Origin of the sequence: Rhodococcus sp. NPDC006774, from assembly GCF_040636045.1 — a bacterium.
GTDB lineage: Bacteria > Actinomycetota > Actinomycetes > Mycobacteriales > Mycobacteriaceae > Rhodococcoides.
On the sequence record NZ_JBEYIW010000025.1, the window covers coordinates 1 to 57,671 of the forward strand.

48 protein-coding genes (1 of these 48 running past the window's edge) are annotated in these 57,671 nt (G+C 64.0%); 10 read left to right on the forward strand and 38 right to left on the reverse strand.

The window, feature by feature from the left end; genetic code table 11:
- Positions 1-317 precede the first annotated feature (317 nt).
- Positions 318-1,289: a hypothetical protein gene (locus ABZ677_RS24520; protein WP_358374164.1), complete on the forward strand. Its 972-nt coding sequence runs from the start codon at positions 318-320 to the stop codon at positions 1,287-1,289.
- 139 nt (positions 1,290-1,428) lie between these two features.
- Here the strand turns inward: ABZ677_RS24520 and ABZ677_RS24525 are convergent, their stop codons facing one another.
- The 16 genes from ABZ677_RS24525 to cobM all read right to left on the reverse strand — a co-directional run bounded on the left by ABZ677_RS24525 (position 1,429) and on the right by cobM (position 25,566).
- Positions 1,429-2,973 carry an acyl-CoA carboxylase subunit beta gene (locus ABZ677_RS24525; protein ID WP_037187200.1) on the reverse strand — a complete coding sequence of 515 codons (1,545 nt, stop codon included), beginning with the start codon at positions 2,971-2,973 and terminating at the stop codon, positions 1,429-1,431.
- A gap of 3 nt (positions 2,974-2,976) precedes the next feature.
- Positions 2,977-7,998 (reverse strand): polyketide synthase Pks13, encoded by a 5,022-nt coding sequence (gene pks13, locus ABZ677_RS24530; RefSeq protein ID WP_358374167.1) that lies wholly within the window; start codon positions 7,996-7,998, stop codon positions 2,977-2,979.
- A 43-nt stretch (positions 7,999-8,041) separates the two neighbouring features.
- Positions 8,042-9,940 (reverse strand): long-chain-fatty-acid--AMP ligase FadD32, encoded by a 1,899-nt coding sequence (gene fadD32, locus ABZ677_RS24535; RefSeq protein WP_037187195.1) that lies wholly within the window; start codon positions 9,938-9,940, stop codon positions 8,042-8,044.
- Between the two features lie 180 nt (positions 9,941-10,120).
- On the reverse strand, positions 10,121-11,119 hold the full coding sequence (locus tag ABZ677_RS24540; protein WP_037187193.1) for an LLM class F420-dependent oxidoreductase: 999 nt from the start codon (positions 11,117-11,119) through the stop codon (positions 10,121-10,123).
- Positions 11,120-11,326: 207 nt separating this feature from the next.
- Positions 11,327-12,280, reverse strand: coding sequence for a cutinase family protein (locus ABZ677_RS24545; protein ID WP_037187191.1), 954 nt, complete (start codon positions 12,278-12,280; stop codon positions 11,327-11,329).
- A gap of 10 nt (positions 12,281-12,290) precedes the next feature.
- On the reverse strand, positions 12,291-12,836 hold the full coding sequence (locus ABZ677_RS24550) for a DUF732 domain-containing protein (RefSeq protein WP_094633508.1): 546 nt from the start codon (positions 12,834-12,836) through the stop codon (positions 12,291-12,293).
- An 82-nt stretch (positions 12,837-12,918) separates the two neighbouring features.
- Positions 12,919-14,820 carry an alpha/beta hydrolase-fold protein gene (locus ABZ677_RS24555; protein ID WP_094633426.1) on the reverse strand — a complete coding sequence of 634 codons (1,902 nt, stop codon included), beginning with the start codon at positions 14,818-14,820 and terminating at the stop codon, positions 12,919-12,921.
- A gap of 222 nt (positions 14,821-15,042) precedes the next feature.
- Positions 15,043-16,056: an alpha/beta hydrolase family protein gene (locus tag ABZ677_RS24560; RefSeq protein WP_052047297.1), complete on the reverse strand. Its 1,014-nt coding sequence runs from the start codon at positions 16,054-16,056 to the stop codon at positions 15,043-15,045.
- A 330-nt stretch (positions 16,057-16,386) separates the two neighbouring features.
- The gene (locus tag ABZ677_RS24565) at positions 16,387-17,397 is read right to left on the reverse strand and encodes an alpha/beta hydrolase family protein (RefSeq protein WP_170945858.1); all 1,011 of its coding nucleotides are present in this window, start codon (positions 17,395-17,397) and stop codon (positions 16,387-16,389) included.
- A gap of 219 nt (positions 17,398-17,616) precedes the next feature.
- Positions 17,617-19,419: a flagellar motor control protein ZomB gene (gene zomB / locus ABZ677_RS24570; protein ID WP_196250541.1), complete on the reverse strand. Its 1,803-nt coding sequence runs from the start codon at positions 19,417-19,419 to the stop codon at positions 17,617-17,619.
- A gap of 40 nt (positions 19,420-19,459) precedes the next feature.
- Complete coding sequence (locus ABZ677_RS24575; RefSeq protein WP_037187181.1) at positions 19,460-20,365, reverse strand: decaprenyl-phosphate phosphoribosyltransferase; 906 nt, start codon at positions 20,363-20,365, stop codon at positions 19,460-19,462.
- Positions 20,362-20,898 (reverse strand): phosphatase PAP2 family protein, encoded by a 537-nt coding sequence (locus ABZ677_RS24580; RefSeq protein WP_052047296.1) that lies wholly within the window; start codon positions 20,896-20,898, stop codon positions 20,362-20,364. The genes ABZ677_RS24575 and ABZ677_RS24580 overlap by 4 nt, the downstream gene beginning before the upstream one ends.
- The gene (locus ABZ677_RS24585) at positions 20,876-22,783 is read right to left on the reverse strand and encodes a glycosyltransferase (RefSeq protein ID WP_358374177.1); all 1,908 of its coding nucleotides are present in this window, start codon (positions 22,781-22,783) and stop codon (positions 20,876-20,878) included. Before ABZ677_RS24585 ends, ABZ677_RS24580 begins: the two co-directional genes overlap by 23 nt.
- Positions 22,780-24,009, reverse strand: a complete 1,230-nt coding sequence (glf, locus tag ABZ677_RS24590) for a UDP-galactopyranose mutase (RefSeq protein WP_358374179.1) — start codon at positions 24,007-24,009, stop codon at positions 22,780-22,782. The genes ABZ677_RS24585 and glf overlap by 4 nt, the downstream gene beginning before the upstream one ends.
- A 67-nt stretch (positions 24,010-24,076) precedes the next feature.
- On the reverse strand, positions 24,077-24,826 hold the full coding sequence (cobF, locus tag ABZ677_RS24595; RefSeq protein ID WP_358374181.1) for a precorrin-6A synthase (deacetylating): 750 nt from the start codon (positions 24,824-24,826) through the stop codon (positions 24,077-24,079).
- On the reverse strand, positions 24,823-25,566 hold the full coding sequence (gene cobM / locus ABZ677_RS24600) for a precorrin-4 C(11)-methyltransferase (RefSeq protein WP_358374184.1): 744 nt from the start codon (positions 25,564-25,566) through the stop codon (positions 24,823-24,825). The genes cobF and cobM overlap by 4 nt, the downstream gene beginning before the upstream one ends.
- Positions 25,567-25,748: 182 nt before the next feature.
- Here cobM and ABZ677_RS24605 point away from each other — a divergent pair, with 182 nt between their 5' ends.
- Positions 25,749-27,965, forward strand: coding sequence for an N-acetylmuramoyl-L-alanine amidase (locus tag ABZ677_RS24605; RefSeq protein WP_358374187.1), 2,217 nt, complete (start codon positions 25,749-25,751; stop codon positions 27,963-27,965).
- 77 nt (positions 27,966-28,042) lie between these two features.
- On the opposite strand, the gene ABZ677_RS24610 is transcribed toward ABZ677_RS24605, so the two are convergent.
- Together ABZ677_RS24610 and ABZ677_RS24615 are read right to left on the reverse strand one after the other, a co-directional pair.
- Positions 28,043-28,879, reverse strand: a complete 837-nt coding sequence (locus tag ABZ677_RS24610) for an HAD family hydrolase (RefSeq protein ID WP_094633431.1) — start codon at positions 28,877-28,879, stop codon at positions 28,043-28,045.
- Between the two features lie 226 nt (positions 28,880-29,105).
- Complete coding sequence (locus tag ABZ677_RS24615) at positions 29,106-30,659, reverse strand: acyl-CoA synthetase (protein ID WP_037188710.1); 1,554 nt, start codon at positions 30,657-30,659, stop codon at positions 29,106-29,108.
- Positions 30,660-30,727: 68 nt separating this feature from the next.
- Between ABZ677_RS24615 and ABZ677_RS24620 the strand changes: the two genes are divergently transcribed.
- Positions 30,728-31,864, forward strand: coding sequence for a LuxR C-terminal-related transcriptional regulator (locus ABZ677_RS24620; protein WP_082323459.1), 1,137 nt, complete (start codon positions 30,728-30,730; stop codon positions 31,862-31,864).
- A 4-nt stretch (positions 31,865-31,868) separates the two neighbouring features.
- Here ABZ677_RS24620 and ABZ677_RS24625 read toward each other — a convergent pair whose 3' ends face one another.
- The 19 genes from ABZ677_RS24625 to ABZ677_RS24715 all read right to left on the reverse strand — a co-directional run bounded on the left by ABZ677_RS24625 (position 31,869) and on the right by ABZ677_RS24715 (position 50,350).
- Positions 31,869-33,110, reverse strand: coding sequence for an FAD-dependent oxidoreductase (locus tag ABZ677_RS24625; RefSeq protein WP_094633432.1), 1,242 nt, complete (start codon positions 33,108-33,110; stop codon positions 31,869-31,871).
- On the reverse strand, positions 33,103-33,321 hold the full coding sequence (locus ABZ677_RS24630) for a ferredoxin (protein WP_358374191.1): 219 nt from the start codon (positions 33,319-33,321) through the stop codon (positions 33,103-33,105). The genes ABZ677_RS24625 and ABZ677_RS24630 overlap by 8 nt, the downstream gene beginning before the upstream one ends.
- 2 nt (positions 33,322-33,323) lie before the next feature.
- Complete coding sequence (locus tag ABZ677_RS24635) at positions 33,324-34,667, reverse strand: cytochrome P450 (RefSeq protein WP_358374194.1); 1,344 nt, start codon at positions 34,665-34,667, stop codon at positions 33,324-33,326.
- A gap of 21 nt (positions 34,668-34,688) precedes the next feature.
- Positions 34,689-36,209, reverse strand: a complete 1,521-nt coding sequence (locus ABZ677_RS24640; RefSeq protein WP_358374197.1) for an aldehyde dehydrogenase family protein — start codon at positions 36,207-36,209, stop codon at positions 34,689-34,691.
- Between the two features lie 4 nt (positions 36,210-36,213).
- A complete protein-coding gene (locus ABZ677_RS24645) occupies positions 36,214-37,272 on the reverse strand; it encodes an alcohol dehydrogenase catalytic domain-containing protein (protein ID WP_230596138.1) in 1,059 nt (352 codons plus the stop codon).
- Positions 37,269-37,673 carry an SCP2 sterol-binding domain-containing protein gene (locus ABZ677_RS24650; protein WP_037187153.1) on the reverse strand — a complete coding sequence of 135 codons (405 nt, stop codon included), beginning with the start codon at positions 37,671-37,673 and terminating at the stop codon, positions 37,269-37,271. Before ABZ677_RS24650 ends, ABZ677_RS24645 begins: the two co-directional genes overlap by 4 nt.
- A 273-nt stretch (positions 37,674-37,946) precedes the next feature.
- Positions 37,947-38,927 carry an ABC transporter ATP-binding protein gene (locus tag ABZ677_RS24655; RefSeq protein WP_358374201.1) on the reverse strand — a complete coding sequence of 327 codons (981 nt, stop codon included), beginning with the start codon at positions 38,925-38,927 and terminating at the stop codon, positions 37,947-37,949.
- 27 nt (positions 38,928-38,954) lie between these two features.
- Positions 38,955-39,473, reverse strand: a complete 519-nt coding sequence (locus tag ABZ677_RS24660; RefSeq protein WP_037187150.1) for a hypothetical protein — start codon at positions 39,471-39,473, stop codon at positions 38,955-38,957.
- A complete protein-coding gene (locus ABZ677_RS24665) occupies positions 39,470-40,099 on the reverse strand; it encodes a hypothetical protein (protein ID WP_358374204.1) in 630 nt (209 codons plus the stop codon). The genes ABZ677_RS24660 and ABZ677_RS24665 overlap by 4 nt, the downstream gene beginning before the upstream one ends.
- A complete protein-coding gene (locus ABZ677_RS24670; protein WP_358374207.1) occupies positions 40,078-41,541 on the reverse strand; it encodes an MCE family protein in 1,464 nt (487 codons plus the stop codon). Before ABZ677_RS24670 ends, ABZ677_RS24665 begins: the two co-directional genes overlap by 22 nt.
- Positions 41,538-42,695 carry an MCE family protein gene (locus ABZ677_RS24675; protein ID WP_358374210.1) on the reverse strand — a complete coding sequence of 386 codons (1,158 nt, stop codon included), beginning with the start codon at positions 42,693-42,695 and terminating at the stop codon, positions 41,538-41,540. The genes ABZ677_RS24670 and ABZ677_RS24675 overlap by 4 nt, the downstream gene beginning before the upstream one ends.
- Positions 42,692-43,792, reverse strand: a complete 1,101-nt coding sequence (locus ABZ677_RS24680; protein WP_358374213.1) for an MCE family protein — start codon at positions 43,790-43,792, stop codon at positions 42,692-42,694. The genes ABZ677_RS24675 and ABZ677_RS24680 overlap by 4 nt, the downstream gene beginning before the upstream one ends.
- On the reverse strand, positions 43,789-44,793 hold the full coding sequence (locus tag ABZ677_RS24685) for an MCE family protein (RefSeq protein WP_358374215.1): 1,005 nt from the start codon (positions 44,791-44,793) through the stop codon (positions 43,789-43,791). Before ABZ677_RS24685 ends, ABZ677_RS24680 begins: the two co-directional genes overlap by 4 nt.
- A complete protein-coding gene (locus ABZ677_RS24690) occupies positions 44,794-45,798 on the reverse strand; it encodes an MCE family protein (protein WP_037187141.1) in 1,005 nt (334 codons plus the stop codon).
- Positions 45,795-46,958 carry an MCE family protein gene (locus ABZ677_RS24695; RefSeq protein ID WP_358374218.1) on the reverse strand — a complete coding sequence of 388 codons (1,164 nt, stop codon included), beginning with the start codon at positions 46,956-46,958 and terminating at the stop codon, positions 45,795-45,797. Before ABZ677_RS24695 ends, ABZ677_RS24690 begins: the two co-directional genes overlap by 4 nt.
- Entirely contained in the window at positions 46,958-47,737 is a 780-nt protein-coding gene (locus tag ABZ677_RS24700; protein ID WP_037188699.1) for an ABC transporter permease, read from the reverse strand. Before ABZ677_RS24700 ends, ABZ677_RS24695 begins: the two co-directional genes overlap by 1 nt.
- Positions 47,738-47,865: 128 nt before the next feature.
- Complete coding sequence (locus ABZ677_RS24705; protein WP_230596178.1) at positions 47,866-48,543, reverse strand: ABC transporter permease; 678 nt, start codon at positions 48,541-48,543, stop codon at positions 47,866-47,868.
- Between the two features lie 461 nt (positions 48,544-49,004).
- Entirely contained in the window at positions 49,005-49,496 is a 492-nt protein-coding gene (locus ABZ677_RS24710) for a hypothetical protein (RefSeq protein ID WP_358374221.1), read from the reverse strand.
- 41 nt (positions 49,497-49,537) lie between these two features.
- Positions 49,538-50,350, reverse strand: coding sequence for an enoyl-CoA hydratase-related protein (locus ABZ677_RS24715; protein WP_358374224.1), 813 nt, complete (start codon positions 50,348-50,350; stop codon positions 49,538-49,540).
- Between the two features lie 270 nt (positions 50,351-50,620).
- Here ABZ677_RS24715 and msrA point away from each other — a divergent pair, with 270 nt between their 5' ends.
- The 5 genes from msrA to ABZ677_RS24740 all read left to right on the forward strand — a co-directional run bounded on the left by msrA (position 50,621) and on the right by ABZ677_RS24740 (position 55,482).
- Positions 50,621-51,133 (forward strand): peptide-methionine (S)-S-oxide reductase MsrA, encoded by a 513-nt coding sequence (gene msrA / locus ABZ677_RS24720; protein WP_037187136.1) that lies wholly within the window; start codon positions 50,621-50,623, stop codon positions 51,131-51,133.
- 189 nt (positions 51,134-51,322) lie between these two features.
- On the forward strand, positions 51,323-52,594 hold the full coding sequence (locus ABZ677_RS24725) for a DUF3533 domain-containing protein (RefSeq protein ID WP_037187133.1): 1,272 nt from the start codon (positions 51,323-51,325) through the stop codon (positions 52,592-52,594).
- A gap of 19 nt (positions 52,595-52,613) precedes the next feature.
- Positions 52,614-53,357 (forward strand): CPBP family intramembrane glutamic endopeptidase, encoded by a 744-nt coding sequence (locus ABZ677_RS24730; protein WP_037187130.1) that lies wholly within the window; start codon positions 52,614-52,616, stop codon positions 53,355-53,357.
- 5 nt (positions 53,358-53,362) lie between these two features.
- Entirely contained in the window at positions 53,363-53,938 is a 576-nt protein-coding gene (locus tag ABZ677_RS24735) for a DinB family protein (protein ID WP_358374227.1), read from the forward strand.
- 140 nt (positions 53,939-54,078) lie between these two features.
- Complete coding sequence (locus tag ABZ677_RS24740; RefSeq protein WP_358374230.1) at positions 54,079-55,482, forward strand: DUF222 domain-containing protein; 1,404 nt, start codon at positions 54,079-54,081, stop codon at positions 55,480-55,482.
- A 72-nt stretch (positions 55,483-55,554) separates the two neighbouring features.
- On the opposite strand, the gene ABZ677_RS24745 is transcribed toward ABZ677_RS24740, so the two are convergent.
- Positions 55,555-56,205 (reverse strand): hypothetical protein, encoded by a 651-nt coding sequence (locus ABZ677_RS24745; RefSeq protein WP_358374232.1) that lies wholly within the window; start codon positions 56,203-56,205, stop codon positions 55,555-55,557.
- Between the two features lie 127 nt (positions 56,206-56,332).
- On the opposite strand from ABZ677_RS24745, the gene ABZ677_RS24750 reads away from it, so the two are divergent.
- Both ABZ677_RS24750 and ABZ677_RS24755 read left to right on the forward strand, forming a co-directional pair.
- Positions 56,333-57,016: a response regulator transcription factor gene (locus ABZ677_RS24750; protein WP_358374235.1), complete on the forward strand. Its 684-nt coding sequence runs from the start codon at positions 56,333-56,335 to the stop codon at positions 57,014-57,016.
- Positions 57,013-57,671, forward strand: partial view of a HAMP domain-containing sensor histidine kinase gene (locus ABZ677_RS24755; RefSeq protein ID WP_358374236.1) — the beginning only. 793 nt of this gene lie beyond the right edge of the window; only the first 659 of its 1,452 coding nucleotides appear in the window; the start codon lies at positions 57,013-57,015; the stop codon falls past the right edge of the window. The genes ABZ677_RS24750 and ABZ677_RS24755 overlap by 4 nt, the downstream gene beginning before the upstream one ends.

Genomic DNA, 57,671 nt, shown 5'->3' on the forward strand with positions numbered 1-57,671 from the left:
CTGATCCTCGGTAAGTGAACTCCGTACACGCATACACACGCTCCCCAGTAGTCGGAACTGAATTCCTCAGTCCAACTTCTGGGGAGCGGTGCACATACGTCTGAGCGCGTGGATGGTCCATTCACCCTCCGGTGGGGCACAGACCGCGGACTTCATCGGGCTCCATCTGACGGCTTTATCATTCGAGTCCGACAGCGTCGTCCGGCTCGCGACCGGTAGCAGCCGATCCATCCACAGCCTCGTCGGGTATCCACAGACAATCGGCGACAGCGTCTAAATGCGACAAACGTGTCGGTGTCGAGTTCGACTCTTCGGGCATGAAAAGACGACAGTGGAACGCAGGTTCGTTGTTCGACCTGAGCTCGACCGGCGTAGTGACGCGCCGACAGCTTCGCGAAGTGGGCGTGAGTGACGCAGCGATCGACGGCAGATGCGCGGCAGGCGGTCCGTGGCAGCGGTTGCTACCGGGTGTCGTACTGCTACGCAACGGCCATCCCTCGACCCTCGAGCGCTCAGCCGCGGCGCTCGCGTACGGCGGCCCGACGAGCATGATCACCGGCTGCGTCGGACTCGATTCGTTCGGATACGGGACCAACGGATCCTCCGGGGAGGTTCATCTGCTGCTGCCCGCGGAGATGCGTCGGGCATCGGTGTCTTTCGTCCGAGCAGAGCGGACGTGGCGGCTTCCCGAGCCGATCACCAAGGGCAGCATCCGAGTTGCTCCTCTGGTGCGTTCATTGGTCGACGCCACGCGGGCCGCGAGATCCGAGGCACGGTGCGTCGCCTTGCTGACCGAGGTGCTCCAAAGAGGCAGCGCGTCCATCGACGAAATCGCCACCGAACTGGCCGAAGGCCCGCGACGCTACAGTGCGCTCACCCGCCGTGTGCTTCTCGAGTTGCGGGACAACGCGCACTCGGTGGCAGAACTCGCGGATCAACGTCTGTACCGAACCAGCGGGCTGCCCACGATGACGCACAACTGCGACATCTACGCCGGAAGCGGAGAGTTCATCGCCAACACGGACGGGTGGATCGACGCCGTGGCACTGGCACGGGAGATCGATTCCGTGACCCATCATCTGTCACCGGCCGACTACCAGCGGACACAAGCCCGACGCAACCGAATGCAGGCCCACGGTCTGATCGTCGTATCCCATTCACCGCAAGACATCCGCGATCGACCGCATCAGGTGCTCGACGACCTACGGATGAACTACCAGCACGCTCTCGCCCGACCTCGACCGGATGTAGTGATGGTTCCGCGTGAATGGACCACAGAACACGTCTGACCGGTGCAGTGGTCCATTGACACCGGCCCGGCCGTCGCGTGAATGGACCATTGCATACGTCTGAACGGTGCAGTGGTCCATTGACGCGAACGGGAGCGAAGCGACCCCATGCGAGGGCAGGGGCACCACTTCAATCTCGCTAGATCGGAAGCAACGAGTGCTTACGTGGACTCTTGTGCACTTCCTTGTCCTTCAGGATGTGCAGGGCCTTACGAATTTCGAGGCGCGTCTGGGAGGGCTCGATGACCGCGTCGATGTAGCCACGCTCGGCGGCGATCCAGGGCGTTGCCACGTGTTCGTTGTAGAAGTTGATGAGCTGCTTGCGCAGCGCCGGTGCGTTCTCTCCGGCCTCGGCGAGTTGTTTGCGACTCATGATGTTGATGGCACCTTCGGCACCCATGACGGCGATGCGGGCGGTCGGCCAGGCGAGGTTGATGTCGGATCCGAGCTGCTTCGAGCCCATCACCGCGTATCCGCCGCCGTACGACTTACGAATCACCACAGTCAGTTTCGGCACTGTCGCTTCGACGAACGAGAAGATGAAGCGGCCACCGCGATGGATGACGCCGAGGGTCTCCTGGTCGACGCCGGGCAGGAAGCCGGGTGTGTCGACCAGGAAGATGATCGGAATGTTGTAGGCATCGCTGAGGCGGATGAACCGGGCGCATTTGTCCGCTGCCTTGGCGTCGAGCGCCCCGGACAGGTGCATCGGCTGATTGGCGACGATGCCCACCGGCCGGCCGTCGACGCGGGCGAAGCCGGTGATGACGTTCGGTGCCGTCTGGCCCGACAGCTCGTGGAATTCACCGTCGTCGAAAATACGCAGGATGATGTCGTGCATGTCGTAGCCGGCGTTGTCGGCGTCGGGCATGAACGAATCGAGCTTGCGATCGGAGTCGGTGAGCTCGGGCTCTAGCCCCGGGTTGATCACCGGCGACTCTTCCTGGCAGCTCGACGGCATGTAGCTCAGGTAGTTCCGGATCCACTCGAACGCGGCCTTCTCGTCCGCTGCCACGTGGTGCACGTTGCCGTTGACCGCCTGGACGCGAGCACTGCCCAGTTCGTCGAGGCTGACGTCCTCACCGGTGACGGACTTGATGACGTCCGGGCCGGTGACGAACATGTACGCCTCTTCGGTGGCGACGACGATGTCGGTGTTGATGGGCGCGTACACGGCACCACCGGCACACTTGCCGAGGATCAGGGAGATCTGCGGGCACAGACCGGACAGCGCCTCGTGGCGTCGGCCCAGTTCGGCGTACCAGGCCAGCGACGTGACCGCGTCCTGAACACGTGCTCCACCGGAGTCGTTGATGCCGACGACGGGGCACCCCATCTTGATCGCGAAGTCCATGATGCCTGCGACCTTGCGGCCGAACATCTCGCCGACGGTTCCGCCGAACACCGTCTGATCGTGCGAGAACACGGCGATCGGACGGCCGTCGACGGTTCCGTGACCGGTGACGACGCCGTCACTGTAGAGGGCACCGGGATCGTTCGGGGCCTTCACCAGTGCGCCGATCTCGACGAAGCTACCGGGATCGAGCAACGAGTTGACGCGATCGCGGGCGCTGGGGATGCCCTTCTTCGCGCGCTTCGCTACGCCGATGTCGCCGGCCGGCTCCTTGGCCTGTTCGAGCTTCGCCCGTAGTTCGGCCAGCTTCTCCGCAGTGGTGCCACTCAAGATCTACGCTCCGGTTCTTGCAGACTCGATGTTCTCGAGCGTCTTCGACAAATGGGCCGCAATTTTTCCAATGTACGGCTCGTCGACGACGGCGAGATGGTCGCCTCCGACGTACACGATCTCGAGGTCCTCGACCACAGGTCCCCAGCCACCGTGCTCTTCACGGCTGGCGTACGCGGGCTCGAGGGCGATGGCGTCGTCGTGGTACTTGTCGGCCATGTACAGCGTCACGTGTCCGCCGTACTTCTTGAGCTCGGCCGTCTGGATCGCCCGGTTGTCGAGCCACGACGTGCGCTGGTGCTCGATGATGCCGCCGGGGATCTTCGCGCCACTGAGCTTCACCAGATCGGTGATGATGCGGATCTGGCCCTCGTCGTCCGATTCGACCAACTTGTCGTACGGAATCGGGTAGTCGACGTTGTAGGTCTTCTTCGCGAAGGCCGCGTACCGCTCCCAGCGCTTGCGCACCTCGTCCTTGGTGTCCGGGATCTGCGTACCGGGCATGACGGTGTCGAGCAGCCCGACGTAGGCGACCTCGATGCCCTCTTCCTCCATCTGACGCGCCACCTCGTAGGCGAGGATGCCGCCCAGCGACCAGCCGACGAACACGTACGGTCCTTCGAGCTGGATCGCCTTGATCAGCGGCACGTATTCCGCTGCTCGTACCGCGATGGGCCCTTCGACGCGCTCGAGTCCGTACATCGGCGTGCCTGCAGGCAGCTTCCGCAGCAGCGGCTCGTAGGCGACGGTGGAGCTACCGGCCGAGTGGAACGCGAACACCGGTGTGGCGGTGGAACCTTCGGGGCGGGCACGCAGGTTGCGTACGACGCCGTCGATCTCACCGTCTTCGAGGTGCGGACGAACCTTGTCGGCGAGCTGCTCGATGGTCTCCGAGTCCAGGACGTCGTCGAAGGTGATCTCGCCGCCTGCCCGCTCGGTCAGACGAGCGGCCAGCTTCTCGGCCGTCTCGTCGTCGAGGATGGGCAGGGTGTTGAAGATGCCCTTGGCCGATTCCTTCGTCACCACAGCCCATGTCGCGAACGTCATCCGCTCGGCATTGTCGCGCGGAGGCACGTCGGACCCGGCGGCCTCGGCGAAGGCTTCCTTGCCGCCGAGGTCGGTCTGCGCCGCGGCAGCAACAGCCGGGGCAGCCGTCTCGACGGGAGCGACATCCTCGGCAACGGGGGCAGCCTCGACCGGAGCAGGCGCAACAGCAGCCTGCTCGGCCGCCTTCTCCGCCGCCTGCTTGTCTGCCAGGGCCTGCACCTCGTCGCGGTTCTCGATCGCGTAGCGCAGGTACTTCTCCACCTCACGCAGATTCGCGTCGCGCACGGCCTGCAATTGCACTGTGGGGATGTCGAATTCGTACTCCACCCGGTTCTTGATCCGGACGGCGCTGAGCGAATCGAGACCCAGTTCGATCAGCGGAACCTCGGGCGGCAGATCCTCGGGCGCGTAGCCCATGGACTCAGCGACGATGATGGCCAGCCGGTCTTCGAGCTTCTGATTGCCGTTGGGATCCCAGCGATCACCGAAGGTCTCGACGACCTCCGGCAGTTCCTCCATGGGAGAAGAGGAACGCTCTTCCACAGCGACAACGGGTTCCGGACGCGCATCACCGGACGTGACGACGGCCTCGTGCAGCAGGGTGAACGCCGAGCCCTCGTGTGCGTGCACCTGAACCGACGCGCCGCCGAGGTGCGAGGTCAACGTCGTGACGACAGTGCCCACCTTCGGCACGCCGGCATGGGAAACCGAAACACCCAGGGCCACATCGGAGAACACCTGCGACGCAGCAGCAGTGACGAGTGCATCGAAACCGGTGACGGCCGAGGCCTGAACTTCCCAGACGTGGCGGCCGTCGGGCAGTGCGACGCGTGCGCCGGGCACCCGCGTGTTACCACTGGAGCTGACCTGCGAGTTGAGCCAGAACTCCTTGCGCAGGTACGCAGTTCGCGGGATCGGCGCGTACGGACCGGACTCGAACAGCGTCGCCAGTTCCAGTGCGTGGCCGTGGACGTACAGCTGCGCGAGAGCGGCGAGGAAGGTCTCGGACTCGTCCTCCTTGCGCTTGAGCGTCGGGATCAAAGTCGAATCGGCGACGCCTGCAGCCCATGCCGTGGCGGCCACCGACATCAACGCGACCGGGTTGGGAGCGAGCTCGACGAACGTCGTGTGACCGTCTCCCACAGCGACATTGACGGCCTGAGTGAACCAGACCGGATGACGCATTCCCTTGGTCCAGTAGTCGACACCGTGGATCGCCGCATGCCCGACGCGATAGTGCGCCTCACGATCGACCGACGAGTAGACCCCGGCGGTGAGCTTGCTCGGTTCGATTCCGGCCAGTTCGGCGGCCAGCTCACCGAGCAGCACGTCGACTGCTGCGGTGTGTCCGGCACCCTTGACGTCGAGCAGGCGGGCCATCTTGCCTGCTGCCTCGGCCATGTCGACGAGAGCCTCGACCTCGGCGCGTGGTCCTCCGACGGTGGTGTGCGTCGGTGCTGCGTAGACGCAGGGTTCGACGTTGGGGAATTGATCGGTGAGGGTTTTGACCTCGTCCGGGGTGTATTCGACGAGAGCCATGGCACCCTGCGATGCGGCTCCGAGTCCGTCCTGCCCCTCGGCCAGCAGTCGCGAACGGGCGTAGATGATGCGCACTGCGTCTTCGAGGTTCAGGCCACCGGCGACGTAGGCGGCGGCGACCTCACCCATCGAGTGGCCGATGACGGCTGCCGGCTCGGCACCGTGCGCGCGAAGCGTTGCCGCCAAGGCGATCTGGATGACGAAGATGCCGACCTGGGAGTTCTCGAACTCGTAGGTCTGCGAGTCGTCGAGGACGATCTCGCGGATGGAGTAGCCGGCCTCGTCGACGAGCAGCTCGTCCACCTTGTCGACCTCGGCCGCGAACACCGCGTTGGTGCGGTACAGCCGCGATGCCATCTTGCGGTGCTGCGAACCGAAGCCGGAGAACACCCACACGGCTCCGTTGGACGCGGGTGAATCCGCGGAGAACACGCCCGGGCCAGGCTTGCCGGCGGCGATGGCGCGCAGGCCCGCGATGGCCTCGGCCGTCGAGGAGGCCAGAACCACTGCGCGCGAACGCCCGTGGTTGCGGCGAGCCAACGTGCGGCCGACGTCGACGAGAGGCGTCGTGCTGCCCTCTTCGGTCTCGAGCCAGTCGGCCAATTCCGATGCAGCCCGCTTACGACGCGACGGCAGGGCGGCGGACACCGCGAGAATCACTGTCTCCGGAGCACTTTCGGACTCTGCCAGGATGGTCTCGGCCTCGGCGACCGGGCTGGTCGTCTCGGAATCGAGCTGCTCCTCGTAGACGCCCTCCACCACCGCGGCGTCCGGGTCCACGGCCGAGGGGTCGAATGCGCCGTCGGTCTCACCCGGGACGTACTCGCGCACGACGACGTGCGCGTTGGTGCCACCGAATCCGAAACCGGACACGCCCGCGACGGCCTTGCCGGTGTACCGCGGCCAGTCGGTGGCCTCCGGGATCACCTTCAGATGCGCCTTGTCGAAGTCGATGTACGGGTTGGGGCCCGCGTAGTTCAGCGAGGCGGGCAGCTTGTTCTGCTGCATCGCGAGGACGACCTTGATCAGACCTGCTGCGCCTGCGGCAGATTCGAGGTGGCCGAAGTTCGTCTTCGCCGATCCCAACAGAGCCGGCTTGTCGGCGTCACGGCCACGACCGACCACACGACCGAGAGCGTCGGCCTCGATCGGGTCGCCCAGAATGGTTCCGGTGCCGTGCGCTTCGATGTAGTCCACGCCCGACGGGTTGATACCGGCGTCGCGGTAGGCGAACCGCAGCGCATCGGCCTGTGCGTCCGGGCTCGGTGCGAGCAGTCCGTTGGAGCGGCCGTCCTGGTTGATCGCGGATCCGGCGATGACGGCGAGGATGTCGTCCCCGTCGCGTTCGGCGTCCTCGAGTCGCTTGAGCACGACGAGTCCGCCGCCTTCGGAACGGATCATGCCGTTCGCGTCGGAGGAGAAGGCCTTGATTCTGCCGTCGGGCGCAAGCACACCCGTCTGGCCGAATCCGACGGTGATGGGCGGCGCGAGCAGCATGTTGACGCCACCGGCAACGGCCAGATCGGATTCGCCGGTACGCAGACTGCGCACCGCCTGATGCACGGCGACCAGCGACGACGAGCACGCGGTGTCGACGGCGATCGACGGCCCGCGGAAGTCGTAGAAGTACGACACTCGGTTGGCGACGATGGCGGTGGACGTGCCGGTGAGGGCATACGGGTGCACGGCCGGGTCGCTGACGGCGATGAGCTGGTAGTCGTTGGACGAGCTGCCGATGAAGACGCCGACCTGGCTGCCCTTGATCGAGCTGGCCGGAATGTGCGCGTGCTCCAACGCTTCCCAGGTCAGTTCCAGCGCGAGCCGCTGCTGCGGATCGACGTTGACGACCTCGTTGGGCGACATCGCGAAGAACTCGGCGTCGAAGGTCTTGACGTCGTCGAGGTAACCGCCCTTGGTCACCGTCGCGGCCACCGCCGCAGCGATGACGGGATCGGAGGTGAATTCCTGCCAGCGGCCGTCGGGCAGATCGGTGATGCCGTCGCGGCCCTCGATCAGCAGCGACCACATCTCTTCCGGAGTGTGTCCGGTGCCAGGGAATCGAGAGGACAGGCCGACGATCGCGACGTCGTGCGCGTCGCCCGACTGGCCACCGCTGGTGTAGAACGCATCGTCGACGGTGCCGACCGGCTCGTCCGGCTCGCCCTCGATGATGATCTTGGCGAGCGAAGCGATGGTGGGGTGCTGATAGACGACGGTGGCGGTCAACGTGACCCCCACGAGTTCCTCGATCTCGCCGCTCAGTGCGACGGCATCGCGAGAGGACAGACCGAATTCCTCCATCGGGCGGTCGTCGGAGATGGCCGACGCCGGTTGCCCGGTCGCGTCCGCAACCCAGTTGCGCAGCCAGTCCCGCAACTGCGCAACCGTGAGGTCTCCGCCGTCCACGCGCTCGATTTTGTCTGTCTCTAGTTCAGCCATTACTCACCAAGTCGTGTCGGAGGAAAAACGGAAGATGCGTCCGTCAGTCGGGCAGTTCTGCGTCCGGGAAGGCCGTCTGCTGATAACCGCCACGCAGCGTGCCCTCGATGTACGCCGCCTTGCATGCGCGTCGAGCGATCTTGCCGCTCGACGTACGCGGAATGGAACCGGCCGGTACGAGGAGGACGTCGCGAACCGTGACGCCGTGCCGGGCGGACACTGCGGCACGCACCTCGTCGGCGATCGGAGCCGGGTCTGCCTTGCCGGAGCCGGGTGCGCGCTCGGCGACGATGACGAGCTGCTCGGAGCTGTCGTCGGAGTCCTTGGTCAGGGCTGCGCCACTGAACTCGAACACGACGTCCGGAAGCTGGTTGAGCGGGACGGCGAAGGCCGCGACGAAGCCGGGACGCAGGGCCTTGCTGGCTTCCTGAGCCGAGAACTCGATGTCCTGCGGGTAGTGATTGCGGCCGTCGACGATGACGAGGTCCTTGACGCGGCCGGTGATGTAGAGCTCGCCGTCGTGGTAGACACCGAAGTCGCCGGTACGCATCCAGTTACCACCCTCGGGAGCGCCCTCTGCGTGCGAGCCCTCGGGATTGCGGTGGACGAGCTTGTTGTGGAAGGTCTCCGTGGTCTCGGTTTCGCGGCCCCAGTAGCCCTTGCCGATGTTCTCGCCGTGCAACCAGATCTCACCGACGTGCTCGTCGGCAACCTCGCCGGCGGTCTCGGAATCGACGATGGCAGCCCACTGGCTGCGGGCGACGGTTCCGGTGGACACCTGCGGGATGGCACCGGGGGCGTCGGGGGCGACGACGACGAAGTTGCCCGCGTTGAGCTCGACGCGGTCGACGTAGACCACCTTCGCCTCGTCGGCGTGCTTGCTGGTGGAGACGAACAAAGTCGCCTCCGCCATGCCGTAGGACGGCTTGATCGCGGACTTCGGCAGACCGTACGGACCGAACGCCTCGTTGAACTTCTTCATCGACGACGTGGTGACGGGCTCACTGCCGTTGATCAGACCGATGACGTTGGACAGGTCGAGGCTCTCGCCGTTCTTCGGCAGACCGCGCTGGGCGGCGTGCTCGAACGCGAAGTTCGGTGCTGCTGCGAAGGTGCCTGCGCCGTCGGAGACTGCGGCGAGCTCCTTGATCCAGCGCCAGGGCCGCTGCACGAAGGCACGCGGGCTCATGATGGTGATGTACTTGCCGCCGAGCGCCGGGAGGATGACGGTGAGCAGGCCCATGTCGTGGAACATCGGCAGCCAGGTGACACCGCGGGAGTCGTGGTTGATCTCCATGCTGTCGACCATCTGCAGCGCGTTCACGCCCACTGCCCGGTGCGTGATCTCGACGCCGGCCGGGGTACGCGTCGAGCCGGACGTGTACTGCAGGTAGGCGATGTCGTCGAGCCCGGCCTTGGGCTCGACCCACGTCTCGCCGACGCTGTCCGGGACGGCGTCGACCGCGATGATCCTGGGCCGCTCCGCAGCAGGCAGCGCGCGGAAGAACGCGCGCACGCCTGCAGCCGAATTGCTCGCGGTGAGGATGGCGCTGGGCTTGCAGTCACCGAGGACGGCATGCAGGCGGTCGGTGTGACCGGGCTCGTCGGGATCGAACAGCGGAACCGCGATGGTGCCCGCGTAGATCGCACCGAAGAAGGCGATGACGTACTCGAGTCCCTGCGGGGCCAGGATGGCCACGCGATCACCGGGCTGGGTGACCTGCTGCAGGCGAGCAGCGACAGCTTTGAGGCGAGTACCGAACTCGGCCCAGGTGAGCTCGTGAGCTTCACCGTCACGTTCCCGGGAGTAGTCGACGAACCGGTACGCGAGCGTGTCGGAATTCTCCTGCACGTTCACCTCGACGTGGCGGACGAGTGTCTGCCCTTCGCCGATGGTGATGTGGCCGTTCTCATCGATGAAATCATCGAACGTGTGGCTCATTACTTCAATCTCCTCCGACACGAATCCGCTGCCACACAGCCTGCGTGACCTGGGCCCACACGACCGGCTACGTGCATGCAGACACCGAACAGCGTTTTATGTTACTGACTAGTAGCTCTTACGGTGTCGGTTTGGCACCTGGTTTCGAGGCCAGCTACATCGTACCGACACGCGCCTACGTCACTCGCCTTTCAGCAAGTCGACAACCGGCGCGAATGCTTCCATTTGAGTAGGGAAAACCCCGACATAGGACATCGTCGTTCGCGCGCGAACGTTACGGATCTGATCGGCAATTTCCTCGTATGTCCCGAATGCGAGGTACGGAGACGACAGAATGTCCTCGACGGTGAGCTTGACGTCGACGTCCACGTTCGGCGGGTAGCCGTTGTCGAGTGCCGCCAGCGCCATCTCGGCCATCTGCTCCCGATCGTCGGTGACGACGATCGTGGTGATGGCCCAGTTCAGTTCGATGTCGTCGAACCGATCCCCCGCAGCGCTGCGAATGAGCTCGACTCGCTCGAGGGTCTTCTCGATGGTCATGCCCGAGAGCAACAGCTTGCCCTCCTTCGAGGTGCTCGGCACCACGGAGATGATGTCGGCGTGCTTGGCCGCGAGCGCGAGCATCTTCGGACCGCCACCGCCGATGCAGATCGGAGGACGCGGCCCCTGCCGTGGCCGAGGACTGCCCTTGAGTCCTGCGATCGTGTAGTGCTTGCCCTCGAAGTTGCATTCCTGACCGCGCAACAGGACGTCGAGAATTTCGAGGGTCTCTTCGAGCTTCTCGATGCGCACGCCCGGGCGGTCGTACGTGATACCCGCCTTGTCGTACTCCTCACGCATCCACCCCGCACCAAGACCGAGTTCGAGTCGACCGCCCGACAGCACATCGATGGTGGCCGCATCCTTGGCCAGCACCGCAGGATGCCGGAAGCCGTTGGCCAGGACAGCAGTGCCGAGCCGAATCTTGTCGGTGGCGACGGCGAGTGCTCCGAGTGCCGCGATCGGACCGACCTGGTTGCCCAGGTGGTCGGGAATCATGAAGCTGTCGTAGCCCAGTTCCTCGGCCTGTTGCGCCAGCTTGATGAACTTCCGAGCCCCGCCCTCCTCGGCGTTTCCCTCTCCGCCTGCAGCGAATCGGAATTTGCGCGGCCCTGCGGTCGCGGCCTCGGCGGAACTCATCTATTGCTCTCCTCGGAGTGTGCAGCGGTCTTGTTTCGGGTGGCGAGAGCAGCCCGGCCGAGGCCGATCTGCGCAGGTCCAAGGCGCCACTCTAGCTGCTGACCGGAGTCGATCACACCGGCTGGGGGGTTTCACGGCTCAGGTTTGTGCCTGGCAATAGATCGCCACGCATTGCGTTGTGACGTTTCCGTTATGAAGCGTCGTCGCTCACGAATGCGCGGGCGTCGGGGCGTTCTCGATCAGTCCGGCGGCCCACGCAGCGGTCCACTGAGTGGCCGTCGTACCGGATTCGTCGACGACAAAACTGTTGTACGACGCATGAACGGGGTTGCCTGCAGCACCGATCAGAATCTGGATGCTCTGCGGAATGTTGCGGAGCGACAATCCATCCGACGGTGACGAGCAGATCAAGTCGCCGGGAGCGCAGATCTCGTTGGTCCGGTCGTCGAGAGCACCGAAGCCACCTTCTCGACGCCCCGTCATCGTGATGCCGGGCAGGTCGAGTCCGCCCAGAGCGACCTCTGCACCGACGCCGTCGAGCGGGGCCGGAACGTCGGTACCGGAGACGCCGTCGCGTCGACCGTCGGCGATGACGGTGACACCGAGAACCCGATCGGCGGAGATGGGACCGTTGCCCGCTCCGATGTCAGCCGCGATGTCGCCGGCGATGACCGCGCCCTGCGAGAAACCGGTGAGGACGAAGTTGGTCAACGGGCAACGCGCGCTGACATCGGTCATCTTCTGCACGGCGACGGCTTTGCCTTCGGTACGACTGTTGTTGTAGGACTGCTGGCCGTCCGGCGGCAGTGCGATGGGGTTCGAGAACTGAGCCACGTACGGCACGGTGTAGACGTCGGCTCGCGAGCCGGGGAACTGCTCCTGCAGCGGGCGAGTGACGTTGAGCATCAGCGAGGCCGGATTGGCCGTCGGGTTGTACGGATCGTCGGTGGCAGACGACTCCCAGGTACCGGGAATGGCGATGACCTGGACGTCGGGGCAGTCCGCCGGCTGCGACGTCGGCTCCTCGGGACCCGGCGGCACCGGGATACCCGGTTCCTTCGGCAGCCGTCCGGCCAGCAGGTACCACAGAGCGACGATGATCAGACCGATGATCGCCGCAACGGCGATCACCGGAAGAATTCTGCGCTTACGCTTGGCCATCACCGTGGATCTACGGCCTGCAGTAGGTCGCCTGCGCGGCGGCGATGTAGGTCTGGGCTGTTTGCTGAGCCTGCGTCTCGCTCACCTGAGTTCCGGCTGCGCTGGCCTCGACGCCGACGTTCGCAGTGACGAACGTCGAGATCTCCTCCGCCGCGACTCCCTGCGCCTGCGCGGCACAGATGTAATTGGCCGTCGACACCGCGATGTCGCCGTTGCCAGCCGGAGTGATGCCCTGCTTCTTCAACTCGTCCAGGAAACTCGTACCGCGGTCGTCGATCTGGCTTTCCGTCGGCCCCGGGAAATCGTCCGGGACCGGCTGCGGCTGCTCGGGCGGCGCGGTGGCCGCCTCACCCGGGCTTGTGGTGGGCGCAGCAGTGGTGGTCTCGGCAGCCGACGTCGTCGAACTCGCCTCGGTCGTCGTCTGAGCGGCCGAGGTGGTGCTCGTCGGCGCTCCGGTCGCCGTCGAGTCGTCACTCCCGCAGGCCACCAGCATCGCACTCGCCGCCACGGCGAACACACCGAGCGACAGAGTCCTGGTGAGGGAATTACGCGTCATCGATCGAAATCCTTCGGTCGTCGGGTTCGCAGGCGACAGTACCGCCACGCTCTGAGAGGACTCTGAAGAGTCGTGCACCTCGTTACGGCGCGATCGTGGCAACGCCGTCCTTCAGCGTGATGATGCCGAACTGGAAGTTCTGCTGCTTACCGCCACCGTCGATGTCGAACTGATCGCTGGTGGGGTAACCCAACCGGCCGCCCTCGTAGCCGACCGATCCCCACGCGTCGAAGATCGGACCGTACGGGGTGGACCAGGCTCCGCTCAGAGGGCTCCAGTAGATGTTGCCCGTCTCGAACTGGTTGAAGCGTCCGCCGTCCCTGATCGGGCCCAGCTCGTTGGACTTGGGGAACCCGAGAGCTCCACCCTCCCAACCCAATTCGCCGTACTTGCCCAGAATCATGCCCTGCACCGAGTGCACCCCTGCGTCGGGCGAGGTGTAGATGGCACCTATCTCGAAGCCCTGCACCGATCCGGGCTTGTTCGGCGTCGCGACCTCGTCGAGCACCGGGTAGCCCAGCGGTCCGCCCTCGTAACCCTGGGCGGCCCACTCGTCGAGCACCGCGCCCTTGACCGCGTGCGCGCCGGTCTGCGGCGTGAAGTAGACCATGCCGTTCTGGAAGGCGTTGAACCGTCCACGACCGTCGGGAGTTCCGATCTCGCCGGTCGTCGGGAAGCCGAGAGCGCCCTCGGGGCCCCTGTTGCCCTGATAGATGCCACCGATGGCACCGGCAACGACCTGCGCCCCGGTATCGGGGGTGAAGAAGACCCGACCGAAGGTGAAGTCCTGAGCCCGTCCGCCTGCCACGTTGTATTCGGCGGTCAAGCACGGCCCGAGCCACGAATTGGCACCGCTCGCGTTGCCGATCAGTCCGGCAGCGCTGCACGCGGGCTTGTCGACCTCGACACCGAGCGCGGTGGCGAGCTGCGGCCACAGCTGATGCAGCTCGAACTGCCAGTACGGCCACGAGTGCGTGCCCGACGGCCGGTAGTTGACCTGAGCAGGAATCCCGAGCTGATTGAGCTTGGTGGCGAACGTCTGCGAGGTCAGTCGCGACAGGATCTCGAGCCCCATGCCGGCGTAATTGGTGCTCACGCCGGGAATGGGCGACGGCTGATCGTACGGTCCGGCCGAGCCGTTGCCGCTGGAGATGTACAGACTGACGCCCTCGAGCTTGTCGGCCAACATGTACGGATCATGCTGTGCCCACAGCGAATTCGACGGCGGCCCCCACATGGCGCTCGAGTTGAACCCGCCGGCGTCGGTCATCGCGTACTGGATGGCCTGCGGCATGCCGAGCGAGGTGGTGCTCAGGATGCCCGAGAGCGATCCGGCGAACTTGAAGAAACCGGGATTACGCGCTGCGAGGAACATCGCGGACGTGCCGCCCATCGACAGTCCGACGACTCCGCGGTTGTCGGTGCTGCGCCAATCGCGTTCCAGAATGGGCGGAAGTTCCTTGGTCAGGAACGTCTCCCACTGGTAGTTCTTTCCGTTGTCCTGATCGACCCAGTCGGAGTAGAAGCTGGACTGGCCGCCGATGGGCAGGACCACGTTGACGTTCTTGTCGGCGAAGTACGACTCGGCATCGGTCTCGGCCGTCCAGCCGTTCTCCTGATCCGTGGCGCGCAGTCCGTCGAGCATGTACACCTGCGGGAACGTCGCCTGCGGGTTGATGTTCCAGTCACGTGCGAGCAGCAGCTGAACCTGGATGGGCGTGCCCATCGACGGAGATTCGATCCACAGGGCGACGCGACGGTCGGAGAGCCAATCCACCGAGGTCACCGTGGCACCGGACGTCTGCGTGTAGGCAGGCCCGGCAAGTGCGACAGGTGCCGTCCGCGCGACGGGGGCAGCGGAGGCAACGGTCGTCGTCGCGAAGGGGATCATCAGCGCGGAAGCGACGGTCAGCGCTGCTGCCGCTCGCCGAGCCCGTGTGCCGGCCGATGTAGTCCGACCGAACCGAACAAGCTCAGTGCGCATGATGGTGACTCTCTTTCGACGTGACTTTCGAAGGTCTCCTATCGAGACATGCTTCGTATGTCTTTCTACACGTGCCCGATGCCGACGAGCAGCAGACTCGCTGTGACTGGTGGTGCAATTGTGAACTGGGTCGACGGTGGCGATCACGGTCGAGACCGAAAAATGCCGCCCGGCGCACAGACGCGGGGCGGCATTTCTCGAAGAACAACTTGTCGATCGGTGTCAGGCGTTGAGCGCGTCCAGGATCTGGCCGCGAGCCTTCCACAGCTCGGCTCCCCAGTACGGCCATGCGTGAATGCCGTTGGACGGGAAGCTGTAGGTGGCCGGGATGCCGAGGGTGTTCATGCGGATCTGGAATGCACGGGTGTTGGCGAGCGAGAGGGCCTCGAGAGCCATGCCGTTGGCGGTGTTGTAGAAATCGATCGGCGCGGCCGGTCGATCGAACTCGCCGGGCAGACCACTGGCTGCCGAGATGTACAGGGACATGCCCTCCAGCCTCGGTGCGAAGACGAACGGGTCGTTACGCAGCCACGCCGGGTTCCAGGGCGGTCCCCACATGGAGTCGACGTTGAAGCGTCCGGCATCGAGCATGGCGACGCGGATGGCCTCGCGCATGCCGGGTGCCGAGATGTTGAGGTAGCCCGAGAGCGAACCGGCGAACTTGAACTGATCGCGGTGGTACGCGGCGAGCGTCAGAGCGGCCGAGCCACCCATCGACAGTCCGAGAACACCGTTGTTGCTGCGCGAGACACCGTAGTTCTCGAGGAACGCAGGCAGTTCCTGGGTCAGGAACGTCTCCCACTTGTAGGTGACTTCCTGGCCGTTGAAGTTCGACGAGGTGTACCAGTCGCTGTAGAAGCTCGACTGACCACCGACGGGCATGACCAGGGTCACGTCGTCGTTTGCGAACTGATCCTGCGCGTTGGTCTCGAACGTCCAGGCGTTGCGGTCGTCGCGTGCGCGCAGTCCGTCGAGCAAGTAGAGAGCAGCGTTTCCGCCGCGGGCCGCCCACTGCACCTGAACCTTGATGGGGCCCATCTCGGACGGGACGATCAGGTCTTCACGGCCACCGGCAGGGGCCTGATGCGCGACAGGAGCGGGCGCTGCAACAGCCACTGCTCCACCGACGACACCGGCTGCGAGGGGAAGGACGAGCGCTGCAGCACCGACGCCGAGCAGGCGCTGACGCCAGCGTGAAGACGCCTTCGGTGTTCTGCTGAGGCCGGCAAATCGCATGAATCGTGCTCTCTCTCATCTACGCGGTCTCCGCGACATGCGGCCCCCGGCAATCGAACAGGGCTTTCCTGGTGGCCCCTCGAGGCCGAAGGACGACGTGGTCCCGAAAAATCTGAGGTTCTGCTGTGAAAACAGGCGAACCGCTCGATGGAGGTTATTCCATCGAGCGGTTCCAAGGCAAAACTGTGATCAGCGTCCCAGTTTCACCTCGACGTTTCCCTGAAACAGGAGACTATCCTGCCCGGTCCCCGCTGAACAGCCCTGAAAAGTCGTGAAGTTTCACGAAAGGCCGAAAAACGGGCGAAACAACCGAAATGACCGTTGACCGGGTCAGTTACCGATGTTGGCGCTCAGGTCCGGTGCCATGATGCGGATCTGCTCGCCCCAGTAACCCCACTGGTGGGTACCGACGGCCGGGAACGCATACGTGACGTTGTTGGCACCGATGCTGGCCATGCGGATCTGGAACGCACGACTGTTCGCCAGCGCGATGGCCTCGAGGCCCATGCCGTTGGCGGTGTTGTAGTAGTCGATGAAGCTCTGCGGGCGATCGAGTCCGCCGGGCAGACCGCTGCCTGCGAAGACCCACACGCGCGTTCCGTTGTCACGCAGGCGAGGTGCGAAGACGAACGGGTCGTTGCGCAGCCACGCCGGATCCCACGGCGGTCCCCACATCGCGTCGATGTTGTAGCGGCCGGAGTCGAGCAGGGCCAGACGCATCGCTTCACGCATGCCGGGAGCGGAGATGTTCAGGTAGCCGGACAGCGAGCCTGCGTAGCTGAACTGGTCCGGGTGGTACGCGGCGAGCGTCAGAGCAGCCGAGCCACCCATCGAGATGCCGATGACACCGTTGCGGTTCGGGTTGAAGCCCCAGTTCGCACGCAGGTTCTCACGCAGGTTCTGGGTCAGGAAGGTTTCCCACTTGTAGGTGGTCTGCTGCCCGTTGAAGTTCGAGGGTGCGTACCAGTCGGAGTAGAAGCTCGACTGTCCGCCGACCGGCTCGACGACGTTGATGTTCCAGGAGGCCAACACTGCACCGGCGTCGGTCTCGTGCTCCCAGCCGGAGATGTCGTTGGTGGCCCGCAGCCCGTCGAGCAGGTAGACGACACGGTTGGTGTTACCGTCCGCGGCGCGCCAGACGCGGCTCTTGATCGGACCCATGCTCGAGTCCGTCCATACGTCGATGGCATTGCCGTCGAAGGCCGCATTGGCAGTTGCGCCACCACCGGCTACAGCCAATCCCAGTGGTAGGACCACTGCCATCAGCATGGACGTGGCGGCGCGGCGTCCCCAGGACCCACCTCGCTTGTCCTCGGACCGGCTCTTCCTTCTACCCAGCATGCACTCGACCTCTCAGCTGCTTCGTCGTCACATCGGTTACGCAATCAACGCTTGATCTCGCAAGTTCACCATGTCTGTCGTCCGACCACACAGGTCGGACGCATACACATCCTCCGCACTTATCGCGCGAAGGACGACCCCCGTTACATGATCGAGATAGCTCATCTTGGCGTCGAGACCAATTCGGCGCAACCCGGTGACCCTTTCGTGTTCGGACACCTAATTGTCTGCCTTCAATATCGGGGCCGGAAGATCACATCGTTGTATTTCGTACTTCGGCACCCGATCGAACCGATATCCGGCGTAGAAGAGCGAACGCTTGAAATTCCGGACGAACAATTCCTTCGTCAGCGGGGCCCGATACGAGGTCAGCAGCTCCTGGGTGTCGGGGCAGGTCAGTGCCACCTGAGCCTCGGTGACCCAGTCCTCGTCCATGTACCAGGGCAGGTACGGATGGACGGCGACGAGCCCGAGATCGGCCACGACCCAGTCCGGATACAGGTTCTTGTCGTGCCCGATCCGACCGTTCTCGAGCCGCTCGGTGTGTGACGCCAACGGGTAGGCCAGCCCCATCTGGTCGATCACCCGCACGTCGAGACCGACATTCATGCTGGTCATTCCGAGGTTCAGGAAGAAGACGGTGTGACCGAACCCACCCTCGGGGATGGGCAGCGGTGGTGGCACGACATCCCAATACGTGAACTGCGCCGACGGCAACAGCAGGCCGCCGTCGGGAGTGTCCTCGATCGCCTCGACCATCCCTCGCATCCGCGGGTAGTCGAGGTAGTCCGAGGCCAGGATCGGATGAGCGTGCCCGGTGTTGAGCGAGTAGAACGCTCGCTCGTCGACGATGCCGCTCCGGCCGACGATCGAGCCCTGCGGCATACCCGTCGTATTGGCAGCCACCACGGCCCAGACGACGATGCCACCCCAGACGAAAAGATCGGCGGCGAAAACCGCGGTGGCGCGGTCTGCAGACCAGCGTTCGGGGAGGGCAACCGGCAGCACCGAAATCGGCAACAAAAGCGTGAACAATGCCGGCAACAATGTTCGACCGTGCATGAAATCGCCGCCGACGCGAATCGCGTACAAAGCCAGCAGAAGTCCACTGATCAATACGAAGACGACCACGGCGGTCGGCGTCCGTAGTGCCGCGAGCCAGCCGCCGACGGTACGGGGCAGGGACAACTGCACTCGGGAGGCCGACAGAACGGCACCGACGACGAGCAGTACGAGCGGCAGCCACAGCAGGTACGGGCCCACGAGGTTGGACAGGTACTCGAATCCCTGCGACCACTTGGCTCCGCCTGCATCCTTCGAGACCGCGGTGTTGGGGTACGGCAGGCCGTAGTAGCCCATGCGCCAGATCTGATAGAGCACCGGCACGGCTCCGGCGAAAACGAACACTCGGAGCCGGGACAACCAACTCTGCGGGGCCAGGAAGATCATCGCCAGCGCCAGCACCGCCACGATGGACAGTTCCGGACGCACCAGCGGGCCGAGCCCGGCGAAGAAGGCCAGCAGCAGCAGCTCGACGCCACCGGCGCGGCGCTGACCCCACCGAACCATCAGCAGCCACAGCATCGCCAACCAGAAGATGACCAGGCAGGTCTCGAGGCCGGACGTCGCGAAGTCGCGGGCGGGCGGAACCGCGATGTAGACCAATACACCGGCAGGCAGGAACAGAGTCTTCGTCGCGGTGCGGCCGCGCAGCGCGAACGTGCCGATCATCGCGATGACGACGGCCGCCGTGGACAGAACCAGTGCGATCGTCAGAACGACGTACTCGAGCCTGCCCTCGCTCAGCCAACTGCCCGCATAGACGAGGTAGGTCCAGATGGTGCTGGTGTTGGTCTCCACCCGTTCGCCCGCATTGAACACCGGTCCGTTACCTGCCAGCAGGTTACGGACGGTACGGAGAACGATCAGGCCGTCGTCGGCGATCCAGCGGCGCTCCCACGCACCCCAGAGGAACAACGCCCCGGTGACCACGGTCCCGATCCAGAAGACGGGCCGGGTCATCGGTGCCCGAGCGGAGTTCTCTTCTCGCGCGTCTCGCTGGTCAGGCGAGGTAGACAGCGACACCAACCACTCCGATCCACGCTATGGCGAGTAGCTGCAGAACCCTGTCTCCCAACGCGATCTCTTCGGGTTCGCCTGCCTCGCCGCCATCGACATCCACTGCATATCGCAGGATTGCGATAGTAAACGGAATCATCGAGATGGCGAACCAGTTGGCACCCGTGCCTGCGTCTTCCTGGAACGCCCACAGGCCGTAACAGATGACAACGGCAGTCGCGGACAGTGTCCAGACGAATCGCAGGTACGTGGTGGTGTAGTTCTCGAGCGATTTGCGAATCTTCGCTCCGGTGCGTTCGGCGAGCTGCAGCTCCGCGTAGCGCTTACCGGCCGCCATGAACAGCGAGCCGAACGCCATGATCAGCAGGAACCACTGCGACAGCGGGATCGAGGCAGCAACTCCACCGGCGATCGCGCGGAGCAGGAAGCCCGAGGAGACGATGCAGATGTCGAGCACGGCCTGGTGCTTGAGGCCGAAGCAGTACGCCAGCTGGATGACGATGTAGACGCCGATGACCAGCGCCAGCTTCCAGTTCGCGATGAACGAGAGGCCGATGGCGAGTCCGAGGGACACCACCGCCATCGCGTAGGCGATGTTGACGGGCAGCACGCCCGCGGCGATCGGCCGGAAGCGCTTGGTGGGGTGCGCGCGGTCGGCTTCGACGTCCATGGCGTCGTTGACCAGGTAGACCCCGGAGGCGGCGAAGCAGAACACGACGAACGCCAGCGCAACGGACAGCAGCACGTCGCGATCGGTGACCGACCCGGCCGCCAGCGGCGCAGCCAGCACCAGAACGTTCTTGACCCACTGACGCGGACGAAGCGCCTTGACGATGCCGTCCGCCAGGTTCTTCGGCGGTGCGCCTACGGGTGCGGCATCCTCGCTCATTTGTCTCCTTCGAACTTCACGACGGCCGCAGCCGTCAACGCGCCGAGTGCCGATCCTGCCAGCACGTCGGTGGGGTAGTGGACTCCGAGCACCAAGCGCGAGAGCAGCATGGGTGGGACGAGGACCGCCGGTAACGGTAGCCCGGTCACCCGGCCGAGGAGAACCGCGGCGGCTGTGGTGGATGTCGCATGCGAGGACGGGAAGCTCAGCTTGCTGGGCGTCGAGACGTTGATGCGCACGGCCGGATCGTGCGGGCGTGGCCTGCGCACGATGCGCTTGATGACGATCGACGCGGCGTGGGAGCCGACTGCCCCGACGGCCACCGAGGCCCACTGACGCCGACGCGGCTTGTCCAGTGCGGCTCCGATACCGGCGATCGCGACCCAGCCGAGTGCGTGTTCGCCGAAGTGCGACATGCCACGGGCGACGGTGATCGCGCCGGGGGCACTGCCGACGGTGCTCTGCACCTTCTCGAGGATCCTGACTTCCGTCGGAGCCTCGGTCTGGCCCTTACGCCTGGTAACGAAAGACACGTTCCCACGTTTCCTTACTGGTCAGGTGCGGCACGGCATCGCGGTACCGAGCCTTGAGGGCGGGGAATTCAGCTGCCAACTGCTTGCGCAGCGACAGGGCTTCCTTGAGCAACGCCGCGGCCTGCCGGCGATCCCGCTTGCGGTAGACGACGCCACGACCGTCGGCAGTGGTGACGGTGACGCCGTCGACCTGAGAGAGCAGGAACCAGCGCGCGTCGAGAGTCGGGACGTTGAGCTGCGGGCGCTCATGGTGCTGGGTGTGCGCGGGCTTTGCGTTGTGCAGCAAGCCTTTTGCCAGACGGCGGACCTTGGAGATCGGGTTGGTCGGCAGGCCGACGGCTCCGACTTCCTCACCGGACGCGAGCGGCAGCTCGGTGGAACTGCCGACGACGACCGCGTCGGGAAATTCCTTGCGCAGTGCGTGCACGGTCGGCAGCGCGGTGGGCAGGATCTCGAGGATGTGCTCGGGGCCCGCCAGGAAATCGCGGATCGCGAGGTTCTGAATGGCGACCGTCGAGTATTCGAGGCACAGCAGATGCTTGACCGTGGCCTTGATCGTGTCGAGCACCAGGCCCTTGCCGTCGCCCGGCATGTGCAGCGATGCCACCACCAGGCGGTTGCGCAGATGGAAGTACGCCTGCCAGTCGATGGCGTCGTCCTTGTCGCTCCACGCCATGTGCCAGATGGCCGCACCCGGCAGAGTCACCGTCGGGTAGCCGGCTTCCCGTGCGCGCAAGCCGTATTCGGCGTCGTCCCACTTGATGAACAGGGGCAGCGGCTGCCCGAGTTCCTCGGCGACGACGCGCGGAATCATGCACATCCACCAGCCGTTGTAGTCGACGTCGATGCGGCGGTGCAGCAGTTTGCTGGTGCGCAGCGGGTCCTCGGAGAAGTCGTGGTCGTACTCCACGTTCTGCGCGCCGGTCCACATGAAGTTGCTTCGGTCGATCACTTCGCCCATGACGTGCAGGTGACTGCGCGCCTGCAGGTTCAGCATCTGGCCACCGACGAGCGTGGGGACCTTGGCGAACCGAGACATGGCCAGCGCCCGCAGGATCGAATCGGGCTCGATCTCGATGTCGTCGTCCATGAACAGGATGTGTTGGCACGAGGTGTTGTTCAGTGCCTCGTACATGATGCGGCTGTATCCGCCGGATCCGCCGAGGTTGGCCTGATCGTGGATGGCGAGTCGGCCGCCGAGTGCCGCTGCGGCCTCGTCGAATCCGGGCTCGTCCTTGGCCTTGCGGGTGCCCTGATCGGGCATGATGACGGCCTCGATCACGTCGAGAACCAACGGATCCGAGCCAAGGGCCACAAGGGCTTTGACGGCGTCGGTCGGGCGATTGAAGGTAGGGATACCGACCGCGACGGTGGCCTCGCCCGGTGCCTCGATCGGCGCATACCAACCCGCGCTCTCGAGCACCACCTCGGAGTCGGAGGTGATGTCGAACCAGATCCAGCCGCCGTCCTCGAACGGACCGAGGTCGATCAGAAACTCCTGCGCCGCATCGCCGTCCACGGCCTCGCGGCCCTCGACGTGAATGCGCGACGCGTCGGCCTTGGACCGGTAGACGTCGATCCGGCAGTGTCCGGAGATTTCGACGCGCAGCACCACGGACTTCAGGACGCTGTAGCGCCGCCAGTAGCTCGCCGGGAACGCGTTGAAGTAGGTGCAGAACGACACCTCGGACTCGGAGCCGATCGTGACCGAGGTCCGCGAGAGCGAGTGTGCGCGTTTGGCGTTGGTGAGCGCCTCTTCGAGGTACAGCGTGCGCACGTCGAGCGGTTCACCCGAGCGCGGCAGCAGCACCCGCTGCAGCAACGACTTTCCGAGAATCGGGGCGACATCCGCGGCCCCGTCCTCGAGCAGGTGCTTGGCGGTCACTTGTCGCCTGCCAGGGGTGCGCCGGTCTCGAAGTGCGGAACCAGGGTGTTCTCGTACATGTTCAGTGCGCTCGCGATCGCCATGTGCATGTCCAGGTACTGGTAGGTGCCGAGGCGTCCACCGAACAACACTCCGTTGGAGGCCGCTTCGGCCTTGGCGCGGTCGCGGTAGGCCTCGAGCTTGCTCCGGTCGTCCGGAGTGTTGATCGGGTAGTACGGCTCGTCGCCGCTCTTGGCGAAGCGGGAGAACTCGCGCATGATGACCGTCTTGTCGGTCGGGTACTGGCGCTCGGGGTGGAAATGACGGAACTCGTGGATCCGAATGAACGGCACGTCGCCGTCGTTGTAGTTCATCACCGGGGTGCCCTGGAAGTCACCGGTCGGCAGCACTTCGGTCTCGAAGTCGATTGTGCGCCAACCCAGTTCGCCCTCGGAGTAGTCGAAGTAGCGGTCCAGTGGGCCGGTGTAGACGATGGGAGCGTCGGGGCTCTCGGCCACGAGCTCGGCCTTGACGTCGAACCAGTCCGTGTTCAACCGGACCTCGATCTTCTCGTCGGCTGCCATCTTCTCGAGCCACGCGGTGTAGCCGTCGACCGGCAGTCCCTCGTACGTGTCGTTGAAGTAGCGGTTGTCGAAGGTGTACCGCACCGGCAACCGGGTGATGTTGCCCGCGGGCAGATTCTTCGGATCGGTCTGCCACTGCTTGGCGGTGTAATCCTTGATGAACGCCTCGTACAGCGGACGCCCGATCAGAGAGATCGCCTTCTCCTCGAAGTTCTGCGCGTCCTTCGAGTCGAACTCGTTGGACTGCTCTTCGATGAGAGCCCGCGCCTCGGCAGGCGAGAAGTACTTGCCGAAGAACTGCGAGATCAGGCCGAGGCCCATCGGGAACTGATACGACTGACCCTTGTGCAGCGCGAAGACGCGGTGCTGGTAGCTGGTGAAGTCGGTGAACTGGTTGACGTACTCCCAGACCCGCTTGTTCGAGGTGTGGAACAGATGCGCGCCGTACTTGTGGATCTCGATACCCGTTTCGGGCTCGGCCTCGGAATACGCGTTGCCGCCCAGGTGGTGCCGCCGATCCAGCACGAGGACACGCTTGCCCAACTGGGACGCCGCCCGCTCCGCCACGGTCAGTCCGAAGAACCCGGATCCGACGACGATGAGGTCGTATCGGCCGGTCACGGAGGCGTCGGAAGAGGTGGTCTCGGGGCTTACAGCAGTCACGGGCAACCAGGGTATCCGACGATCGTGACCGCTCTCCCCCGCCAGGCGTCCCGCGGCGGGCCCGATGTCATTCGGTCGGACGTCGAAGCAGGTAAGTGTCCATCACCCAGCCGTGCCGGGACTTGACCTCCTCGCGGGCGCGGCGGATCTCGCTCAACACGTCGTCGAGTGGACCCGCCACCAGCTTCTCGTCCGCCGTCCCCAGGTTGGCACCCCAGTGGATGCCCCACCCTGCGCCGGTCAGCGCGCTGCAGGCCAGGTTGCCGTCGAGCATCACCACCAGGTTGTCGAGGCCGGCAGCGACGTCGCCCGCCAAGTTCCTGCCGGTGGTGATGACGATCGGTCCGCCGATGCGATTGAGCACGAGTCGGTGACTCGCCGCCAGCATCGACACACTGGAGATACCGGGTGTGACATCGAACTCGATGTCGTCGCGCAACGCGGCCAGCCGCTCGGCGACGCGGATCGTGCTGTCGTACAGCGCGGGGTCTCCCCAGACGAGGAATCCGACGACCGTGCCTTCGGCGAGGCCGTCGAGCACATCGGCGTAGGCGCGGGCGCGGGCGTCGTGCCAGTCGAGGACCGCGGTCTCGTACTGCCGGGGCGACCGGTCGCGTGGCGGGTCGGGTACCTCGATCACCCGGTAGCTGCCACCGTGGTGGCGCTCGAGAATGCCCTGCCTGGCCGCTCCGAGATCGCCGACGGACGCGCCCTTGTCGGCCACGATGAACACGTCGACGGCCCGGAGTTTCTCGATGGCCTGGACGGTCACCTGATCCGGGTGCCCACCGCCGATGCCGATCAGATGGATCCTCACGAGCGGTCCCGGCAGGCGTCGTACAGGTGGGATTCGGTGACGACGCGTCGCGCCAGGGCGGGACCGACCAGAATCACCGCCGCCTGTCGCAGGTCGGCGGCCTCGACCTGATCTGCGATGTCCGCCAAGGTGCCGCGCAGAATCAGCTCGTCCGGCTTGCTGGCGTGGAATACGACCACCGCGGGGCACTCCGGACCGTAGAACTCCGTCAGTTCGTCGGCGATGAGTCGGGTGCGGGTGATCGCCAGGTGCAGCGCAAGCGTTGCCCTGGTGGCGGCGAAGTTCTTCAGCGCCTCGGTATCGGGCATCGCCGTCGAGCGGGCCTGCGCGCGGGTGAGCACCACCGACTGCGTCACCTCGGGAACCGTCAGCTCGACGCCCAGTGCGGCGGCTGCGGCCGCGTAGGCCGGAACGCCGGGGGTGACGTCCCAGGGGACGCCTGCGGCATCGAGTCGAGCGGACATCTCCGCCAGCGCGGAGTAGAGGGACGGATCCCCCGAACACAGACGAGCGACGTCCTCCCCACGCTCGTGGGCGGCGACCAGCTCTTCCGTGATGGCGTCCAGGTCGAGTTTCGCGGTGTCGACCAGTCGGGTGCCTGCAGAGCAATGTTCGAGGATGGCGTCGTCGATGTAGGTACCGACGTAGACGCAGACCGGGCTCGACCGGAGAAACTCGACGGCCCGCAGCGTGAGCAGGTCTGCAGCCCCGGGTCCGGCTCCGATGAAGTGCACAGTCACAGCTGAAAAGCGTATGCGACGCGCCCGACGCGCCGCGCCACGGGAACTTCCCGGCTGTGGCTAACTGTCAAGCTAAGGTTTAGCCTTGTGTCTGATGGGACTCATGTTGCTGATGTGATTCATGTTGTTCAGCAACTGGAGATCCTACGACGCGTACCTACCAACAACCAGGGAGTACCGCCTTGCCGAACCGTCGAACGAAGCCGTCGATCGTTCTCGGTGCTGTCGCACTGCTGGCCGTCGCGACCCCCTTTGCGGTCGCAGGCCTCACCGACAGCACGACAACCGGAGTTCGACCGGCCAACGAGACAACCCCCGTCACTGTGCCGACCAAGATCGTCGAGACCGCGCTGAGCGCAGCACCGGACATCGTGATCCCGCTGCAGGAGCTCACCGGACTGCCGTTGCCCGATCTTCGGCTCTCCGATCTGAAGTACCTGCCGCTGCCGGATTCCATCGTGATCCCGCCGATCGAGATTCCCGACATCCCGGGTCTCACCACGCCCGCGCCGGGCAACGCGACCGCGCAGGCACCCGTTCCCCGGGTGGACGCATCGGCACCGGTGAACCCCGAGGCTGCCGATCCGACCGGCCCGCCGCTCGGTGCCGCCGTCAAGGAGATCAAGCAGGACACCCCGTTCAGCATGGTCGCCCTGACCTCCGAGCAGCTCGACGGTGCGACCGCTCAGGTCCGCCGCCAGCTCGAGGACGGATCCTGGGGCCCGTGGCTGCAGACCGCTCCGGTGGACAGCACGGCCGACGACGCTGCTCCCGCCCCTGCCAAGCAGGGCACCGAACCGATCTTCGTCGGACTGACCAACGCAGTGCAGGTTCTGCTGACGCCACTGACGAGCAGTGCAGCTCCCGAAAGCTTCGCGACTGCACCGGTTCCCGAGGTTCCGGTCGTCGAGCTGCCTGCTGCCGACGCGCCTGCCGAGGCCCCCGCCGCTGCGGAACAGCCACTGGGCTACACCCCGGCATCGTCGAGCAAGCCACTGCGCCAACAGGATCCGGCCCCGGTCGATCCCGCGGCCCCGGCACCTGCAGTCGAAGCGCCTGCAGCAGATCCCGCCCAGCCCGAAGCCGCGCCGGAAGGCACGGCCGAGCAGTTGGCTGCTGCGGTCAGTGACATCAGCGCCGTGCTCATCACGCCCGGCACGTCGCCGGTCGACTCGGCATTGAGCGACATCGCCACTCCCGTCGCCGGTGACGCAGGCCCGAAGGTCATCACCCGCGCGCAGTGGGGTGCCGACGAGTCGATCCGTTGCGCCACACCGACGATCGACGACTTCCTCGGTGGTGCCACCGTGCACCACACCGCAGGCAGCAACGACTACTCCAAGTCCGAATCGGCCGAGATCGTCCGAGCCATCTACGCGTACCACGCGCAGACGCTCGGTTGGTGCGACATCGGCTACAACGTCCTCGTCGACAAGTACGGTCAGATCTTCGAAGGTCGCGCCGGTGGACTCGACAAGCCGGTTCAGGGCGCACACGCAGGCGGATTCAACGAGAACACGATGGGCATCGCCATGATGGGCGACTACTCCAGCGAGGATCCCTCGCAGGAGACCATCGATTCGGTCGGCAAGTTCCTCGGATGGCGACTCGGCAAGGCCGGTCTCGATCCCGAGGGCACCACCACGATGACCTCGGAGGGAACGGATTTCACGTTCGTCGGCAAGGGCAAGAGCGTCGACCTGCCGGTGATCTTCGGTCACCGCGACGTCGGCAACACCGAATGCCCGGGTGACTCCGGATACGCACGGCTCGGGGAGATCCGCGACATCGCAGCCGCCAACCTCGGCGGCGGTGATGCCACTCCGGCCTCGCCCGACGCGACCGACCCGGCTCCCGACACGGCAGTGACCGACGCGACGCCGTCGCGGCCGGGCACCGATGCCAGTTCCACTCTGGGAGAGAACATCCCGGCCCTGGTCGCGGAGTTGCAGCGACTGGCCTCGACCAGCCCGGTTGCACAGAAATGGTTGGCCTCAGGGGCCGAAACCGGGTCACTCGGCGTACCGGTGAGTGGTCTGGTGCAGGTGAGCGGCGGCCGTGAGAAGGCGCAGTTCGCCAACGGCGAGATCATCACCAACATGGCCGGCCAGGCCGTGGCCGTCATCGGCAAGATCTTCCAGCAGTACGCGCAGCAGGGTGGCGTCGACGGCGTGCTCGGTCTGCCGCTCACCGACGAGTTCAGGGTGCCGGAAGGCTTCCGGACCGACTTCGAGAACGGTTCGCTCATCTTCAACGAGCTCACCGGAATCGTCACCACGGTGATCAAGACGTACAACGACACCTACAACGCGGAAATGCAGAACCCCGTCGCAGCACCGGTGGAACCGGCTCCTGTGCCCGAGCCTGCTCCCGCACCGGAGCCCGCACCCGCGGGCTGAGATCGACCAGCCAGAGGGGCCGAGTCACCGTGGTGACTCGGCCCTTCTCGTGTTCGAAACGCCCCTGGACCGACGCGTCACCACCAGCGTTCGAGAACCTGCGCCACTCCGTCTTCTGCGTTGGTGACGGTCACTTCGTTCGCTGCAGCGACGGCAGCGGGATGCGCGTTGCCCATCGCGACGCCCAGTCCCACCATCGACAGCATCGGCACGTCGTTGGGCATGTCGCCGAAGGCCACGATGTCCTCGACATCCACCGACAATGTCTCGGCGACCTTGGCCAGGCCCGACGCCTTGGTGATGCCCGGTGCCGACAGCTCGATCAGTCCGTTGTCGGTGGAGAACGTCAGGTCGGCTCGACCGGAGATCAGCGGTGACAGGATGTCTGCCATGTGTCCGCTGGTGGATCCCGAGAGCCGGATCAGCAGCTTGACGGCCGGAACGTCGACCACGTCGTCCTCGGTCATCTCGACGTTGTCCGGGTTCAGCCAGGCGTGCTCGTATCCCGGCGAGCTGACGAACTGCGGCGTGGCCGAGTCGTGTGCCGTCTGCCCCACTCGCTCGGCGGCGAGTCCGCAGCCCGGGAGCGCGCGATACGCGACGTCGGCCAACCACTGCAGCGTCTCGACCGACAGCGTCTCGGCGCTGAGCACGCGATCGTTGGCGGCGTCGTAGATGACCGCACCGTTGGCGCACACCGACATCGGCGCGTATCCCAGCTGATCGACGACGGGGTGGATCCACCGCGGCGGTCGACCGGTGGACAGCACGAACGGGACGCCGTCGGCCACGACGGCCGAAATGGCACGCTTGGTGCGTTCGGTGACACGCTCGTGCTGGTCGAGCAGGGTGCCGTCGACGTCGCTTGCGACGAGTCGGGGGGCGAGGCGGGTGGTGTTCGGCGCGTTGGTCATCGTGACGTCATTCTGCCCTAGTGTCGAGGTGCCCTGTTTTCGACGTGGAAGAAACGGCAGCGGACATCCGTGAACCGTGGGATCCGATTTCCTCCGCGACCGGTGGCACGTCTCGACGACGAATTCTTCACCGGGGAAGCCGATTCCCGTTCCAGGATGTCGAGGTCGATGCGTCGATCGCCCCTACACCCACGTGACTCGGGCTCTCGGCTTCCCCGGTTCACGGTCACGGTGTCAGGCGGGATTCCTCTGCGAAACGATCGCGCAGGGGACCCTTGACGAGCTTGCCGGTAGGCGTGCGCGGCACCGTCTCGACGAACCGAACGTCCCGCGGAACCTTGTATCCAGCAAGGTGTTCGCGGACGAATTCCTGCAGCCGTCGAGTCATATCCTCGTCACCCGCGACACCGACGACGAGCTGGACCGCGGCCAACACTCGCTCGCCGAACTCGTCGTCGGGAACCCCGATCACGGCAACGTCCTCGACCTCGGGGTGGAGTGCAAGGCAGTTCTCGATTTCCTGAGGGTAGATGTTGACTCCGCCGGAAATGATGGTGAACGCCTTGCGGTCGTTGAGAAAGAGGAACCCATCTTCGTCCAGGTAGCCGATGTCACCACACGTCGTCCAGTTCGGATGATCGCGATGCTGCGCTTCCACGGTCTTCTCCGGGTCGTTGTGGTACTCGAACGGACGGGCGTCGCGCTCGAAGTACACCACTCCCGACTCTCCTGCCGGAAGCTCGGCTCCGTCGTCGCCGCAGACACGGATCACACCCAATTTGGCTCTGCCGACCGTGCCGTGCTTTTCGCTCCATTCCGCCGGGTCGACCATGGTGATGCCGTTGGCCTCGGTGGACGAGTAGTACTCGTGCAGTATGGGCCCGAACCACTCCATCATTCGACTCTTGACTTCCGTGGGGCACGGAGCGGCGGCATGCACGGCGTACTGCAGACTGCTCACGTCGTACGAGTCGCGCACCCTCTGCGGCAGTCGAAGCATCCGCACGAAGTGTGTCGGCACCCACTGACTGTGTGTGACGCGGTAGCGATCGATGATGCGCATGCTCTCTTCTGCGTCGAAATGCTCCGCGGTGATGACGGTGCCACCCAAACTGTGCGTGATCATGCCGAAACGCAGCGGTGCGGCGTGATAAAGCGGTGCCGGCGAGAAGTAGACGGTGTCGGCACTCATCTTGTAGGTGCCGCCGAACACTGCCACGTAGGGATCTCCCACGTCTCCGACCTGCCGTGCAGGCAGCGGTGGCTTCACGCCCTTGGGTCGACCCGTCGTACCCGAGCTGTAGAGCATGTCGGCACCACGGGGCTGTTCTGCAGGTGCGACGTCCGAACCGGTGTGCAGGAACCTTTCGTAGTCCTCGAAACCCGGGACCGATTCTCCGCCGTACGCGAGCGCGATGCGGACGCCACGGCTTGCCTGGCGAGCAACATCGGCCACACCTGCGAGATCGTCGGAGACAACCAACGCCTTGGCACCGCAGTCGTCGACGATATACGCGATCTCGCTGGACGACAGATGAGTGTTGACCGGTGTCAGATAGAGACCACTACGCAGGCACGCCCAATAGACGACGAACATCTCGGTACTGTTCGTGGACAGCAATGCCACCACATCGCCCAACTGTAAACCCCTGTCGCGCAGCGCATTCGACAACTTGACCGAACGACTCTCGAGCTGCGAATACGTCAGAACGTCGTTGGTTCCCGCCACTATCACCGCAGGTCGATCGGGAGCAGAGCTGGCATGGATTCCGGGATACATCATGATCTCCTTGACTGGGAATTGTATGATCTAGCTAACAAGCCGGTACGCTTTATGCCGTGCATCACATGGTCCGTAAGGCGGTACCGTCGAGCGCCCGCTCGACGGCGAATATTCGTCCGATCCTGGACAGCCTCGACCGAGAGGCCGGCGTCTCGTCCACAGATCGCGTTCGCTCCGATTCGCAGATCGATGTCCTCGCACAGGACGCCTGGGCCGACATCGCCGATGCGCTCGAAGCAGGCAGCGACAACCTCCCGCCCGAGTTGCGGGCCGCTCTCGCTCGACTCAGAGTCGTCGATCAGCAGTTGCTGCAACGACTGACCATGCGAACATCGACAGAGCGCTTGTCCAGCGTCGTCGAAGCTCTCGAATTGCTGCCGTGTGTGACCGACGACTTGATCACCGCTGCACCGCGTTTGATCTGCGACCTCGGATTCGACCGCGCCATCATCTCCCGAGTGGAGAACGGTCTGTGGACCTCGGAGGCCGTGTACATCCCCGACAGTGCAGAGTGGGCAACCGAGATCAACAAAGTCGGTCAGGAAATGCCGCAGAAGCTCGGTCCGGACATCCTCGAAACCGAAATCGTCCGTAGACGTGAGGGGCTGTTGGTGACCGATGTGCAGTCCGACGGTCGGGTGAACCGGCCCATCGCCGACGCGTCCAAGTCGCGTTCCTACGTCGCCGCCCCGATCATCTCCGACGGTCGCGTCGTCGGATTGCTGCACGCCGACAAATATCGCCAGTCCATCGATGTCGATGCCGACGACTGCCAACTGCTCATCGGTTTTGCCCAGAGCTTCCGACTGGCTCTGGGCAGGGCAAAGCTCGCCGAAGAAGTCCTTTCGGTCAAAGGCACACTCGACTCGATGCGCTCGATGCTCGATTACAGCACCGACACCGTTCACCACGTGTCCGTGCGCCGCACGTCCGACGACGCCCAGCCGGCCCCCGCTGCCGAGCCGGGCCGATCTGCTCGGCCCGACCGGACAGCGCCTGCAAGTCGCGTGCCGCTCACTCAGCGTGAGCACGAGGTTCTCGCGTTGATGGCACGGGGTAGCACCAACAGCGCAATTGCCCGTGAACTGGTGATCGCCGAGGGGACGGTCAAGCAGCATGTGAAGCATGTCTTGCGAAAGCTTCAGGTCGCCAACCGATCCGAGGCCGTTGCAGTGTGGTTCAACGAATTCACACCCACATGATCCTTCAACGACATTGATCTGCACCGTAATTCACCCCTGATACCCACGAGTCAGGTGCAGTGACGAACCGCCGGTACTTCATGATCAAGTCGGGGCGGCCGATGGTGAGAACTCCGGCGACGCGCCCGCCCGATCGATAGAGCACCACGGTGCCGCCGGTCTTGTCGCGCCGCTGTTGCACCAGCAATTCGTCGGCCTGCGACGTACCGACGAACTGGATCCGCGTTCCGTACCAATCCGACCAGAAATACGGGACCGTGGTGAATGGCATCGGAGAGTTACCCGACACCGCATTGCGGGCGGCGGCCGCACCCTGCTCGGACGCACTTGCCCAGTGTTCGAGGCGCATCCTCTTGTCGAACAGTGCATTCGGCCAGTGCGCAACGTCACCCGCTGCCCAGACCCCATCGACCGGTAGTCCAGCACTGGACAACACGGCCAACGTGGCATCGCACTCGATCCCCCCATCCCGAGCGTCGAGGCCGATGTCGGTATCGGACAACCACTCCGTGGACGGAGCCGCGCCGATTCCGACCACCACAAGGTCACCGTCCACCACACGGCCGTCTGTCAGCTTCACGCCGGCGACGGTGGTCCCTGTCGAATCGGTGATCATCGACTCGACGCCGACACCGAGGACGAGTTCGGTACCGTTCGCCGCGTGGAGTTCGGTCACCAATGCGCCGCCCTCCGCTCCGAGCGAGCGAGTCAGAGGGGCCGGTGCGGCCTCGACGATCGTCACCGGGTGGCCGTAGTTGCGGGCCGCCGACGCCACCTCAGCACCGATGAAGCCGGCACCGATCACTACCACCCGAACGGGAGACTGCAGACGCTTCCATACCGCTTCGACATCGGAATGCGTTCGTAGGGTGTGTATTCCAGAGATACCGGAAGTTCCGGGCAGCTCTCTCGACCTCGCACCACACGCAATCACCAGATGCTGATACGGCACATCACCCTTCCCGGTCCCGACCACACGCGCGCGGGTGTCCAGGCCGACGGCAGGCGCATCGGTCATCACGTCGATGTCGAGCTCGGTGAACCTGCCGCGCTCGCGCAACAGCGGAACGGCAGGGGACGCCTCGCCGACGAGAAGTTCTTTCGAAAGAGGAGGCCGGTCGTAGGGCAGATGCGATTCCGCGCCGATCAAGGTGATCGGCCCGGAGAAGCCCTCGCGGCGAGCGGACTCGCAGGCAGCCACACCTGCGAGTCCCGCGCCGACGACAACGAGTCCCCGGTTACGCATCGCCGCCGACCTCTTCGACGACGATCGCCTGCGTCGGGCAAGCTCGTGCCGCTCCCTCGACCTCCGCGCGACGTTCGGCCGAGACCTCGTAGCTCAGGACCATCAGCTGGCCATCTGCTCCGATCTCGAAGAAATCGGGAGCTTCGGCTTCGCAGATTCCAAGACCCGAGCATTTGCCCATATCGACTACCACTCGGCATGCTCCGGACATGACTACTCGACTCCTGTGTTGGGGTAGAAGGGCATGCTGACGACTCCACGCATGAAGTTCGTTCGCATCAATTTCGGCTCGCCTGCAATGAAATTGGGCATCTGACGGTGCAGTTCACGAAAGAGTGATCGCATCATCGACTTGGCCAACTGATTACCCAGGCAGAAGTGGACGCCACCACCGCCGAACGTCACGTGCGGGTTCGGGCTGCGGTTCAGATCGAACTTGTCGGGGTCGGTGAATATCTCACGGTCCCAGTTTCCGGACCCGTACATCATGACCACCTTGTCGCCCGGCAGAATGGTCTGTCCGCCCAACTGGTATTCACTGACGGCAGTTCGACGGAACGTCACCACCACCGAACCCCAGCGGAGGAATTCCTCGATCGAGCTGTTGATCCGAGCGTCGAAATCCTCCCACAGCCAGGCACGCTGCTCGGGAAAATCCGTCAATGCCTTCACCGCGAAACTGGACGTGTGGCGCGTGGTATCCGTTGCGGCGACCGCCATCAACGTCATGACGGCACCGATCTCGAAATCGGTGAGCGACTCGCCGTCGACCTCGGCCTGAACCAGGTTCGTGAGCAGGTCGTTCTGCGGTTCGCGCTTACGCTCGGCAATCAATTCCTCGGCCAGCGCGTGGATGGCCATTGCGGCGTCGCTCTGCACCGCGATCGGATCGCGCCCGGCCAGCAACTCCGGATCGGCCCACGCGACGATCTCGTCCGCCGCGTGACCGACCTCGGCCCGGCGGTCCTCCGGAATTCCGAACATGTCGCCGAACATCTCGATCGGCAGATGCTTGGAAATATCGGCCACGAAGTCGATCTCTTCCCGATCGGCGACGGCGGAGACGATTCGACGCGCACGCATGGCTATGTCGTCATCGATCTTCTTGATCTGCTTCGGGGTGAAGGACACGCTGACGAGCTTGCGGATCTTGTCGTGCTGCGGATTGTCCATAGCGAGGAAGGACATGGCCATCTCGAGGAACATGGCGGGCAGCAAGTCGAACATGACGCCGTAACCGGACACGAAAACATCCGGGTTGTGGCTGATCTCGGCGATGTGCTCGTGCTTGACCACGGCCCAGAATCCAGGGTCGTGGGGATCGGGAACGACCGATGTCTCGATCGGCCGCTGCCAGGTGACGGGCGCACTCTCCCGCAATCGGCGGAACACGGTCTCGCGCTGTGGAGCGTCCTCACCCCAGAAGTCGTCGCTCCACACGTCGATCTCGTGGAACTGCCGCGTCGCAGCGACGTCGTTCCTGGGGATTTCGGGTTCGTTGTCGTCGTCGTCGTCGAAGCGGAGTTCAGGACCGTCATCGAAACTGGTTGTAGTCATAGTGTCTTCCTGAGGTCGCAATCAGTCGTCTGCATGGCTGAGCAGAATGTCGTAGGGCTTGTTCTCACGTCCACCGGACAGATCGAGGTGCACGGTCTTCGCTTGGGTGTACTCGTCGAGCGCGTCGGGGCCGAGTTCGCGGCCGACGCCACTTTGCTTGTAGCCGCCGAACGGTGCTTCGGCGTTGATCTGGTGAGCGTCGTTGATCCACACACTGCCGGCCTCGACGCGGGCAGCGACACCCAGTCCGCGAGAGTTGTCGGTCGTCCAGACGCTGGCAGCGAGGCCGTAGTCACTGTCGTTCGCGATCGAGACTGCGTCGTCGTCATCGTCGTACGCAATGACGACGAGGACCGGGCCGAATACTTCCTCGCGTGCGATCGCCATGGAGTTGTCCACGTTCGTCACGATGGTCGGCTCGATCCAGAAGCCGCGCTCGAACGTATCCCCTTGGGGCTTACCGCCGCCGGTGACCACGGTTGCACCCGACTGCACTGCTTCGCCGACGTACTGCAGGATTCGAGCCTGCTGCTTCCCGTCGATGACGGGCCCCATGTCGGTATCCCAGTCGCGGGTCTCGCCCATCACGATCGTGCGTGCGCGGTCGACCAACCGCTCGACGAACTCGTCGTGCAGGCTGCGCGGTACGAGTGCGCGGGTACCGGATTCGCACACCTGGCCGGAGTAGACGAAGCAGCCGTAGAGAACTCCGTCCACCGCCATGTCCAGATCGGCATCGTCGAGAACGATCGACGGTCCTTTGCCGCCCAGCTCGAGCGTGACCTCTTTGACGGTTCCCGACGCGAGCTTCATGATTTCGCGACCGACCGCTGTGGAGCCGGTGAATGCGATCTTGCCGATGTCGGGGTGAGATGCCAAGCGCGCGCCCGCATCTCGCCCATCTCCGGGCACTACGTTGAGCACTCCCTTGGGCAGACCGTTCGCCTCGGCGATCTCGGCGAACTTGAGAATCGACAGTGGTGTGTGCTCGTCGGGCTTGACGACCACGGAGTTACCGGCGGCCAACGCGGGCCCGACCTTCCACAACGTCAGCAGCAGCGGGAAGTTCCACGGCGCGATCGCACCGACGACTCCGATGGGCTCACGGTGGACGACGCTCTGCGCGAGGGTCGGGAAACTCGAGATAGGGCCCGGACGTGCGAAGGCATACGTATCGGCGAGATCTGCGAAGTAAGTGAAGTGCGCCAACGCATATCCGACGTGGAAGCCGGTTGCTTGCCGGACGGTTGCCCCGTTCGCGGCCATCTCGAGCTCGACGAGTTCTTCGATGCGGTCGTTGGCCGCGTCCGCAATCGCGCGCATGATCGACGCGCGTTCCTGTGGCGTCTTACCCGCCCACACACCACTGCGAAACGCAGCCTTGCCTGCCGCCACAGCAGCATCGATGTGGGTGGCGTCGCCCTTGGCTGTGGTTGCGACGACGCTCTCGTTCGACGGATCGACGATGGTCATCGTATCGTCGGTGTCGACTGCCTCACCACCGATGAGCATCGGATAGTGCTGTACGTCAATGCTTGTCATACTGTCACCTCGTCGGATCGAGAAGGATCTTCATGGCTTCGCGAGCCTCGAAGAGTTTGTAGGCGTCGGCGGCCTCGGACAGACCCATGCGGTGCGAGATCATCGCGCTCGGATGCAGCTTGCCTGCGCCCATGAGCCCGATCACTTCGTCCATGTATTCGGTGATGTGGCTGACTCCCATTTCGATTCGCACACCTTTGAGATACAGATCGGCGAACGGAATTGTCATCGATTCTTCGGTGTAGACACCGGGAATGGACAGCACCCCACCTGCGCGCAGAAGCGGAATGGCCGCGAGAAGTGCGGACGGGTGGCCTACCGCGTCGACCACGACATCCGCGCCGCGCCAATCGGTGAGATCCAAAACCGCATCGGTAGCGTCGGTTTCACTGGCATCGATACCTATCGCACCGAAGCGTTCGGCTTCCTTCAGGCGGGCGGCGACTCTGTCCACGACCATGACCTGTGACGCGCCGAGCGCGACGGCCGACATCGCCGCGCAGAGGCCGACGGGTCCGGCACCGACGACGGCAACGCTGTCTCCAGGTCGCATGGCGCGCGCGACTGCTTCGTGGCCCGTGGTCATGATGTCGCCCGCGAAAAGGATGTCCTCGTCGTCGACAGTGCTTCCCGTCGGGATCGCACGAGCAGTGAGGTCTGCAGACGGGACCACCACGTACTCGGCCTGTCCACCGTCGAGGTCTCCCAGAGCCAGACCGAGTCCGAAGATGCGGCTGCCGGCGCAGTTGCCGGGCTGGTGTCGTCGGCACTGGTAACAGGAACCGCAGCTGACGACGCAGGATGCGACCGCCCGGTCACCCTCGGAGAACTGAGTGACTGCGCTGCCGACATCGACTACGGTGCCGAGGAATTCGTGACCGAGGATGATGTCGGCCTCGAGTTCGAGCCTCCCCTCGTAGGGATGTAAGTCGGTTCCGCAGATGGCCGTTTTCTCGACTCGGAGCAGAATGTCGGTGGGTTCGGAGATGTGGGGAATGGGCACGTCGGCGATTTCGACGACGTGCGGTGCCCGCAGGACCGCGGCCTTCATCGTCTCGCTCACGCCGTGACCTCGGCGTCCTTCGGAGCGATCTTGTCGCGGTACATCGGAAAGAGCGGCTTGGTGAGCGGAACCAACTTCAGGATCTTGTTGGTCGGCCCCTTGGCCTTGACCTGGCCCTTCGCCAAGCCCACAGCCAGGTTGTATTCGCCGCGCCAGAACTTGTCTGCAGTGTCACCGCGCATCAGCAGTGTGATGTCGGGCTTGAGGTCGGTCGGTCCGGCGATGACCTGGTAGTCCTCGCGGAACGCGATCGTCACCTCGCACTCGGGATCTGCGTACTGCACGCGCATCACGATGTTGGCTGCTTTGAGCTTCGGGCCCGACTCGGGGTGCTCGCCCGCGTCACGGAAAACGCCACCGATGTACTGATCGAGTTCTGCTGCATCTTTGAAAAAGCCCATTGGAATGTGTACTCCTCGAGAAGTGACCGTCAGCCGGATTGGCCGGTAAGGACATACAACCAACGAAACGTGAGCTGGGTAACTCTCGATAGTGATATCTCTACCCCCCTTCGGGGGTGTGATACACAACTCATTCCACGGCGGTCCTGATTCGCCTCATCCTGACGACACTCCGGAGATCGGCACTCCGGCACTTCGGGGAAACCACGATCCTCGCCTCCGAGTGGCAGCGAACCCACAGGGGCACAGGACAACCCGTACCCAACCGCTGCATCAGACGTATTCGAAGCTCTCCTGGATGGCGACCTGCGCACTGTGCGGCAGCGTGTGCATGATCTGACGCACGCGTTCCTGCCTGCGACCGACGGCCTGGCGCACCGGAGTACCCGGAGTGGCCTTCATCTGCGGGACGATGCCTTCGACGTCGTCGACGCCACCGGCGTGGTGCCCGGCGTCGACCATGGCCTGCTCCTGCGCCATCTGCGCCTCGTCCTTCTCCTCCGACATACCGATCGGACCGATCATCGTTCCGTTGAGGAACTGCTTGACCACCGGCTCGTCACTCGTCAGCAGCACCTCACGCGGGCCGAACATCACCAGCTGGCGACGGAAGAGCATGCCGATGTTGTCGGGCACCGTCCGAGCGAGGTTGATGTTGTGCGAGACGATCAGGATCGTGGCATCGATCTCGGCGTTGATGTCGATCAGGGTCTGCGAAATGTAGGTGGTACGAACAGGATCGAGGCCGGAGTCCGGCTCGTCGACGAGGATGATCTCGGGATCGAGAACCAGAGCACGGGCCAGGCCTGCGCGCTTGCGCATACCGCCGGAGATCTCGCCGGGCAGCTTGTCCTCGGCACCGAGCAGACCCGTCAGTTCCAACTTCTCCATGACGATCTTGCGGATGTCGGACTCGGACTTCTTCGTGTGCTCGCGCAGCGGGAACGCGACATTGTCGTAGAGGTTCATCGAGCCGAACAGTGCGCCGTCCTGGAACAGCACCCCGAACAGCTTGCGGATCTCGTAGAGCTCACGCGAGGAGCACTGCAGGATGTCGGTTCCGTCGATGAAGATCTTGCCCTGCTCGGGCCGCAGCAAACCGATCAGCGACTTCAGGAAGACCGACTTACCGGTACCGGACGGACCGAGGAGAGCACTGACTTCACCCTTCGGCAGGGTCAACGACACATCTCTCCAGATCCGCTGCGAACCAAATGATTTGGTCAATCCTTCGACCGAGACCTCAACGCCCATCTGCTCCACCTTTCTGTGCGCCGGTACTCATACCGGTGTCAACTCTGTGATCAGCCATGTGCCGTTCGCCTGTTCGACGCGAACCCGTACCCGACTTCCGTCGAGTTTCGTGTCGGGTGCATCGGTACTCGTCGTGCTCTGATTGATGAAGAGCAACAATTCCGCGCTGTCGATATCGGACTCGACAACTGCGGATTCGAGGACCGTCGCACTTGTGACAACCTGACGTTCACGGGCCGAGGGGACGATCACTGCCGACCCGACTTCCTGGAACTGACCGGCGAAATCCCCACCGAGGCTTGACTGTAACTCTGAAAAATGCTGCTCGACGGTATCGAAGTCGTACGACAGAAGCTTCGGAACCACCTCGACTGCGAAGGCCCGCCCCTCCGCCGCCGAGTCCGCACGCGCGTCCCCGTGTACATCGCCGCGGACGACGAACACCGCACCGATCGACGCGACGGTGGCGAGCCCACACAGCGCGGCGGTGAACAGTCGTCTCGCCCGCCTCGACGCCGGCCGCACTCGGACCATCACCCCACTCATGCGACGAACTCCACGTTCGAGACGAGCCAGCGACCGTCGATCTTGTCGAGCGTGATCTTCATTCGGTACACGCGAACCTCTCCGTCCGGAGCCTCGTTGTTCTTGACGGTCGACGTCACGGCCGCCAGCACAGTCGACTGCTCGTCGCTCGCGTCGACTATGCCGACCGACCTGACCTCACCGGTCGACTCGACTCCCCCATCTGACAACAGAGAACCGAATCCATCTGCAGCAGAAACGAATTGCTCCCGAAAATCGCCGGTTGTACCGTCGATGACCCGACCCAGATCGGCATCGGAGGTCTGGCTCCCGAGCGTGACCAAGTTGACGGCCATCGTCGACGCGACATCGAGAACATCTCGATTCCGCTTCTCGTCGTCGAGTGTCGAACGCCAGGACAGCGAGGCCACGACACATACGACGATCGACACCAGCGCCACGACCGCGACGAGGATCGTCCCACCGACTCCGATCCACCGCGTGGACGCTCGCTCCTCGACCGCTGCCGTATCGACGGCAACATCGTTGTCGGCAACGGTATCGTCGGCGATGGCGTCCTCGGCCGTACCGCTCACGTCGTCGTCGGGTGTGCACTTGCTTTCGTCTATGCGAACAGTGCTTGCCATGTCGGGTCCTCCTGATCGTTGTTCACCGAGTCGATGTTGCCCAGCCGATACACCTCACCGTCCGGAGCCCTGAAGCGTCCCGTGAACGGGTCGTAGGGCACCGATGCAACGGCAGGGCCGGTCTGTGTGAACGACGCTGGTGTCGCTTGCGGGTCGGACCCGTCGGGTGCACCGGGCTCCGTCGCCGGGACATCGGCGGCCGGCGGCGATCCCGCGGACGGGATGTAGGGCGCTCCTGGCCTTGCCAACATCTGCGGCCACGTAGACGGAAGTCCTGCCGGGCATTCGGACAGTTCGCCGGTGCGTACCGAAGGATCGGTGGCGCAGGGAGCATTGCGTGCACCGCGGACAACGCGGGCGTCGTCCTGCGGCAGCTTGCAGTAGGAATCGGCCGCGGGTTCGGCGGGCGACAGGTCGCCTGGATCACGACGCGCAGTGTCGTACCCTTCGGTGCACGGCAGGGGGTTCGCCGTGTTACCGAGCTTGATATCGAGCGGCCCCTGGCCGTAAACCAAGTCATCGCCTTGGAAGCCCTGGTGCATATGGTTGATCGACGCAGAGACCGCCGGATACACCACGAGCAATTGGCGTATTCCCGGGATGTTCACGCGCGCGACCTCACCGACGGACTGCAGGTTGGCCAGAAGTACCGGAAGGGGCGATTCGAGGTCCGACAGCGTTCCGTTGACGGTATCGAAGAACGCCGGCCCCTGGTCCAGTACGGCTCGAATCTGCCCGTCGTCCATGGCCAGTTGCTGGGTGAACGAGCTGAGATTCGAGCTGAACGAGGAGATGTCGGCACCGGATTCGTTGATCTGGCCCAGGACCGGCTCGGCGTCGGCGATCAATGTCTCGGTGGGCCCGATGTTCGCCTGGGCCAAGGAGATCAACGGCCGTGAGGAGTCGATCAGCGTGCCCAGCGACGGACCGAGTCCGTCGAATGCAGCGAAGGACTCGTCGACCGTCGTGCGCAGGTCGTCCTTCGGTAGTGAATCGAGCAGGGTGTGCACCTCCTCCACGACCTCCGAGGACGGAGTCGGAACAGACGTGCGGGACATGCCGATCGAATCGCCGTCGGAGAGGTAGGGCCCCTCGCTCGTCGCAGGCACCAGGTCGATGTACTGCTCGCCGATAGCGGAGATGCTCTTGACGATTGCCTCGGTGTCGGACGGGACATCGATTCCGGACTGCAGCTGCAACGTCGCGACGGCCTCGTCGAGGTTCACCTTCAGCTCGGTCACCACTCCGATGTCCACACCGCGGTATGTGACAAGCGAATTGACGTACAACCCACCCGCACTCTCCATCTCCGCTTGGACCGTGTAACGACCGATTCCGGAGTACCGCTGAAGACCCATGTAGGAGAACACCGCATATCCGACAGCCAGCAGGCCTACGACACCGAACACCAACAGCTGGACACGTACCGTGCGTGTTCTCATCGCCTGCCTCCCTGAATTTGGCGAAGGATGTCGTCGACAGTCGGTACGACCGGTCCCGCGACCACCGGAACCATCGGTGACAGCAGCGGATCGGCCGCCTGTCGAGCAGGATTGAGCTTGATCAACTCGTCGACAGGGATACTCCCGAGGACCTTCCCACCGATGGTCTCCGCCGACACATCCAAGGTGAGGAACAGGTTCATGTAATCTCCTCGCAGCGCCTTGTCCGCCGTCATCACCGGGAACGGGATAGTGGTAGCGATCTTCAGTGCCTCGGGCACAGAATCCGCCGAGGCCGACAATTGCGCCAACGTGGGCTCGAGTGCAGCGATGTTCGCACTCAGATCGGCACGAGAATCCTCCAGTACCTGCGTCGCCGCAGTTCCGAAATCTCCGAGCCGAGTCAGCATCGTCGTGAGCTGAACTCGCTGTTTCTCGACGATGTCGAATGCAGGTCCGAGCGAATCGATTCCTGCCTCGAGGGTCGCGGACTGCCCTGCCAGGCTCCCACCCAGCCGATCCAGACCGTCGATGGCCGCGACGATGTCCGCCCGCTGGTCGTCGAGACCGGTGACGAATGTGGTCAGCGTGTTGGTCAAAGACCTGAGCGAAGTCTCCCTACCGCCGATCACACGATTGAGTTCGGTTGTGACCGTCTGGATCTGCTGCAATCCGGATCCGTTGAGCACCAAGGACAACGCTGACAGAACCTCCTCGGTGGAGGGGTACTGACTGGTTCGGGACAGCGGAATGACATCCCCGTCCGACAACCGGCCGTTCGGGGCTTCGTCGACCGGAGCTGTCAACTCCAGATACTGCGAACCCAATACGCTGGTTTGAGCGAGCTTCGCCGTGACGTTGGCTGGGAGCTCGACGTCACTGTTGATGTCGAGTGTCAGTATCGCAGTCCAGTTCTCACTCGCGATGCCGCCTATGTTTCCGACCACGACATTGTCCGCTTTCACCGGAGAGTTTCCGACGAGGTTCTGGATGTCCGCCAATTCGACCGTCACCTCGTACGTGTCTCCGCTGACACCGTTGCCCGGCAACGCGATCGAGTTGACGCCGTCGAAACGGCACCCGCTCACCATCGCGGCCACGACGGTCGCCGAGAACAGACTTGCAGCCACTCGGCTCGAACGACCGCGCTTCATCGCGTGCCCGCCTCGGTGCCAGCGCCGGCGAGTCCACGGCCGATGGAATCGGTGGCTTTCGTGCATTCGTCCGCCGGTGCATTCGCCGTCGTGAGAAGTGCACAGATCAACGAGCGAGGGTCGGGCGCGTCGGCGACTGCCAGCGCACCGGTGAGCGAGTCCGACTTCTCGTCGTAGATGTTGTAGAAGTTGGACATCGCAGTCGGTGCAGTGTGCAGAATCTGCGCGAGCGTGTCCTCCTTGTCGACCAGGAGGGTGGTCAAGGTATTCAGCTTGGAGACATCGTTGTTCAACAACTCACGATTGTCGTTGACGAACGACGTGACCTCCGCGAATGTCGTGGACATGCTCGACAGCGTCGCGTCGAGTTCGGTGCGATTGTCGTTCAGGAAACCGGACAGACCCGCAAGTTCGCTACTGAACCCGACGATCCGATCGTCGTTCGCGGCGAGAGCGGAAGTCACTGATTGCAAATTCTGCACGGTCGCGAACAGATCGGGGCTGCCTGAATCGAGCGTGTGGACGGCCTCGGAGAGCGTGACCAGTGAATCGTGCAACGTCTGGCCGTTTCCTGCCAGGGTGTCCGCGGTCGTGCTGACGAAATCTGTCAGAGCACCGTCGGGATTCTCGGGAGTCCGTCCGACGTCGCGAGCGAGCGTCACGACCTGTTTCTTGATCTCGTCGAACTCGACCGGGGAGGCAGTCCTCTCCAGATCGATGATGTCGCCGTCTTCCAGCGTCGGCCCACCTGAATACACCGGTGCCAGTTGGACGTAACGACCTGTGACAAGCGTCGGCGCAACGATGACGGCGCCCGCATCCACCGGGACCGGATTGTCGTTGTCGTATGACATGTCGACACGTACGCGATCGCCTTCGGGCGTGATCTCGTCGATCGAACCGACCTCGACCCCGAGAATCATCACACGGTCACCCACATACAAGCCGGCCGTGTTGGTGAAGTATGCAGACACGTGGTTGGTACCGACACGCTGTGCAACAGCACCGGTCGTCAGTACGACGACAGCCGCCAGAGCCGCAGCGACAACCAGTAGATACGGGCGCGGCCGGGGAAGGGACAATCCAACCCGCTTCATCGTGGACCTCCGAGGCTGCCGGGGAGTTGACCGGCAAGATTGGCGGGAAGAATGTTGTGGAGCAGAACGCCGAAGAACGGTCCACTTCCGACTACGTCGTTGATCTGTGTCGCATAGCGCTGCAATCCGGTCAAAGAAGCGTCGATGTTCGCGGAGTTGTCGTTCAATGTCTGTACGAGTTGGTCGAGTTGCGCCAGCGTCGGTCCGAGCGTGCCTCGATTCTCCTGCGCCAGAGCAGTCAATTCGTCTGCGATGGCGCGGGATCGAACAAGAATCCGATGGATGTTCGACGATCTCTCGTTGAGCATCGCGAACAGTCCGCGGCCTTGGTCGACCAGTGTCGCGACCTGCTGATTTCGGTCGTTCAGCACACCCGATACGTTTGCGGCGCGGTCGAGCATCTCGCGCAGTTCTGCGTCACGACTGGCAACAGTGTCCGAAAGCCTTCCGAGGCCGGACAATTGAGTCTGCAGGTCGGACGGAAGAGCCTCCTCGACGGCCGAGACCTGCTCGAGTGCGCCCGACAGGTCGACGGTATCGGTCTTCGATACCGTATCGGTCACTTCCTCCAGCGATCGTGTGATGTCGTACCCCGACGAGGTGTTCTCGACGGGGATCGTGCCGCCCCGTTCCAGATCGTCGGGCGACGTCCCCGCCGTGAGCTCGACGAATCGGTGCCCGAGGACCGTCTCGACCTTGATCGCAGCCGTGGTGTCGGCCGTGAGACGCACAGCACCGGGGTCTGCATCGAATCCGACCGACACAGTTCCGTCGTCGAGCTGGATCGAACGGACTTCGCCGACCACGACCCCTGCGACCTGAACCTCGGCACCCTCGCTCAACCCGGACGCATCGGAAAACTCTGCCTGGTAAATGTCCGTTCCACGCAGGAACGGGATCGATTCGTAGGTGAAGCCGACGACGAGAGCGAGTACGAGCACAACTGTGCCGACAATTCCGAGTCGGACCTCGTTCGTCCTCTCAGGACCAGTGGAACTCATCTACTTACACCTTTCTGCGGGCGCAGTGAACATCGGCGAGACATCACCGGGTCCACTCCCGTACTTGACTGCCAGCCCGCAGACGAAGAAGTTCACGAAATTTCCGTAACCCGAGGCCCGGCCGGTCAACCTGTAGGTCTCGGGCAGCTTGGACAGGACGAGGTCGAGCGTGTCCGTCTGCGCGTTGAGCCTGCTCGCGAGAACACCGAGCGATTCGATCTCGGGACGCAGGCGTGGTCGGTTGTCGGTCAACACGTCCGAGAAAGCCGCGGTGAGGTCGTCGATCTTGACCAGCGAGCCCGCGATGGTCTCCGAATCGCCGTTGAGCCCGCCCGCAACATCGGTCAAGCGATCGACCAACAACTTCAGAGTGTCGCCCCGGCCGTCCACCGCCGCGAGGGTCGTGTTGAAATTCGTTATCACACTGCCGATTGCCGCATCGCGATCGGCCAAGGTATTCGTCAGCGAACCCAATTCGCTGACCAGGTTCCCGATGGCGGACTCCTGACCGTTCAGAACCTCCACCAGCGAGCTGGACAGCCTGTTGGTCTGGTCTGGATCGAGCCCTTGCAGCAGCGGCCGGAATCCATTGACGACCTGATCGAGATCCAACGCCGGGGTGGTCCGGTCGAGAGGGATGGGTTCGGTGAGCGGACTCGGATCCGGTCGTCCCCGAGCCAAATCGAGGTAGCGATCACCGATCAAGTTCTTGTACTTGACCGAAGCCTCGGTGCCCGCACCGAGGGCGTGGTCGGTATCGACGTCGAACGACACCAATGCTGTTCCGTCGGAGAGCAATTCAACATCGGAGACCTTGCCGCTGGGCACGCCTCCGATTCGGACGTCCTCACCGTTGCCCAATCCCGATGCATTGCTGAACACCGCCTGATACGAATGGGTGCTTCCGAATCGGAGGTTCCCGACGACTGCTGCCACTCCCAGTCCGGTCACCGACGTGATCACCACGAATGCGACCAACTTGATTCCGGCACTTCTGCTGCTCATCGACCGCCTCCAGGCATGAACTGCGCGAACGGGTTACCGATCAGATCGGCAAACGTTCTCGCTTCCGAGTAGGCATGACTACCGTCGTCGAAGTCCGTGTGCGGTTGCGGTGCAGTCCAGTCGTAGCACTTGGCCGGACCGTCGGCGGCGACGATCGGTAGATCCTCGGGTGCGGTGTAGGGCGGGTCACCCATCAACAACGTCCCGAGAATGTTCAGACCCGGGTTGGCGCTGCCCCCGACTGTCCGTTCGAGGTACTTGTTGGTTTGCGCAAGGCTGTCGAACAAACACGGGAAGGAAGGTGCGCGCTCGGCCAACAAACCGGTCGTCGGTGCGAGAGTCTTCACCGATTGGAGCAGCGGGTTTCCGGCGGCGTCGAAGAACGCCTCGCCGCGGTTCCCGAACTCGGTGAAGCTCAACAGGAATGCCGACAATTCAGATTCCTTCTCGGTGAGGGTGTTACCGGTGGTGGTCAGGTTGCCCACGGTGTTCAACAGTTCGGGAGACGCTTGCGCGAGTATGTCGGCACTCTGCGCACCGGCTGTGAGATCGCGCTGCAGTACCGGCTGACTTCCGTTGAATCGCCCGAGGTAAGCGTCGAGTTCGACGAGCATGTCGCCCAGATCCCCGCCGCGACCGTCGAGCGAGGTGGCGAGCGCGTTCAGTGAGGCGTTGACCTTCTGCGGTTCCACAGCGCGCAGCACTTCGACCAACGAGGCCAGCAGATCGTTGACCTCGGTGGGCACCGACTGCGACTCGAGCACCGTTCCGGTCGAGATAGACCGCACGGATCTCGACTCGGGCGCGGTCAGCGAAATGAACTTGCGCCCGAACAGAGTGGTGGGATCGATTGTTGCAACCACATTCTCGGGAATCGTCCGTGCGTACTCCGAGCTCAGATCGACTGAGACAACGGCACGTCCGCCTTCGACGGAAACCTCGTCGACCCGCCCCACTACGACATCACGCATCTTCACGTCCGAACCGGGCTCGAGCATGAGCCCCACCCTCGAGGACCACACCGTCACGCGCACAGTCGAATCCAGCGCACCTCGATACAGCGCAATCGACAGCGCGGTTGCACCGATCAGGATCAGCACTCCAGCCAGACCGAGCATCACATCGACGTTGCGCGACTGTTCTCTTCGAGCGGCACTCATCAGCCCGACACCCGCACTGCCCCGGATGTCCCGCCGTACACAGCGATTCCTATCAGGAGATCGATCGCCATGATGGCGATCAAAGACGTTCGGACGGCTCGGCCGACCGCCACACCTACCCCTGCGGGACCGCCGGCGGCGTTGTAACCGTGGTAGCAGTGCACGCACATCACCACGACGGCCATCGTCAGCACTTTCACTGCTGACCACACAACGTCACTCGGTACGAGGAACACATTGAAGTAGTGATCGAAGGTGCCGCCCGCCTCCCCGACCATGTACACGGTGACCAGACGCGTTGCCGCGTACCCGACGAACAACGCAACGCAGTAGAGCGGGATGACAGCTATTATGCCGGCGGCGACTCGGGTGGCAACCAAGTACGGAAGAGACGGAATCGACATGGTCTCGAGCGCATCGATCTCCTCGCTGACGCGCATCGCGCCCAGTTGGGCCGTGAAGCCTGCACCGACGGTCGCAGTCAAGGCGATACCGGCGATCACCGGGAGTGCTTCACGGGTGTTGAAGAAGGCAGAGATGAACCCCGACAGCGCGCCCAGGCCGATGTGCCCGAGCGACGTCGAACCCTGTTGCCCCACTTCGTATCCGACGGCAGTGGTCAACATCGTGACGACAACCAACGTGCCACCGATGACGGCGAGTGCGCCCGAACCCATACTGACCTCGGCGAGCAGGCGGACCGTTTCGGACCTGTAGCGCTGCACCGTTCGGGGAATTGCGGCGATGGTGCGACCGTAGAACGACAGTTGTCGTCCCATGTTCTCGAGTTCACGGATCGGTGCGCCGGCCGCCCTTGCCAGCACGGTACCCGGCCCGTCCGTGCGAGTTCCTGCAGTTGTCGCCACTGTTTTCCTGTTCGTCGTGGGGATGGTGGGTGAGGTCTCGGTCAGTGAAGCGCAATGGTGGTGATGACCGAGTTCGCGAGGAAGAGAAGAAGGAAACTGAAGACGACCGTCTGGTTGACGGCATCTCCGACGCCCTTGGGCCCACCCCGAACACCGAGCCCCAAATGACAGGCCACCAAACCGGCCAGCATTCCGAATACAGCCGCTTTGATCTCGCTGATCATGAAATCGGGTACGCCGGTGAGAATGGAGATCGAAGTGAGATACTGCCCCGGCGATGCGCCCTGCATGTACACCGTTGCGATGTATCCGCCCACCAAGCCCACTGCAGACACCAAGCCGTTGAGAAAGACGGCAATCACGATCGAAGCCAATACCCTTGGCACACAGAGCCGGTGGATCGGGTCTATGCCGAGCACCTTCATCGCGTCTATTTCTTCACGAATGGTCCGCGACCCCAGATCGGCGCAGATTGCGGTCGATCCGGCACCGGCGACCACGAGAACCGTTACCACCGGCCCGATTTCACGAATTATCGCGACGCCTGCACCTGCCCCCGACAGATCGACGGCGCCGATTTCTGCCAACAGAATGTTGATCTGATACACGAACATCATGCAGAAAGGAATCGCCATGAGTAGAGCAGGCATGATCGACACGCTTGCGATGAACCATGCCTGCTCCAAGAATTCGCGCACATGGAACGGCCGCCGAAACATTCCCCTGAGTGTGGCAATGGACGTGGCGTAGAAGCCACCCACGGCCCGAGGGGCAACCGCAAGGTTGGCTTGCCACCGAGGCTGTTTCGCGGTCGTCACCACCTTGGGCTCGACCGGGGCGACAGCAGGCATAGTCATAGAGCTATCCAGGCCTTTCGGACTCGACTCGAAGCGGACGTTCCGGCACACCACTCACAGGATTCGAGGAAGAAAATCCGATCGAATCCGCTCTGGCCAGACGCTTGCAGGACCGCCCGAAGGGGGGGCCGTCCGTGTTGCACGATGCAATAGAACCACCCCCCGAAGAGGGCTACAGCCCCCCTTGGGACTGTCTTAGTACCTCTTTGGGGGCATGGCGTGCGTCACACTTCAGAGTGTTGATTCACATCACTCGAGTCTTTCGGGGGACCACCTGGTTGGCTACGTTCTGCACTGTGCCTGCTGGTCAGGCGGAACCAGAATCATCGCCCATTCTTCGTATCCGCCACACGCGTGTTCGCATCATCACTCGGATCGACGAAGATGTCGTACGAGATCGGTGGCACCCCACCGTATCGGGCAAGGTCGGTCTTGCCTGCGCGAGCCAGGACGTCGACGTCGATCAAGGTCCGACCGCTCAGCTCCCCCTTGGTCTCGAGCAAGATCTCGATTGCAGCCTCCGCCATGACTTCAGGTGAACGTGAGTGCAGAACTCCGTCCTTGCCGCCGAGAAGATTTTCCACGGCAGCGGTAGCAATGATGCTTCGGGGCCACAGGCAGTTGCTCGACAGCTGAGCATCCGCATACTCCGCCGCGAAACCCAGTGCAGCAAGGGTCATTTCGCATTCGGCGAGCATGTATCCCGGATGCTTGCCCAGCCACTCCCGGGTCTTGGCCAACAACACGATATTGCCGCTTCGGCTGCCAACGGCCGGCGCGATGGCGAGGCCGATTCCCCGGCTGCCGCCGGACATCACCAGAGTCCGGCCTCGAAACTCGAATTCGTCATATTCGATCAGTTCCGCTCTGCAACAGCAGAATCGACCGACGCGAAATTCGGACGTCGCCTGTTCAGGAATGCGTCGACGCCCTCGCGTCCTTCGGCACCTCCCGCAGCCCATCCGATCGACGCGGCCTCGGCGTCCAGGTGGTTCGAGAAGGACGCATTCACGCCCTCGTCGACGAGCATCGTCGTTGCACGAATCGCGGCACGGGGGCCACTACTGATCCCCCCGGCCAATTCCCGGACCAGATCCCGCGCCCTGCCGTCGTCGACGATGCGGCTGACTGCGCCGAGGCGATGAGCCTCGTCGGCGTCCATGGATCTCTGGGTCAGAAACAGATCGAGGGCAACCGCCCGGCCTACTGCGCGGGGCAGCGCCCAGGACAGGCCACCGTCCGGGGTGAGTCCGACCGCACCGTATGCGGTTCTAAATTTGGTCGATGTCTCCGCGACGCAGATGTCGCCGAGCATCGCGAGGCTCATCCCGGCTCCCGCGGCCCAGCCCTGCACACCGACGACGATCGGCACATGCAGAGCGCGGATCGCGCGGATCGATCGATGCAGCCGATCCGCCAGTTCGGACACGTACTCACCTGGATCCGCGGCTGCCGAAAAGGCGGAGAGGTCGCCGCCCAAACAGAAGTTCTTGCCCTCGGCCGTCAGCGCGATACAAGTGGTGTTCGGATCGATCGAACCGACAGCGTCCCAGAGCTCGTCCGTGAAATCGAAGTCGATGGTGTTCCCGCCACCTGCGTTCACGAGCTCGATCTCGGTCACCGTTCCCAGCGGACCTCGATCGGGATTGATACGGACGCGATTGGTCATCGTCGAGTTCTACTTTCTACGGTTCGGCCCCGTGCCGAAGATCAGCGGTGGCAGGGCGCGGGACGGACCGAGCGGCCGACGAAGGCCCTGTGTAGTCGAGGAAACCACTGCACACTCCACCGGCCCAGTCCCCTTTCGGGCCGTCTTACTAGCCCCAAAGAGTCATATCGCCCACCACAGGTCGGCGAACGCAGTCGCGACTCGGAATTATGAGGACGCCTCGTTCGTTGAACCCCACGTATCGACCGATAAAGAGCTAGGAGAGCAACGATGTCTGCAGCCACCGAAACCGCCATCCTCGCCGGAGGATGCTTCTGGGGAGCCGAAGAGCTCGTCCGCAAGCTCCCGGGAGTGATCTCGACCCGCGTCGGCTACACCGGCGGCGAGGTCCCCAACGCGACGTACCGCAACCACGGTAATCACGCCGAGGGCCTCGAGGTCGTCTACGACCCCACCCAGACGACGTACCGCGATCTGCTGGAGTTCTTCTTCCAGATCCACGACCCCACCACCAAGAACCGTCAGGGCAACGACATCGGTGCCAGCTACCGCTCGGCGATCTTCTACCTCGACGACGAGCAGAAGCGCGTCGCCGAGGACACGATCGCCGATGTGGATGCGTCGGGTCTGTGGCCGGGCAAGGTCGTCACCGAGGTGACCCCGGCAGGAGATTTCTGGGAGGCAGAGCCCGAGCACCAGGACTACCTGCAGAAGTACCCCGAGGGATACACCTGCCACTGGGTGCGTCCGGAGTGGAAGCTGCCGCGTCGGGCAACCGCCTAGGAGCGGCTGCGCCGCACGTGAGTGGAACTTCGTAGCCTGCTACGAGGTTCCACTCACATTGGTTGGCGTACCACCAGCCGAGGCCAAATCCCTTCCCTCCGGTCGACGTTCCATAGGTCGAACTACCGCGCACAGCGGAGCCGAACTTGCGACACTGATCCGGTGACCTCCGACAGAACCCCTCGGTCGATGGCCGACGTCCTTCGTTCGCCGCGTTTCTGGCTCGCGCCCATTCTGGTGGTATCGGCACTGATGTCGTTTCTCGCCGCGCTGTACCTGGGCGGCGTGCTCGATCCCAGGGGCAATCTCCACGACCTCCCCATCGCGATCGTCAACCAGGACGAGGGCGACACCCTCGCAGGCGAGCAGCGCAACATCGGCAACGACATCGTCGAGGGTCTGCTGCAGAACGTCGATTCGGAGAAGGTCGATTTCCGGGAAGTCGGTCCGGCGCAGGCACAATCGCTGCTGTCGACGGCCGAGGCCTACGGATCCATCGTCATCCCGAGCGATTTCACCAAGAGGATGGGAATCCTCGCTCAGGCGAGCGTGATTCCCGGGGACGTCGAGAAGCCGATCATCACGGTCTACACCAACCCACGTGCCGGCAGTTTCGGGATGTCGCTCGTGACCGGAGTGGCGACACCGGCATTCGAGTCGGTCAATCAGACTGTGGGACAGCAGATCACCGAGCAAGTGCGCCAGCAGCTCGGCGAAACTCAGCTCGCCGGCGCGAGTGCTCTCACCCTTGCACAGCCGATCGATGTGATCGTCGCTCAATACGATCCGCTGCCCGACGGCACCGGCGGAGGCCTGTCTGCGTTCTACTACGCACTCTTGCTCGTCCTGGCCGGCTTCACCGGTGCGACCATCGTCAGCGCACTCGTCGACGGCCTGCTCGGATTCACACCGACAGAGATCGGCCCCAAGTACATCCATCGCGGACCGACCCTGATCAACCGCTTCCAGACGCTGCTCGTGAAGTGGCTCGTGATGATCGTCCTCGCCATGCTGGTGTCTGCCCTCTATCTGCTGATCAGCCATCTGCTCGATATGCCGATCACCCACGCCTGGACCCTGTGGCTGTACGGCGCGTTCGCGATCACCGCGGTGGGCATCACGGCACTGGCGGTGATGTCCGCGTTCGGCACGGCAGGATTGCTGATCAATCTGATCGTGTTCATCATCCTGGCGTTGCCGTCGTCGGGCGGCACCATCCCCCTCGAAGCCAGCCCGCGGATCTTCACCTGGCTCGCGCAGTTCGAGCCGATGCACCAGATCTTCCTCGGCACCCGCTCGATCCTGTACTTCAATGCCTCACTCGACGCGGGGCTGCTGCACTCGGTGGGCATGACGTCTCTCGGACTGCTCATCGGGCTCGTGTTCGGCGTGGTGTTCACCCGCATCTACGACGGCAAAGGCCTCGACCGAAGCCTCGATTCATCGGGCGCTCACAGCTGACGCCAGTACACTCGATCCAATGCTTGCTGTGAATCCAGCCGGGAGCGTGGCACCCCGACGCGCCTTCCACGCTTACCTCGACGTCGCCATCGTCGTTCTCGTACTCGTGGGCACCAACCTCATCGCGCACTTCACCACGGTGTGGGCCAGTATCGCGACGGTCCCGATCGCCGCTGTTCTGCTGGTCGTCCTCGCGAACCGTCGCGGTCTGGGCTGGGCCGAACTGGGACTGTCGCCGAAGCAGTGGAAGACCGGATCGCTGTACGCGCTCGGAGCCGTCGGAGTCGTCCTGACCGTCGTCGCGATCGGCGCGTTGCTGCCACTCACTCGGCCCTTCTTCATGGCCGACAGGTACGCAACCGTCTCCGCCGCCATCGTCGCATCGATGATCGTCATCCCCCTTCAGACCGTCATCCCGGAAGAACTCGCGTTCCGCGGGGTGCTGCACGGCACGCTGGGTCGCATCTACGGAGCGCGGGGTGTGTTCGCTGCAGGGTCTCTGCTGTTCGGTCTGTGGCACATCGCATCCTCGCTGGGACTGACGGCGGGCAACGTGGGCCTGAGCGGATTCCTCGGCGGCGGGCTGTTCGGGCAGATCGTCGGTATCGCGCTGGCCGTGGTGGCGACCGCGGCAGCGGGTGTGGTGTTCACGTGGCTGCGCAGCCGTAGCGGGAGTTTGATCGCGCCCATCGCACTGCACTGGTCGTTGAACGGTCTCGGCGCACTCGCCGCAGCTCTCGTCTGGCATGCGTCGGTGAGCTGAACGGCATGAAGGACGAGCTGCACCAGTACCTGCGCATCGCGCGCGAGAACATGCTGTGGAAGCTCGACGGCCTCACCGAGTACCAGAAACGACGGCCGATGACGCCGACCGGGACCAATCTCCTGGGCTTGGTGAAGCACCTTGCGATCGTCGAATACGGCTATTTCGGCGTCACGTTCGGTCGCGAGTTTCCAGCTCGTTTCGCGGAATTGGAAGCAGAGGGCATGTCCCGGCTGAATTCCGACATGTGGGCAACCGCCGAAGAATCGTCGGAATCCATTGTCGCCCTCTATCGGAATGCCTGGGAACACGCCGACGAAACCATCGCGGCCAACGACCTCGACTCCATCGGACGCGTCCTGCACTGGCCAGTCGAGAAGCAGGAAGTCACGTTGCACCGAGTTCTGGTTCAGATGATTGCCGAGACCAACCGCCATGCCGGGCATGCGGACATCGTGCGCGAGCTCATCGACGATTCCGTCGGACTCCGATCGGGCAACGAAAACATGACCGACGGCGACGCAGCATGGTGGGCCGCATATCGAGCCGAGCTGGAAACAGTTGCCAGAGAAGCTGATTGACCGCATCGCCGGACGTCAGGTTCCACAAACGCCTATCACACGGCACCGACAGGTACTGGATCGCGAATAGTTAAGCACAGCAATAGTTTTCGATTGCATTATGGTTGTCAGTCGAATGTTTGTTCGATACACTTGCACCCATGACCACGGAGATCTGGCAACTGAGCGAGAGCGAACTCCTCGCCGAATCTGCCGCGGTCTCCCGCCAGATCCAGCTGCTCGAAGCCCGGCGTATCGCTCTCGTCGCCGAGATCGACACCCGCGTCTCGCGGGAGAAACTCGGTTTCCCAGGGCCTGCCGGATGGCTGACCTCCACCACCCTTCTCTCACCGTCCAAGGCCACCAAGATCGTCGCCCTCGCCCGCGGCATGGCCGCGTTTCCCGACATCGCCGACGCCGTCAACACCGGCGTCATGTCCATCGATCACGCCGCCCTGATCCTCACCTTCGCCGAAACACCCCCGGAGAACCTGCCGCAAAAGGGTCGCGACATGGCCCGCGCCGCCTTGATCAAGGCTGCGACAGGACCCGACGCGCGCACCGGCCGGATCCGTGCAGCGATCACCAGACTCGAAGACAGCTTCGGCACCAAGAAACCACCCGCCGAGAACACCGACCGCAACGAACTCTTCGCCTCCACAACCTTGAACGGGCGGCTGGTACTCAAAGGAGACTTCGATGCGATCACCGGAGAGAAACTCCTCACCGCGCTCTCACCGTTGACCGAACCCCACCCCGCAGTCGACGGCAGCCAGGCATCCAAAGCCGGAGACGATCGCAGCCCTGCCCGGCGCCGAGCCGACGCCTTCGGACACATCCTCGACCAGTACCTCGCCTCCAGTGATCGCCCCATCGAAGGCGGTGAACGCCCGCACGTGAACCTGCACATCCGGTTGCAGGACCTCGCCGATCTTCGCGACAGCGCCGACGACATCACCGACGACGAAACCTCACGCGCAGCAACAGAATCCGACACCGTGGATCCGGTCGATATCAACACCGGCAACCCCGTCGACACTGACTCAGCAACCGAGCTGGGCCACGAAAACGGCGGCGAAGGCGGTGCAGCGGATCGTGGCGCGTATCGCGACCTGTTCGGCGACGGCACTTCGGTCGGGTGGCTCCCGTGGATGGGACCCCTGTCCCGCAACACCTCCCGCCAGTTGGCCTGCGACTGTGTCCTCACCGCCATCGTCATGGACGAGAACGGCAACCCGTTGAACCTCGCCCGCACCGCCCGCACCGTCACCGCCAAACAACGTAAAGCTCTCACCGCCCGCGATCACGGCTGCGCGTTCCCCGGCTGCGGAAAACCCGCCGCCTGGACCGAAGGACACCACATCTGGCACTGGGGCGACGGCGGCCCCACCGACATGAACAACCTCGTCCTCCTCTGCGGCTTCCACCACCGCCTCATCCACCACTCCGACTGGGAAGTGTTCATCGGCACCGACAACCACCCCTGGTTCATCCCGCCCGCCACCGTCGATCCCTACCGACAACCCAGGCAATCCCACGCCCGCGCAGGCCCCCACATCGCCTGAACCGAGCGCACCGTCCATACAACGACTCCAGCCCCGCACCGAGAACACGGTGCGGGGCTGGAAGAGGTCGGTTCAGGAACCAGAGGGAGCGACAGGTGGTGCGGGAGGAGTAGCTCCATCGGCCGGAGCCGGGGGTGCAGGCGCAGTCGCACCGTCTCCCTCAGCACCCGGAGTCGGTGGTGCGGGAGGAGTAGCACCATCGGCCGGAGCGGGCGGCGTCGCACCGTCCGTCGGCGGAGCAGGCGGCGTCGCGCCGTCCTCCGGTGCGCACAGGGCACCAGGCCCACCCTTGCCCGGACCCGGTCCACCTTCTGCCGGTCCACCCTTGCCCGGACCACCCGCGGGCGGAGCAGGCGGAGTTGCGCCGTCACCCGGCGCAGGCGGAGTCGCACCGTCGGCCGGGGCCGGAGCCGTCGATCCGTCACCGGAATCCGGGGCTGCCGGCACCGCTGGGACATCCGAACCGCCACCACCGTCGGTCCGCTGTCCGAGGGCGGACGACGACGCCACCGTGGACACTTCCGGCGACGCTTCGGGCCCGGTGGCCGCGAATACTGCCGATGCAACCAGCGCACCGACTGCGAGTCCCGCTGCCGCCGTCGCCACCATCGGCACCCGTCCCTTCCAGCGTTTCGGCTTGTTCTCCCGAGCCGTGTCGGCACCGACACTCGGGGCGGGCTCGGGGTTCGATGCGGCGGGGATCGGCTGGGTCTGATCGTTCACGTTCACTCCTCGTTCGGACTGTCTCGTTCGTTTCGGTCTGTCACCGACCCTGCCGCCGTTAGCTGAAGTCACCCTGAAGCCGGGCGCATCTTCAGGATCACTTCAGCTGGTGAGTGACAATCGAGGAATGACATACAGTTCCGCTCCCCGGGCGATGGTGGTGGAGGACTCGCTGCCCATCCGAGAAGCGCTGGTGGCCGCGTTCGAGGACGCGGGATTCACCGCCGCGTCCTTGCCCGACGGCGACGACTTCGAGACCACGATGGCCGGCTTCCGCCCCGATGTCGTGATTCTCGACATCATGCTGCCGGGCGCCAGGGACGGGTTCGCGTTGATCGACATCGTCCGCCAGAGCAGCGATGCAGGAATCATCATGGTCACCGCGAAGGACCGGCTGGAAGACCGCCTACGCGGTCTGAGCGACGGCGCAGACGACTACGTGGTCAAACCTTTTCAGCTGGACGAGGTGGTCGCGCGAGCGAGATCGGTGCTGCGTAGACGCGGCAGATCGTCGGACGCAATCCAAGTGGGCGATCTACTCGTGGACGAATCCGCAGGGGTCGTCACCCGCGCCGGCCACGTCCTCGACCTGACGGCGACCGAACTCCGATTGGCAACCTTCCTCGTCGCGCAGCGCGGTCGCACGGTCTCGAAAACGTCCATCCTGGAATCGGTCTGGGGTTACGGCGCGTACGACGGCAATCTGGTGGAAGTGCACATCAGCGCCTTGCGTCGCAAGATGGAAGCGCACGGTCCGCGGTTGATCCACACTGTCCGTGGCCTCGGTTACGCCCTGCGGGCACCGCAGTGAACCGCACGCCCACGCCCTCGTTGCGCACCCGAGTGGTCGCCACCGTCGTCGTCTTGTTCGCGGTGCTGCTACTTGTGGTCGGTGCATCGGTGGATGTGGTTCTGGGCCAACAGCTTCGACGCGATCTCGATGCTCGCCTGAGCGATCGTGCCGACCGAGCGGTCGAACTGGTCGACAGCGGGGTCAGTGCGCAGGACTTGGTGCAGGCTCTGCAGGGCGACGCCATCCGAGTTCGGATCACCACCGCCGACGGAACGGTCTACGGTGTGCCCGGTGGCGAGCCTCCCGCGCAGGGCGATCGGCCCGCGGCCCCCAACCCTCCGTCCGGCCCGTCGAATGCGCCCACTCCCCCGGGACCACCCAATCCACCTGCCCCACGGTCGGATTCGCTGGAGATCACGAAACCCCTGCCCGACGGTTCGACGCTGTCACTGCTCGGTGACACCACCGCGATCGCCGATGTTCGCCAACAATTGCGCATTCTCATGGTGGTCGCCGGTGCCGTCACTCTGCTGCTGGCCGCTGCCGCGCTGATCTACGCGGTGAGGCGCGCATTGTCTCCGTTGGACTCGATGACGACGGTCGCACGCCGAATCACCAACGGCGACAGGGGTCGACGGTTGCTTCCATCCAAACCGAACACCGACCTGGGACG

Coding starts and splice junctions, on each gene's coding strand:
- ABZ677_RS24660 (WP_037187150.1), bottom strand. CDS start 39,473: ATGAGTGGGGTGATGGTCCGAGTGCGGCCGGCGTCGAGGCGGGCGAGA.
- ABZ677_RS24625 (WP_094633432.1), bottom strand. CDS start 33,110: ATGCGTAACCGGGGACTCGTTGTCGTCGGCGCGGGACTCGCAGGTGTG.
- ABZ677_RS24670 (WP_358374207.1), bottom strand. CDS start 41,541: ATGAGAACACGCACGGTACGTGTCCAGCTGTTGGTGTTCGGTGTCGTA.
- ABZ677_RS24565 (WP_170945858.1), bottom strand. CDS start 17,397: ATGCTGGGTAGAAGGAAGAGCCGGTCCGAGGACAAGCGAGGTGGGTCC.
- ABZ677_RS24575 (WP_037187181.1), bottom strand. CDS start 20,365: ATGAGCGAGGATGCCGCACCCGTAGGCGCACCGCCGAAGAACCTGGCG.
- fadD32 (WP_037187195.1), bottom strand. CDS start 9,940: ATGAGCCACACGTTCGATGATTTCATCGATGAGAACGGCCACATCACC.
- ABZ677_RS24750 (WP_358374235.1), top strand. CDS start 56,333: ATGACATACAGTTCCGCTCCCCGGGCGATGGTGGTGGAGGACTCGCTG.
- ABZ677_RS24705 (WP_230596178.1), bottom strand. CDS start 48,543: ATGTTTCGGCGGCCGTTCCATGTGCGCGAATTCTTGGAGCAGGCATGG.
- ABZ677_RS24690 (WP_037187141.1), bottom strand. CDS start 45,798: ATGAGCAGCAGAAGTGCCGGAATCAAGTTGGTCGCATTCGTGGTGATC.
- ABZ677_RS24545 (WP_037187191.1), bottom strand. CDS start 12,280: ATGGCCAAGCGTAAGCGCAGAATTCTTCCGGTGATCGCCGTTGCGGCG.
- ABZ677_RS24650 (WP_037187153.1), bottom strand. CDS start 37,673: ATGGGCTTTTTCAAAGATGCAGCAGAACTCGATCAGTACATCGGTGGC.
- ABZ677_RS24740 (WP_358374230.1), top strand. CDS start 54,079: ATGACCACGGAGATCTGGCAACTGAGCGAGAGCGAACTCCTCGCCGAA.
- ABZ677_RS24550 (WP_094633508.1), bottom strand. CDS start 12,836: ATGACGCGTAATTCCCTCACCAGGACTCTGTCGCTCGGTGTGTTCGCC.
- ABZ677_RS24665 (WP_358374204.1), bottom strand. CDS start 40,099: ATGGCAAGCACTGTTCGCATAGACGAAAGCAAGTGCACACCCGACGAC.
- pks13 (WP_358374167.1), bottom strand. CDS start 7,998: ATGGCTGAACTAGAGACAGACAAAATCGAGCGCGTGGACGGCGGAGAC.
- ABZ677_RS24635 (WP_358374194.1), bottom strand. CDS start 34,667: ATGACTACAACCAGTTTCGATGACGGTCCTGAACTCCGCTTCGACGAC.
- ABZ677_RS24555 (WP_094633426.1), bottom strand. CDS start 14,820: ATGCGCACTGAGCTTGTTCGGTTCGGTCGGACTACATCGGCCGGCACA.
- ABZ677_RS24630 (WP_358374191.1), bottom strand. CDS start 33,321: ATGTCCGGAGCATGCCGAGTGGTAGTCGATATGGGCAAATGCTCGGGT.
- ABZ677_RS24685 (WP_358374215.1), bottom strand. CDS start 44,793: ATGAGTTCCACTGGTCCTGAGAGGACGAACGAGGTCCGACTCGGAATT.
- zomB (WP_196250541.1), bottom strand. CDS start 19,419: ATGACCCGGCCCGTCTTCTGGATCGGGACCGTGGTCACCGGGGCGTTG.
- ABZ677_RS24620 (WP_082323459.1), top strand. CDS start 30,728: ATGGTCCGTAAGGCGGTACCGTCGAGCGCCCGCTCGACGGCGAATATT.
- ABZ677_RS24695 (WP_358374218.1), bottom strand. CDS start 46,958: ATGAGTGCCGCTCGAAGAGAACAGTCGCGCAACGTCGATGTGATGCTC.
- ABZ677_RS24640 (WP_358374197.1), bottom strand. CDS start 36,209: ATGACAAGCATTGACGTACAGCACTATCCGATGCTCATCGGTGGTGAG.
- ABZ677_RS24675 (WP_358374210.1), bottom strand. CDS start 42,695: ATGAAGCGCGGTCGTTCGAGCCGAGTGGCTGCAAGTCTGTTCTCGGCG.
- ABZ677_RS24725 (WP_037187133.1), top strand. CDS start 51,323: ATGGCCGACGTCCTTCGTTCGCCGCGTTTCTGGCTCGCGCCCATTCTG.
- ABZ677_RS24560 (WP_052047297.1), bottom strand. CDS start 16,056: ATGCGATTTGCCGGCCTCAGCAGAACACCGAAGGCGTCTTCACGCTGG.
- ABZ677_RS24520 (WP_358374164.1), top strand. CDS start 318: ATGAAAAGACGACAGTGGAACGCAGGTTCGTTGTTCGACCTGAGCTCG.
- ABZ677_RS24730 (WP_037187130.1), top strand. CDS start 52,614: ATGCTTGCTGTGAATCCAGCCGGGAGCGTGGCACCCCGACGCGCCTTC.
- ABZ677_RS24680 (WP_358374213.1), bottom strand. CDS start 43,792: ATGAAGCGGGTTGGATTGTCCCTTCCCCGGCCGCGCCCGTATCTACTG.
- ABZ677_RS24655 (WP_358374201.1), bottom strand. CDS start 38,927: ATGGGCGTTGAGGTCTCGGTCGAAGGATTGACCAAATCATTTGGTTCG.
- ABZ677_RS24610 (WP_094633431.1), bottom strand. CDS start 28,879: ATGACCAACGCGCCGAACACCACCCGCCTCGCCCCCCGACTCGTCGCA.
- ABZ677_RS24540 (WP_037187193.1), bottom strand. CDS start 11,119: ATGAGTTCCGCCGAGGCCGCGACCGCAGGGCCGCGCAAATTCCGATTC.
- ABZ677_RS24700 (WP_037188699.1), bottom strand. CDS start 47,737: ATGGGACGACAACTGTCGTTCTACGGTCGCACCATCGCCGCAATTCCC.
- ABZ677_RS24735 (WP_358374227.1), top strand. CDS start 53,363: ATGAAGGACGAGCTGCACCAGTACCTGCGCATCGCGCGCGAGAACATG.
- ABZ677_RS24710 (WP_358374221.1), bottom strand. CDS start 49,496: ATGTCCGGCGGCAGCCGGGGAATCGGCCTCGCCATCGCGCCGGCCGTT.
- ABZ677_RS24715 (WP_358374224.1), bottom strand. CDS start 50,350: ATGACCAATCGCGTCCGTATCAATCCCGATCGAGGTCCGCTGGGAACG.
- msrA (WP_037187136.1), top strand. CDS start 50,621: ATGTCTGCAGCCACCGAAACCGCCATCCTCGCCGGAGGATGCTTCTGG.
- ABZ677_RS24615 (WP_037188710.1), bottom strand. CDS start 30,659: ATGTATCCCGGAATCCATGCCAGCTCTGCTCCCGATCGACCTGCGGTG.